This is a genomic window from Streptomyces sp. NPDC002092 (assembly GCF_053593775.1).
The window spans coordinates 1-54,979 of record NZ_JBSFDG010000003.1 but is presented as its reverse complement, the minus strand read 5'-3'; the positions used below and the strand labels follow the sequence as shown (position 1 = coordinate 54,979).

Here is a 54,979-nt window from a genome sequence, read left to right as displayed (position 1 = left end):
ATGTTCGGGTTGTCGAGGTTGGCCTCGACCCAGTCGGCGTCGACCAGGACGTCGCTGCGGCTCATGCTCTTTCTCCTCCGGGGCAGTTGCGGCGGGGCGTGCGGGTTGCCTCCGGCGGTGGGGCCGGGGTCGCGCACGGGTGCCCATGGCAGGGCGGCTGGGGATGCGGAGGTCTGCGCCGTCCGCTCAGAAGGTGCGACAGAGCATGGCGGCGACACGGCACAGGTCTACTGCCCGCCGCTTCGTGAGATCCGCCTGTCGCTTCATAGGTCCCGATCGTAGGGACGGACAGCGGGGCGTGTCACCGGCATGTCGTATGGTGAGATGCGATCGTCCGCCATGTGAGATACGGTCGCCGGTGGAACCACCCTGGCAGGGCTCCGGGGCGGATGCACCGGTCGTCACATCTGCCGTGCGGACGTCCACGTCTCACTCCTCGGACACTCCGCGTCCACCGCCCGTCGTCCTACCCCGCCAGCTTGACGTTCGAACCCTTCACCGTGATCTCTACGCCATTCGTCGCAGCCTGCACACTGTCCAGCTTCACACCGCCGGGGAGCTGGTGGATGGTCTGCTGGAAGTCGGTGATGGCCCGGATGCGGGCGTCCGCGAGGTCGACGACCAGTTTGGGCAGGTTGTCCGCGTGCACCTTGACGGAGTCACCGTCCACGGTCACCGAGCTGAGCACGGGGTACGTCTGTGTGGCGCCCGCGGCGGTGACCTTGATGTCCACCTTGATCTTGCCGTTGCCGCCGTCGGAGAGGCCGACGACCTGGGCGTTGATGCCGGGGAAGATCTGCGTCGGCTCGGACTTGGCGGCCTTGAGGAGTTCGTCGTAGGCGATGGTGGCGGTGCCCGTCGCGGTGGCGGCGGTGGCGGAGCTGTAGTCGCCGGAGAACTTGACGCCCTTCATGTCGGCCTTCAGGTCGTCGATGCGGATCGCCTTCGGGCCGCCGTTGCCGCCGGTGGCGGTGCCGGTGTCGGCCTCGTAGTCCTTGATGCCGATCTCGACGTCGTCCAGTTCGCCGGAGGCGGCCTGGGTGAGGAAGGGGAAGCCCTTGATGGACACGTCCGGGGTGGTGGCGAGGTTCTCGGTGGTCTTCACCTTGTCCGCCGCCTGGTTCTCGGCGAAGTGGACCGCTACGCGGTCCGCGATCACGAAGAGGCCGCCCAGGACCACGACGACGATCAGAAGTATTCGCAGGGCGCGCATGCGGTGTTTCCCCCACCTGGGTGGACAACGGTTGTGACGGCCGGGTGGCCGTCCAGCGCGAGCGTAACCCTGCGGGGGGCTTTGGCCGGGGAATTGTCGATCAGCTGTGACAGGGGTGCCGGTGGTGGTGCGGGCCGCGCCCCTGGGGGCTGCCGCCCCCAGACCCCCGCTTCCGGCCCTTGAAGGGCCTCGTCCTCAAACGCCGGACGGGCTGAATTGTGCGGACCGGCAGCCAGAACGCGCCCGCCGCTCACCTCCCGGCCTCAACCGCCGGACGGGCTGAGTTACGCCAGCGCCCGGCCCAGTACGAACACCACCGGTGCCGCCGCCGTCAGGGGTAGGGCCACGCCTGCTGTGAAGTGGACGAATCTCGACGGGTAGTCGTAGCTGGCCACGCGGTGGCCGATCAGGGCGCAGACTGCCGCGCCCGCGCCGAGGAGTGCGCCCTTTGCGCCGAAGCCGGTCATCCCGCCGACCGCGATGCCCGCCCCCGCCGCGGCGAGCAGCGAGACGACGATCGACGCGGGGGTGGGCAGCGGCAGGGCACGGGCCAGGACCGCCACCGCCACGGCCGCCGCGCCGACGGTCACCGCCTCCGGCTCGGCCGCGAGGTACCCGGCCGCGACGATGGACAGCGCCGCCGAGGCGACGGTCGCCATCAGGCCGTACATCCGCTCGTCCGGGTCCGCGTGCGAGCGCAGCTGCAGGACCAGGGAGAGCAGCACCCAGACGCCGAGGGTGCCGAGAATCGCCGCGGGGGCGTTCTCCCGGCCCGCCACCAGCAGGGCGACGTCCGCGGCCAGCGCGCCCAGGAAGGCCAGCGCGATGCCCTGCCGGGCCGGCCACATGCCGTTCAGGCGGAACCAGCCCGCCGCGGTGACCGCCTGCAGGGCGACGAGCGGGACGAGCAGGGCGTACGAGCCGACCGCCGCCGCACCGGACACGAGCAGACCGAGCAGCGCCGTGAGCCCGGCCGGCTGCATGCCCGGCTCGATGATCGGGGAACGTCCCTCCTCACGGGCACGCTGGGCGTCCGTGAGCCGGGAGTCGCCGGCGACGGTGGCGGGTCCGTGGTCGGAGTCCTCGTCAGGCTCCTCACCGCCTCGGGCACCACCGCCGGGCGCCTCGTACCCAGGGTCCACTGCAGCGCCGGCATACCCCTGCGGCTGTGCCGCCTCCCAGGTCTGCCCCTGCCACTGCTGCGTGTACTGCTGGTATTGCTGGTACTGCTGAGCCTGGGCGGCGTGCGGGTCGTCGTACCCCTGATGCCCCTGATGCCCCTGATGCCCTTGATACCCCTGATGCCCCTGGTATCCCTGGTACGCCTGCTGCTGATACGGGTCGTACGCGTCGTACGAACCCTCGTACGGCTGGTCGGTCATCGTCACCCTCCTGCGAACGGCGGGAGCACCTCGACCGTGCCGCCGTCGGCCAGCCGTACCGTCTCATGTCCGCGGGTGCCCACGGGATCACCGTCGATGAGGAACGAGCATCGCTGCAGGACGCGCGTGAGTTCTCCGGGGTGTCGCGCGCGCACGGCGTCGAGCGCCTCGGCGAGGGTGGCCGCGTCGTACGGCTCCTCGGCGACCCCGGCCGCGGCCTTCGCGGCGGCCCAGAAGCGCACCGTGACCTTTGACATCCGGTTCCTCAAGTAGTGATCGACAAGTTGTGGATCGGCTGTGTACACCGTCAGGCTAGCCCGCCTGCGCGGCACCCCAGGCCCCGATACGGGCCAGCAGGTCGTCGGTGGCCGCGTGCTCCGCGTGGCCCATGCCGTGCTCCAGCCAGAGTTCGCCCCGGTCACCGGCGGCGTCGGCCAGCATGCGCGGGTGGTCGACCGGGAAGTAGCCGTCCCGGTCGCCGTGCACGATCAGCAACGGCGTCGGGGCGATCCGCGGCACGGCCTCCACGGGCGACAGCGGTACCGGGTCCCACTCCCGGTGGTGGATCCGGGTACGGAATCCGTAGCGGCCCACCAGCCGCCCCTCGGGCCGCGTTACCAGCCAGTGGAGCTTCCGCATAGGGGCGGTGCCCCGGTAGTACCAGCGGGCGGGGGCACTCACCGAAACCACGGCGTCCGTCGCCGCCTCGGTGCGCCCCTCGCGCCCCTTTCCGTACAGCGCCGCGTGGCGCAGCACCACGGAGCCGCCCATCGAGAAGCCGACGGTCACCACGCGCGCGTGCCCGAACCCCCGCGCCCACTCCACCGCGGCCGCCAGGTCCAGGACCTCCCGGTCGCCGACCGTCGAGCGGCCGCCGGAGGCGCCGTGGCCGCGGAAGGAGAACGTGACCACGGCCCCGTACTGCGCGAACGCCTCCGCCACCCGCCGAACATGCGGCCGGTCCACATCGCCGGTGAACCCGTGGGCGACGACGAACACCGGAACAACGGAAGGTGTCGTGGAGGCGTCGTATACGACCGCACCCCGGTTGTATACGGAATCGATCGCAACCCCGTCGTCCGTGCGCAGAAACGTACGGAAAGGCCCCCCTCTGCCCGTCTCAAGATTCGGACGAACGGTGGATCGGGCCACATGACCTGCCGAACCAATGCTCATGTGGGCTATTCTGCTGGGCAGAGGACTCGGGCAGCGTAGCCCCCGGGTCCTTTTGTGCTTTCGGAAGCGTTGTATACGAAGCGGGAAACGCCAGTTGACCGCAGGTGTACGGGCCTTTCGGGATCGCAGAGCAGGTGATGCACCACACACGTCCTCGCAGGGACCGAGGAGGAACCAGACGTATGAGTTCTCTGCTGCTCCTGACCAATGCCCTCCAGCCGTCGACGGAGGTGCTCCCCGCCCTCGGCCTGCTCCTGCACAACGTGCGAGTGGCTCCGGCGGAGGGCCCCGCCCTCGTCGACACCCCCGGTGCCGACGTCATCCTCGTCGACGGCCGCCGTGATCTGCCCCAGGTCCGCAGCCTGTGCCAGCTGCTGCGCTCCACGGGTCCGGGCTGTCCGCTCGTCCTCGTCGTCACCGAGGGCGGCCTCGCGGCCGTCACCGCCGACTGGGGCATCGACGACGTACTCCTCGACACCGCAGGACCGGCGGAGGTCGAAGCGCGGCTGCGGCTGGCCATGGGCCGGCAGCAGATCGTCAACGACGACTCCCCCATGGAGATCCGCAACGGCGACCTGTCGGTCGACGAGGCGACGTACTCCGCGAAGCTCAAGGGGCGGGTCCTCGACCTCACCTTCAAGGAGTTCGAGCTCCTCAAGTACCTCGCACAGCACCCGGGCCGCGTCTTCACGCGCGCCCAGCTGCTGCAGGAGGTCTGGGGCTACGACTACTTCGGCGGCACCCGGACGGTCGACGTCCACGTACGGCGTCTGCGCGCCAAGCTGGGCCCCGAGCACGAGTCGCTGATCGGGACCGTCCGGAACGTCGGTTATCGATTCGTTACTCCTGAGAAGGCCGATCGCGTCTCCGACGAAGTCAAGGCCAAGGCAGACCGGGCAAAGGCGGAGGATGCGGACGAGACCGCCGCTCTGGACACCGCCGAGGTGTCGGCCGAGGCATAGCGGACCGCCGCAAGGGGCATTGCTTCCGCACAGAAGGCGTGGAGGCAAGCTCCTTCTCGCCCTGCCCAGAGCAGGTATATCCGCGTAGACTCCGCGCGTGGCCAAGGTGACTCGGGATGATGTGGCGCGGCTGGCGGGAACTTCGACCGCCGTCGTCAGTTACGTCATCAACAACGGACCCCGGCCGGTCGCCCCGGCCACGCGCGAGCGTGTCCTCGCCGCCATCAAGGAGCTGGGGTACCGACCGGACCGGGTCGCCCAGGCGATGGCGTCCCGGCGTACGGACCTCATAGGCCTGATCATCCCGGACGCGCGCCAGCCCTTCTTCGGGGAGATGGCGCACGCGGTCGAACAGGCCGCCTCCGAGCGCGGGAAGATGGTGCTCGTCGGCAACACCGACTACGTCAGCGAGCGCGAGGTCCACTACCTGCGCGCCTTCCTGGGCATGCGGGTCTCCGGCCTCATCCTCGTCAGCCATGCACTGAACGACCAGGCCGCCGCCGAGATCGACGCCTGGGACGCCCGGGTCGTCCTCCTCCACGAGCGGCCCGAGGCCATCGACGACGTCGCCGTCGTCACCGACGACCTGGGCGGCGCCGAGCTCGCCGTACGCCACCTCATCGAGCACGGCTACGAATACGTCGCCTGTATGGGCGGCACCGCCGAGACCCCGGCGGTCGGCGACCCGGTCTCCGACCACGTCGAGGGCTGGCGGCGCGCGATGGGCGAGGCCGGGATCTCCACCGAGGGGCGGCTCTTCGAGGCGCCGTACAACCGCTACGACGCGTACCGCGTGGCGCTGGACATCCTCTCCGGGCCGCAGCGGCCGCCAGCGATCTTCTGCTCCACCGACGACCAGGCGATCGGCGTGCTGCGGGCCGCCCGCGAGCTGCGGATCGATGTGCCGGGCCAGCTGGCGGTGGCCGGGTTCGACGACATCAAGGAGGCGGCGCTGACCGACCCGCCCCTGACCACGATCGCCTCGGACCGCTCCGCGATGGCCCGGGCGGCCGTGGACCTCGTACTCGACGACGGGCTCAGGGTGGCGGGGGCGCGGCGGGAACGGCTCAAGCAGTTCCCGTCACGACTGGTCGCGCGGACCTCCTGCGGCTGCACCTGAGGGCCGTGCACCGGCACATGAGAGTTGCCTGAAGGCTCCCGCCGGGCTGCGAGAAGCCTCTTTATATCGGGCAAACAAGGTTCTGCCGGGCTTCTCAGCCAGCACTCAGGAAGCTCTCATGGTCACGGTTCAAGCTCGTTGGCATGACCGAGAGCTTCCGCCGCAGCGGCGAGTACGAGAGCTATGACGGCTACGGGAACCCGCAGCAGGGCACCCCGCAGTACGCCTCCTCCCCTGTGAACCCCGAGTGGCCGCCCCCGCCGGCGCAGCCGCCGGTGCAGCAGGCCATGGTCGAGCCGGGCGCTCCGGCGCCGAAGAAGCGGACCCGGGGCCCCCTGGCCCTGCTGGCCGCCGTGGCGATCGTCGCCGCGGCGATCGGCGGCGGCACCGCGTACGCCTTCCAGGAGCTGACCGGCAACGACACCGTCGCCACCAGCAGCACCAGCACCCCTGTGGTGCCGGCCGGCAAGAAGGGCGACGTCGCCACCATCGCCGCGGCCGTCAGCCCGAGCGTGGTCGAGATCAGCGCCACCCTGGACAACGGCTCGTCGACCGGCTCCGGCGTGATCATCACCAGCGGCGGCGAGATCGTCACCAACAACCACGTCATCTCCGGCGCCTCGTCGATCAAGGTGACCACCAGCAACGGCAAGACCTACACCGCGAAGGTCGTCGGCACCGACAGCAAGAAGGACCTCGCCCTGATCAAGCTGCAGGGCGCGTCCGGGCTGAAGGCGGCGACCCTCGGCAACTCCTCCGGCGTCCAGGTCGGCGACACGGTCGTGGCGATCGGCTCCCCCGAGGGCCTGAGCGGCACGGTCACCAGCGGCATCGTCTCGGCCCTGAACCGCGACGTGACCGTCTCGACCGACGAGGGCCAGGGTCAGGGACAGGGCGGCGGTGACGGCCAGTGGCCGTTCTCCTTCGGCGGCCGGCAGTTCAACGGCGACACCGGCTCCTCGACCACCACGTACAAGGCGATCCAGACCGACGCGTCCCTCAACCCGGGCAACTCCGGCGGCGCGCTGATCGACGCCGCGGGCGACATCATCGGCATCAACTCCGCCATGTACTCGGCCAGTTCGCAGTCGTCCTCGGGTTCCTCGGACGCCGGCAGCGTCGGCCTCGGCTTCGCCATCCCGATCAACACCGTCAAGTCCGACCTGGCCACGCTGCGGTCCGGTTCCACCAACTGATCCCGCACCTCACCAGCAGGGAGTACGTCATGATCGAGCAGGTTTCGCACACGGTCGCCGGCACCGACCCGGCCGGTCTCGCCCTGGCCCTGGCGGTGGCGTACGAGCTCCACGCACCGACGACCCGGGCACCGGAGGTGGCCCCGCAGCTGATGGGCCTGCACACCACGGCCGCCCGCCCGCACCGCCGCAAGGTGCCGTTGAACAGGCTCGCGGCGATGCGTGGCTGATATGCGAGGCTGAAGGCGTTCAGCACGTTCCGCATCTTTCGCTGGTTCAGCCCCTTGTCGTCCCACCGCACCCGAGGAATCCGAGCCCATGAGCCCCGCCGATGGCGACCGTGACCCGCAGCGCATCCTGATCGTCGACGACGAGCCGGCCGTGCGCGAAGCACTCCAGCGCAGCCTCGCCTTCGAGGGCTACGAGACGGAGGTCGCGGTCGACGGCGCCGACGCCCTGGAGAAGGCGACGGCGTACCAGCCCGACCTGGTCGTCCTCGACATCCAGATGCCGCGCATGGACGGTCTGACCGCGGCACGCCGTATGCGCGGGGCGGGCGCGACGACGCCGATCCTGATGCTGACGGCGCGTGACACCGTCGGCGACCGGGTGACGGGCCTCGACGCCGGCGCCGACGACTACCTGGTCAAGCCCTTCGAGCTGGACGAGCTGTTCGCGCGCGTCCGTGCCCTGCTGCGGCGCAGCTCGTACGCGGCCGCGGCGGCCGCCGGGGCCCTCCAGGAGGACGAGGCACTGACCTTCGCCGACCTGCGGATGGATCTGGCGACGCGTGAGGTGACGCGGGGCGGGCGCCCGGTGGAGCTCACCCGCACGGAGTTCACCCTCCTGGAGATGTTCATGGCGCACCCGCGTCAGGTGCTGACCAGGGAGCAGATCCTGAAGGCGGTGTGGGGCTTCGACTTCGAGCCGTCCTCGAACTCCCTGGACGTGTACGTCATGTACCTGCGCCGCAAGACGGAGGCGGGCGGCGAGCCGCGCCTCGTGCACACCGTGCGGGGCGTCGGGTATGTGCTGCGGCAGGGCGGCGCGGAGTGAGGAAGGTCCTGCGCCGCTTCCAGACGCTGCCGATCCGCTCACGGCTGGCGATGCTGGTGGCTGCGGCGGTGGCTTTTGCGGTGGCGGCGGTTTCGGTGACGTGTTGGTTCATCGTGCAGGGGAAGCTGTACGAGCAGGTCAACGCCGATCTCAGGAAGATGTCGCAGCCACAGCGGTACAGCCAGGTGGCGGAGCTCCTCGACGCCTGCCCCCACACAGTCGAGACCGACCAGAACGACCAGGGCGGCCAGACCGGCGCCAGTGGCCTGCGTACGCAGAGCAGCTACATTCAGCTGGTCAAGGCGGACGGAACGCCCTGCGTGTCCTCGAACTCGACCGGCACCGTCAAGGTCACCAGCGCCGACAAGAATGTGATCAAGGAAGCGGCCAACGGCAAGGGGAACCTTCTCGACGGGATCATCCGCAACGGCACGGACACCGACGGCAATGCCGTACGCGTGTTCACCACGCCCCTGCTCGTCAACCAGGGCCCGGTCGGCCCGCCCCAGTTGTACCCCGACACCGCACTCCTCATCGCTGTCCCTCTCAAGAGCACTGAGAAGACCCTCAACGACCTCGCCCTGATCCTCCTCCTGGTCTCCGGCGTCGGAGTGATCGGCGCCGGAGCAGCCGGCCTCGCCGTGGCCCGTGCCGGCCTACGCCCCGTCGACAAACTCACCGAAGCCGTCGAACACGTCGCCCGCACAGAGGACTTGGGCATCCGCATCCCCGTGGACGACGACGCCGAGGACGAAGTCGCCCGTCTCTCCCGCTCCTTCAACTCGATGACCGCCTCCCTGGCCAGCTCCCGCGACCTCCAGCAACAGCTCATCGCCGACGCCGGCCACGAACTCCGCACCCCCCTCACCTCCCTCCGCACCAACATCGAACTCCTCACCCGCAGCGAGGAGACCGGCCGCCCCCTCCCCCCGGCCGACCGCAAGGCGCTCCTCGCCTCCGTGAAGGCGCAGATGACCGAACTGGCCGCGCTGATTGGCGACTTGCAGGAGCTGTCGCGGTCCGAGGGCCAGGGGAGCGAGCGCGTGCAGGTGGTCTCGCTGGAGGACATCGTGGAGGCGGCGCTGCGCCGGGCACGGCTGCGCGGGCCGGAGCTGACGATCACGGCGGACCTGCACCCCTGGTACGTACGGGCGGAGCCCTCAGCCCTGGAGCGGGCGATCGTCAACATCCTCGACAACGCGGTGAAGTTCAGCCCCGAGGGCGGCACCATCGAGGTGGAGCTCGGCAGCGGCATCCTGACGGTCCGCGACCACGGCCCCGGCATCCCCGCCGAGGAACTCCCCTACGTCTTCGACCGCTTCTGGCGTTCACCCAGCGCGCGGGCACTGCCGGGCTCGGGCCTGGGTCTGTCCATAGTCGCGCGGACGGTGGAGCAGGCGGGCGGCGAGGTCACGCTGGCCCGCGCGGAGGGCGGCGGCACGGTGGCGACCGTACGGCTGCCGGGGGCGCCGATGCCGCCGCCGGAGGGGCCGTAGTCCTTACCGTCGGCCGCGCCTGTCCGTGCCCCGGTCGCGGGCGTCCTCGATCGTGGTGCGGCGCAGCTGCGAGATGAGGGGCTTGATGTCGTCGACGTGGGCGCCGGCCTTCAGCTCCTCGTAGATCCGGCCGGCGATCTCCTTCTGCCGCCAAGTCTGGCCTGCCACCAACTCCTCGCCCAGCTCGGCGAGTTGGACCGCGCGTCGCTGGGCGGCGGGGTCGTCCTTGCCTTGGCGGTCTCCGTGACCGTAGGCGTCGTACGAAAGCATGGTCATTCTCCGGTTCCTTCCGCTCAGTTCTGCCCGGTCTGCCTGCGCTTCTTGGCTCGGCGTGCGGCACCGAAGTCGCGGAACGGGTTGGTGGTCAGGTCGACCGCGGTCTTGCGCGGATCGACCGAGTGGTGCCAGTTGAAGTGCACGACCCAGGCCAGGATCAGCAGCCGGTCCACGCGCGGGTCGCGGACGGTGACCTCGTATTCCGCCCGGATGCCTGCGCTCCGGGCGAAGTCGAAGCCCTCGGACTGCGGTCCGGAGAAGCGCACTTTTGCGGAGAGGAGGGCGTCGAGGCTCTCGTGGCCGAGGAAGTTGTCGATGACCGGGGCGCGGCGCAGCCTGGTGTTGCCTTTCCACTTCCCGGTCAGTTCCCCGAGGTTCTGCTGCACCAGGATCCACTCACGGTCCTCCCAAGGCCCGGTGCGCACCTTGCCGATCTGCGTGCGGTCGGCCGCGAATGCCATCCCCGTCGAGAGGACGAAGCCCAGGATCTCGTCAGGGCGTTCCGCGGCGAACACCCGGTATTCAGGCAGGGAGTGGTGCGGGGAATCCTTGTGCATCAGGAGCACCGGCGTGCGCTGCCCGGCTGCCCGTACCTCCCAGGTGGTGTGCGTCCGGCCGTAGTCGGCCGAGACCGTGAACTCCTGAAGGGTCTGGAGCAACTGGTTCATTGGATTCCTTCGTCGGGTTCCCTGCGTTTTCCCTGCGTTCAGGCCGCGGGCAGCAGGGCGATGCGGGACGCACCCATGGTGGGGGACCAGCCGCCACCCTTCTCGAACTCGAAGCCGCGCTGCTCCACGTCGTCGATGAGACTGCCGATGGTCGGGGACGGCGAATTCATGAACTCCACGGCCTCCTGGACGGCCTTTTTGATGCCGTCCACCGCGTCGGAGATCTTCTGGAAGATGGTCTGGATGATGCCGATGACGTTGATGATGAGCCTGACTGTCTTGTACATGCCGTAGATCTTGTCGGCGGTCCAGATACCCGCGACGACGTCCGCGACCGGGTCTTCGGGGCCGAGGCCGACCACCTCGATGGCGGCGTCGCCCGCCATCATCTCCGCGAACTGCTCGGCCAGTTTCTTGATCCCCTCGTCCATCAGCTTCCCGATCTCGCTGAGCGCCTCCCAGACGAGTCCGACGACGATGTGGTAGCCGTCCTTGAACGCCTTCGCCGCGAGCTTGGCCGCGTCACCGACGCCGCCGATGCCCATGGTCCAGCGGAACAGGTACGAGTCGAAGTTGGTCGCGGCCTCGCCGGACCATTCACCGCCGAGCTTCCAGGACCCCTTGCGCAGGGTTCCGGCCACCGTGTACGCCGCGTCGCCCAACTCGTCGTAGGCGTCGCCCAGACAACTCAGCCGGCCGTACTCGCCGAAGAGGGGCTTCAGCATCAGCTCGACCAGGCTCTGGCCGGTGCACCACTGGAATGCGTGCTCGGCGGCCTTGAGGTCAGAGCTGTTCCGGGCCAGCATCAGCGCGGTGTGGATGCTCTTCGACGTGGTGTCGTCGGCGTCGTCCAGTTTCTTGAGCTCGACATCCTCGTCGGTGAAGTTGCCGAGGTTGGAGCCACCGGGGAGCGTCGAAATGTCCGGGAAGGGGACGGAGGACTGCGGATATATGCTGCGCAGTTCTGCCGCGGTGTCCTCGTCCACGTGGGTGTAGGCGGCACTCGTGCGCTGGATCTTGTCGTCGATCACGCCCATGCCCCGCTGGCACTGGGCGAGCTTGTCGCTGAAGAAGGTCGAGATGTCCGGGACGAACTCCCGTGCCAGGACGAGCAATCCGTCCAGGCCGTCGACCTGCGCACACTCGTGGCCGCTCCACTGCCCGAGCCTGACCAGATGGTTGCCTTGCTTCTTCGTGAGATCTGCGTACGCGTGAAAGTCACTCTGCGCGGGCGCGCGGAAGCCTGTCACGGCCACTCCCCTGTTGACGTCATGTCAGTGTCCGGCGCGGGGGACGCTACATGCGGTAGTGGTGGATTTGAGGGGCCGTTGGCATGTTCATTGACAACTATTGGGGAGTGGTCGACGGGACGACTGTCGGCGGCTACGCCGGGGGTTCCGTAGACGGTTCGACTCCCAGCCAGAACAGCTCTTCCACGATGATCTGGGGGTCTGCGATGCGAGGTACGAACGTGTACTTGAGCCAGCCGCGCTCATCGTCGAAGAGGAGCAGACGGGCACCCTTCGGATCACTGGACCGGACCGGCATGACCTGCGTTCCATCAGGAAGGCAGGAATCCGTCTCGATACCCCGGAAATATGGGTCCTTCGCCGTGACCAGTTCAGCACGTGCGGCCAGGACGATTTCACGAACATGGTTGGGCACTGCCTCGAAGGCAGCGCGGGCGTCGAGCGTCCAGTCCATCTGCCAGGGCGGCCCCATGAACCCGTCGGTCACTCGCCGGGCTCCAGTTTTTGCACTCGGTGACGAATCTTCGAAGCCTCTTCGAGAAGGGCCCTGGCCTCGGCGCCGTCTGTGGACTCCGAGGCCCGGATTTCGAGATCGTGCACATGCGCGTCCAGCTTGGGATCGCGGGCAAGGGCGTACTCGCCCCACCAGAGGGCCATGAACGCCGGCACAGGAGGAAGATTGAAGGTGTCGGCGCTTGAGGCGATCACCCTTTTCCAGTGCCTGTCGAAGTCGGGCAGCAGTTCGGGAGCGTGCTCGGCGATGGCTGCGCGCAGTGCCTTGGGCGTCCGCTGCGGCATGGGCGGGATGACCTGGTCGTTCTCCGTGGCGTGAGCAGTCATGACCGATGCCCTCCTTCGACGCTTCGTCTCTACGACCATAGCCGCCTCATACCTCGTGGATCTGTCGTTCGTGTGGTGGTCACGAGATCAAGCGTGGTGGCGGTCAGGAGTCGAACATCAGGGCTTCCGGCATATGTCAACCGAATGTGCGCCGACCCGCCCCTCCCTTGACCCCGTCCACGAAAACGGCCCAGGTCGCGGTCGAGAAGAGCAGCGGGGCGGCCACCGGGATCTTGCTGTCGCGAACGGGGACGGTGCCGGGGTGGCCGTCGGCGACCTCGACGCAGTTCGTACCGCCCCCGTCGCTGTAGGACGACTTGCGCCAGGCTGCGATGCCGAGGTCGGGGGTCACACGGTTCCCTTCACCTCGCGGACGAACGCGGACCAGGAAGCGGCCGAGAAGACCAGGGGGCGGGACGCCGGGGTCTTGCTGTCGCGGACCGGGACTATGCCCGCGTAGCCGTCGGCGACCTCGACGCAGTCGTTGTCTCCCCCTTCGCTGTAGCTCGACTTGCGCCACAGGGCGGTGCTGAGGTCGGGGGTGCGGGTCATGATCTCTGCTCCTCCAGTAGGTCCCTGATGAACACGAGCGAGTCCGACGGGGACAGCGCCAGGTCGCGGAGCCGATCGTAGGACAGTCGTTGCCGCAGGACCTCGTCCGGATCTTCGATCAGCCGGCTGCAACCGTTGCCTTCCTTGTAGGCAACGGCACTTCCGGCCCTCTGCCACAGCAGCGTGAGCGACCCGTTCATATGGTGGTGCGCTCCCGCCGAGAACGGCAGTACCTGAAGCGTCACGTTGGGCCACAGCGCGGCGGCCTCCAGATGGAGCAGCTGGTCGTGCCAGGCCTTGCCCCGGGCAGCGGGACGCCGGAGCGCGAACTCGTCCATGATGATCCGGACCTCGGGCTCCGGCTTCTGCCTCAGGAGGTACTGCCTCCCGAGACGAGCGGCCAATTGCTCCTCAACGGCCTCGTCACCGTCAGCCGTTGTCTGGGCCCCAGACAACACCCCACGGGCGAAGTCCTCGGTCTGCAGAAGCCCCGGAATCCCCGGCGAGAACTTCCACATGATCCGCGCCGTCGCCTCCAGCGCCATGAACTCCTTGTACTGGTCCTTGAACGCGTCCAGCCGCGCCGCCTTCCAGTGGCTTAACAGCAGGTCCCCGGTGCCGTAATACCCGTCCAGGTCCTCCATGACCGTCACCTTGGACAGCCGCTCCCCCGACTCCAACCGGCTCAGATAGCTCTTCTCGTATCCGGTCTCGTCGGCCAGTTGTCCCAGCGACTTCCCGGCCTTCTCGCGCAGAACCTTCAGCGTTTGCCCGAGCATCCCGCGCCCGGAAACCGGCTCAGCGTCAACCTTTTCGCCCACGTCACCCCTCCCCGTTGCCTGCGCGCCAGACAACACCGAACCTCTTCCGCAGCGTACGCCGCACCTGTGACGATCGAGGCACGAACGGTAGTCACCGCTCGTCAGACCCCTGCCATGCCAAAACCCCCGCAACCGATGCTGGTCGGTCCGGGGGCGTGGCCGACGCGTATCCCAAGGAGCGCCGACATGCGCGAACGTACCGCCGGATTCATCGAATTGCTACTGCTCGCCATCGTGCGGGCCCTGCTGCCCGCGCGAGGACGCCACCGAGCAGCCCCGGCCGCCCAACTCCCGCCCACCGAACAACCGTTGGCCGCCCCCGGAACCCACCGCCCCCTCGACGTATGGCCCTTCGAGCCCGACGCCCATCTCGTACGCCCGTACCTCCTCACCCCGGACGAACGCCACGAACGCCGGCTGCAGCGCAGGCGCCGCCGTGCCCTCTGGCTCGCCGCCTACGGCATCGACGTGGGCCCGCGCCGTATCCACGGAGTGGAGGTGTCCGCGTGAGCGCGACCGAAGAGATCCCCACGCTCGGGAAGCTGCGGCTGCTGCCGTGGACCACTCCCGAAGGCAAGCCCTGCTACCTCAGCACCGACCGCGGCGACAGCAAGCTGTCCCTGTTGGCCGACGACGTGGAAGCAGCTCAGCTGGACTCCGGGGAACAGGTGCTCGCGGGCGCCAGGGCCGTACTCGCCGACCCGAAGGCGGGTGAGCGGGCCGTGCGCTTCGCGCTCACCAGGGCGGCCGAGTCGCTGGAGGACGTGATCCGGGTCGCGGTCAGCCGAGGCGGGCGGGTGACGCCGGACTGATCACCGAGCGCTCTCCGCCGACGCCAGTACCTTCTCCGCGGCCAGCCGATAGATGTTGGCCAGGACATCCGGACCGTTGTCGAACTCCTCGTCGGTGAGCGTGCAGCCCAGGCGTTCGCGCAACACATGCCGGTCGGCCGCAACTCGCTCCGCGATCTGCTTCGCCGTCGACTGATCGAACGCCAGTTGCTCGACGAGCTGCCGCAGTGTCATCCCCCGGTCCTTGGCGACTTGGGCAAGGTGATCGCGCGCCTGACGGGACACCCGGATGGTCGTGGTCTCTGCCATCGCCGCACCGTAGCGCGCCAGGACCCACCGATCTCGGCGATCACTGCGGCAGCCCGACCTCGGCCGCCCGGCGGAGCGCGTCCCCGCACGTGCGGCACGGAACCGGCGCGTGTTCGGCAAGGACAACCAGCGCACGGTGCAATTCCGCTCCCAGTTGGTGAAGCCGCATGCTGTACTGCCCGCCCTTGTAGGCGTACAGGCGAAAGACGCTGACGGCCAGTCCGTCACGGTCGTCGGCGAGGGTGTCCGGAAGCCCGGCGAGCAGTTCGTAGTCCTGCTTGCCGGTCGCGGCGTCCGCAACTTCCTTGAGGGGCAGAGCGTCCAATTCCTCGGCGGACAAGGAGCCGTCGACTGCGACGGCATGGGCAGCCAGGGCCGCGAAGATCTCGATCAGCCGCTCGCCGGTCACCGTCGATACACCCCGGCCCCGCAGGCGCTCGCGGCGCCGGTCCTGCCGCCGTGGCTCCTGGTCCACCAGCGGCAGCACGACACGGCCAAGAAGCGCGCAACGACGCCAGAGCATGTCGTAGTCCGGGGGCACAGTCGATCCTCTCCACGTAGCTGCGACGGTCAGCCGCCGACGACCGGGAAACCGAACGACCGCGCCCGGCAACCTCTCCGCCCGAGGTGACGGCCCATCACCGGTCCCTTTCCCCTCATGGAACGGATTCCCCCATGGTTCAGCACCGCCGACGCAAAACCGCCATCGCCGTCTCCCTCGTCCTCGTGGCTACCGGAGCAGTCGGCCACGGAAGGACGCGCAGGCCGCGAACCAGGAGGTCGCGGACTGACTGGGCGACTGGACGCCTTCCGTGTCCTGACGACTTCCTGACGCCGCCCCCGTCCCGACACCCACAGCCCCCGCCCTACGATCACCTCGGACACGGATGCCGGGGAGGGCGTATGGGCGGGGACACAGGCGGGATCGAGCGGGTGTACCGAAGACGGCGTGGGCTGCCCTGGCTGCCGCTGGGTCTGATGGCGGTGATCGCCGGGAACGCCTTCATCCAGGCGACCCGCTTCGACGACCCGTACGCCTATCGCGACGGGCCACCGGGCTGGGCGCCATTGGCGGTCTCGCTGCTCATGGCGGCGACCTTCGTCCGAATCGCGCTGGAACAGTGGCGGGCGCACACCAGCGTCACGGCGTCCGGCATCACCGTCCAGGGGCGCCTGCGTTCGCGCTCCTGGACCTGGCAGGAGATCTACGACATCCGCGTCGAGCACGCCCCGGGCAGCATGGGCTCGACGGGCCCTCGCTGGCTCGGCTTCCTCTACGACGACGAGGGCCGCCGGCACCGGCTCTGGCACATCGACGACTGGCAGCTCGCCGACCCGTACGCCGAGGTCTCGGAGCTGTGCCTGTCGGCCGCCCCGTACCGCAGTCTGGCCTGGGAGCCGCGCCCTCAGGTGGAGGCGCTGATCCTGCGGGGCGCGGCTCGGCGCAAGGCCTGGACGTGGGCCCTGTGGGGTGCGCTCGCGATGCTGTGCGCCATGTTCGTGGTCGAATTCTGGGAGATCATCGACGGGCGGCCGGACCACCCGTTCCTGCTGCTCGTCTGTGTACCGCTGGCCTCCTTCGCCGTCCTGGGCGCCGTACTCGACCGCTACTGGACCACCCACCCTCCGGGCTCCCTCGCAGGGCAGCCGTAGCTCACGCCTGCCCGTCTGCGGGCTCCGGTCCAGCCGTTCGCCCTCCGATCGCCCGATCGAGTGATCCCACGACAACGCCCCAGGTCATCCCCATAGCCGTCGTTACGGTGATCGCGTTGCTTGTGCCGCGGGCACACCCAGCCCAGACTTGAGGAGGAGGTGCCACCTTGACCGCTCTCGCACATGAGAGGCCCGAGACCATGTCCCACGCTCCGGCTGAATCCTTGAACGGACCCGACCTGGACGAGGTCCTATGGCAGGCCTGGAAGGCCATGGAACTCCCCGAGGGCTACCGCGCCGAGATCATCGAGGGAGCCATCGAGGTGTCGCCCACCGGACGTCTGACCCACGCCCAGATCACGAACCGCCTGCGGCGGGCACTGGATAAATTCCTGGACGGCGGCGAGCACGCGTGCCACCAGGACACCAATGTCATCCACAAGCGCAAGGGGTGGATCCCGGACGCATTAGTCGCTCCAGAAGACCTGGAGCCGCACGCCGACGAGGAAGGGTTGGGGGTGAAAACCTCCGCTGTCCACCTCATCGTCGAAGTCGTCTCCCCGGGCAAGCGCAACCAGGACCGCGACCGCATCCGAAAGCGCCGCGAGTACGCCCGCGCCGGGATCCCCGTCTACGTCATCATCGACGACTACGACAGCCACGGCACCGTCACCGTTCTCACCGAGCCCGAGCCCGACAAGGCCGATTGGGTGGGAGTCCACCGCGTCCCCTACGGCACCGAGGTCACCATCCCCGAAGGCCCCGCCAAGGGCTTCGTGATCGGCGAGACGATCACCGGCCCCAAGCGGGGGTGAACCGGGCGGCGGACGTCAGGTCCACCACCAGCTAGCCGGTCCGGCCGACAGCCAGCCCCGCCCCCTCGATCCGCACCCTGATCCCCTCCTTCTCCACCCGTACGTCCCGCAGCCGCAGCTCACCGCGGTGCGGTGTGGGCAGGCGGAAGCCCAGGGACAGGCGGTCGGCCAGGACCGGGCGGGTGAGCCGGGGCAGGGCGTCCAGGAGCGACGGGTCGAGGCCGAGGCGCTTGAGGAGGGCTGGGTGTTCCAGGGCCAGGTCGATCAGGTTGAGCCGCATGGCCTGGTGGATGAAGCGCGGTGAGCCGGTCACGCGCGCCAGTTCGGCATCGGAGCGCAGGGCCGCGCGTACGGCGGAGTCGGGTACGCCGAGCCGCCGTACCACCGCCGGCACCGCGAACAGCGCCTTCGCCTTCCTCGTCTCGTGCGCGAGGCGTGCGGCGGAGCGGCGGGTCAGATGCAGGCCCTCGGAGGCCCGGGTGCCGGGCCGGTAGGTGGCCAGGTCCCCGATGTCCAGGCGCATTCCGCCGATCTGGGTGGCGATGCCGTGCTCGCCGTCCCGGCCGATACGGGCATCGGCCCGCAGCCTCAGATCGTGCCCGGCCACCGGGAGCGTGCCGCGCGCCAGCACCCGGTCGTGGCCGTGTCCGGTGAACGTCACCTGGGACGCGCCGAGTTCGCGGTTCAGGTCGTCGAAGGACAGCAGTACGTCGCCGTCGAGACGGGGAATTGCCGCGCCCCGTACGGAGGTCGGTCCGTCGGGCGCGTTCAGCCGTACGTCGTGTGCGGTCGCCGTCACCCTGGCCAGCGTGACCCGGTCGGCGGCGACGTCCGGCACGGTGACCTTCACCGACTGCAGCCTGTCGTCGGCGAGTTGGGTCAGGAAGGGGAAGCCCTCGATGTCCACTTCGGGCGCCGCGCTCAGGTGCATCCGGTCCTTGAGCTCGTCCGCCGCCCGGCGCTCGGCGTACAGGAGCGCCCAGCGGTCGGCGAGGGTGAGGAAGGCGGCGAGGACGACCGAGCCCACCACCGCCTTCAGCGCGAGCGGGAGGCCCGCGAAGCGGTTTCGCCTGCGGCGGCCGCCGCGGCGGTGGTTGGGCGGAGCCCAGGGCTCGTCCTGCTCTTCCTCGGCCTCGCTCGCGACAAAGGCACCCTCGAAAGAGTTGTTGATGTTTGTACCAGGATGCGTCGTTATGTGGTGGGGGGCACGCATCGATCCATCCGACCATGCGAACGCCCCCCACCCGCAAGCGGTACCTCAGGTATGCGATCTAGCTCACGATCGCCCCGACCAGGTGGCCCGTGCCCAGCCGCTCCGCCGTGAGACTCGCTCACTCACGTACGCGGCCCCCTCACCCCCTCACTTTGCGCCTCCCTCCGCTTACCCTCGTACGCATGACCAGCGACGACACCGCCCGGCCCGGCCGGAACCGCTCCATCGAGACCTACTCCGCGCTCTCCCCGGAGCAGACCGGGGCCGTGCTCTCCCTGCTCGCGGCGGCCGCCGAGGACGACGGCCAGCAGGCGGTGTCCGAACAGGGGCGGCTGCAGCTGCGGGGCGGCGAACGCGAGGGCGTGTCCCATCTGCTGCTCAGCGTCGGCGACGAGCTCGTGGGGTACGCGCAGCTGGAGGACACCGACCCGGTGGAGGCACCGGCCGCCGAGCTGGTCGTGCACCCCGCGTACCGCGGGCACGGGCACGGGCGGGCACTGGGCTCGGCGCTGCTCGCGGCCTCCGGCAAGCGGCTGCGGGTGTGGGCGCACGGCGGGCACTCCGCCGCCCGGCATCTCGCGCAGGTCCTGGGGCTCACGCTCTTCCGCGAACTGCGGCAGATGCGGCGGTCGTTGACGGACCTGAACCTGCCCGAGCCGGTGCTCCCGGCGGATGTGACCGTCCGTACCTTCGTCCCCGGCCAGGACGACGCCGACTGGCTCGCGGTGAACGCCGCCGCGTTCGCCCACCACCCCGAGCAGGGCTCCCTCACCCAGCGCGACCTCGACGACCGCAAGGCCGAGCCGTGGTTCGACCCCGCGGGCTTCTTCCTCGCCTTCCGCGGCGGCGAACTCATCGGCTTCCACTGGACGAAGGTGCATGCGGCCGACCGGCTGGGTGAGGTGTACGTCCTCGGGGTGCGGCCCGGGGCACAGGGCGGGGGGCTGGGCAAGGCCCTCACGACGATCGGGCTGCGGCATCTGGAGGCACAGGGGCTGCCCACGGCGATGCTGTATGTCGACGCCGACAACAAGGCGGCGGTCGCTGTGTATGAGCGGCTGGGATTCACGACGTACGAGACGGACTTGATGTACCGCACGGAGACGTGAGCGAGCCTCCGGCGGTGGTGCGGTGTGTTGTGCGGGCAAGTGGGATGCGCGCCCCTGGGGGCTACGCCCCCAGACCCCCATCGGCCTGCGGCCTCGTCCTCAAACGCCGGACAGGCTGAAAGTTCCGCACCGGCTCCGGCTGGCAGGCCCCCCAAGCCACCACCCCGACCCCCAGCAACACCCCCCACCGCTCATGCGCAGCCCCCCAGCGGGGATCACCGGTCGCGGCGAGCAGGGTCCAGCGGCCCGGGATCAGCAGGGCACCCAGGGCCGCCGTGGTCAGGACGGCGGCCGCCACCGACGGGCCCGGCTGCGGCTCGTCCGTGAGGCGTACCGCGGTGGCCGCCGCGGCCAGGGCGAGGGCCGCTGTTGCGCCGGCCTCCAGGGTGACGGCGCCGACCGGGGGACGTACGCCGTGCGGTACGAGGGCCAGTGCGGCCGTCCACCACAGCACGGCCACCGGCGCGACCAGCACCACCCGCAGGCTCGTGCGCACCCAACGCCGGGTGGTGACCGGTGTGGTGAGGTGCCGGGCCGGGTCGTCCAGCAGGAACGTCAGGCCCAGTGCGAAGACGAGGGCGGCGGCCCGCAGCAGGGTGAGCGCGAGCCAGGCACCGGGCGGGCCGCCGGACAGCCGGGGCAGGGCGACGAGCAGCAGCCCCACACCCGCGCCCGCCCCGAGCGCCCGCCACGGCACCGTACGCGCGACGGCCGACACCAGTGCCCCGCTCACCGGCACGGTCCTCCGCTCACTTCCCACACTCGTCCGCCCCCTTCGGCACCTTGGTCCCCAGCACCCGCGCCGCCTCGGCCGTGGTCACCTTGGGAGCCGTCAGCTGCGCCCAGTGGGACTTGACCGCGGACGTGACCTCGGCGCGCGGGCGGGAGAGCAACTCCCGTACGACCTCGGTCTGTCCGGCCGACATCGCGATCGGGTTGGTCGGCGTCAGCACGACCGCCGGGCCGCTCAGGCTGTCGTCGAGGCGGACGTTCTTGAGGTCGGCGACCGGGTCCGCGTCGCGGCCCAGTGCCAGCCACATCACCGTGACCACGCGGCCGTCGCAGAGCTCGCTGCCCTTCTTCTCGTCGCCGCCGACCAGCACGGAGGCGACGGCGACCGCGAACTCCGGCACCCGGTTGCCGCCCCAGCGCGTGCCCACCGTCACCTGGCCGGGCGTGGTGGACGGTGCGATCGCCGCGTCGCCGTCGAGGCCGTAACGGGCGTCGACCCGCTGCCGTACGAGCAGCGGCCGGCTCGCGGCCGTACCGCCCGCGAGGGTCTGCACCCGGTCGACGACCCCGGCCCAGGTGCCCGTCCGGGCACTCCACTCGCCGAAGGCGCAGTACTGCGAGACGCCGTGCCGTACGCACGACTGCTCCTTCTCGGGGGAGACCGAGGCGCGTTGCCGGGCCGCCGCAAGTTCAGGGGAGACCCCGCCGGACTGCCCGACGGCGCCGGTCACCACCAGGACCAGCGCACCCCCGAGCCCCACCAGCGCCCCGAAGGGGCGCGGGGAACTGCGCGACCAGCCACGAGGGCCCCGCAGACGATCAACGGCATCCCGCGGAGCGCAAAGCACCGCGGCCATGGCCGAAACCAGCACCAGCCCGCCCAGATACAACGCATGCCACCCCGCAGGCCGACCGACCAGGTCAGACGGCAGCGTCGGACTGCTGCTCTCGCTCACCACCGGTGACAGCCAGCGGCTCCACTGCGCCCCGGACGTCCCCGTCGAGACGAACATCAGGAAGGTGAAGAGCCCCAGCACCGCGAGCGGCGCGGCGAACACGGACGGGATCAGCCGGGCGATCAGCAGACCGACGGCTCCGCACAGCAGCACGTACAGGGGAGCCACGGCCAGTTCGGCCACCGACCCGTGCCCCACCGCGCCCGGCCGCAGCGCCTGCCAGGTGAACTGGGCCAGCACGGCCAGCGCGGTGACGACGCCGAACGGCACCAGGGACAGGGCGTGCCCCACCGTGCGCCGCCACGGCTCCATGACCAGCACGTCGAAGTGGCGGTCGGTACCGCGCCGGCGGGAACGCAGCGCGGCCCGGTTGACGGCGATGAACAGGACGAAGCCGAGCAGCGTGGGCGTGGTCTGGGTCGCGCGGTCGACGTCCTGGAGCGCCGGATAGGCGTCCATGCCGTCCGGCGGGAAGAGCAGCTTCCAGCCGGTGTAGCCGACGTAGACGAGCAGGGTCACCGCCACCGGGACCTGCATGATCAATTCGCGTGCCTCGAAGCGGGCGAGCGCGAACACGGCCGCCCAGCTGCGGCGCTGTTCGCCGTGGACGACGGGCGGGGCCGTCACCTCCATGACCGTGCTCATGCCGTCACCTCCGCGCCCGCGCCGTCCAGGGTGAGCAAGTAGCCGTCTTCCAGGGTGGGTTCGAGCAGGTCGGCGCCTGCGGGCGGGCTGCCCACGTTGCGGAAGGAGCCGGTGCCGGTGCGCCAGCCCGCCTTCGCGGCGGGGTCTCGCTCCGTGCTGCTCCAGACCCGTCCGGCTGCCCGTGCGGTCAGCTCGGCGGGGGTGCCGTCGAAGCGGATGCTGCCGCCCGCCATCACCAGCACACGGTGGCAGAGCATCGCCACGTCCTCGGTCTGGTGGGTGGAGAGGAGGACGGTGCGCCCCTCCCCTGCCTGGGCGATCAACTCCCGGAAACGCATGCGCTGTTCGGGGTCGAGCCCGACGGTCGGCTCGTCGAGGACGAGGAACCCCGGGTCGCCGACCAGCGCGGCGGCCAGCGCGACCCGCTGCCGCATTCCGCCGGACAGCTTCTTGATGCGCTTGGCGCGTACGTCGGCCAGGTCGACCTCGTCCAGCACGCGCCGCACCTCCCGGTGCCGGGCGCCCCGGTCCGTCAGTTCCTTCAGGATCGCGACGTAGTCGACGAACTCGAAGGCCGTGAAGTCCGGGTGGAAGCCGGGCGTCTGGGGCAGATAGCCCAGCCTGCGCCGCACCTCCTGCCGGCCGGCCGCCGTCGCCGGGTCGTGGCCGAGGACCGTGAAGGCGCCCCGGTCCGGGGGCACGGCGGTGGCCAGCACCCTGAGCAGGGTGGTCTTTCCGGCCCCGTTGGGGCCGAGCAGCCCGGTGACGCCCGAGGTCAGCCGCAGCGACACCTCGTCGAGGGCCTGGGTCCCGCCGAAGCGGAGGCTGAGCCCCGCAGCGGAAACGGTCGGAGTCATACGGCATCCCCCTGGGAGCGGTCGAAACGGTCACGTACGAGGAAGAGCAGCCAGCCGGTGAGCGCGGCGACCGCCGCCGCCACCCCCTGGCCGGCCGCGGTGAACGGCACGGGCGTGGCGCCCGCGTCATAGGCGTGGGCCGCCAGCAGCAGCGCCACCCACACCCCGCCGACCAGCGACGGCGCGAGCACCGGGCCCAACCGGGCGGTGAGGACCAGGCCGGTCGAGGTCAGGGCCAGCGCGGGCAGCAACCAGGCCAGGGCGCCCAGCCCGTATCCGGGCAGCGCGAGGGTCGCGAGACCGCTGAGGCCGAGCACGGCGGTGAGCACGGCGACCGTCCGCACCATCAGCAGCCTGAAGCCGTGCATCGGCGCGACCACCGCCATCTCGTACGTCGGGTCCAGCGCGGGCCCGTACGACAGCGCGACCCCGCCGAGGGGCAGCAGCGGCGCGAGGGCGAGGAAGAGCGTGGGCGAGGCGGCCGCCCTGCCGGTGTGCGCCGCCACCACGCTCATCACCAGCACGGCGACGACCGCACCGAGCCAGGAGCGGCGCAGCACGGGCGTGGCCGCGAGCAACCGCGCGGTGTGGTCGGCGACCCCGAGCCGCATCAGCAGCCCCTCGAACACCCCCGGCCGGGGCACGTCGAGCTCGGCGTCCAGCCGCTCCCATCCGGCGTCGACCCGCTCCGGGTCACCGACCTCCGCGAGCGCGCCCCGGCACTGCGCGCACGCGACGAGATGGGTGTCGGCGGACCACAGCGCGGGCGGCGCCAACTCGCCCTGGGCGTAGGCCCGTAGGTCTTCAGCATCCACATGCCAGGTCATGCCACCACCTCCTGCACCGCCACGCGCCCCGCCAGACTCCGTTCACGCCCCTGCCCACCCACTCCGCCGCCGCCACGCCGGTGCGTCCGCCCCGCGACCGCGCAGACCCGATCGCACAGAACCCCGCCGATATCGCCACTCCCGGCCCCGCGCATGACCAGGAAGCCCCCATCGCACGGCAGCCCACCGCTGTCCCCGCCCCCGCGCCCGAACACGACCCGGAAGCCCCCCTCGCACACCCGCCCGCACACGCCGGCGCTCCCACACCTGCACGCCACCCCGCAGACCCGATCACACAGCAACCCGCCGATATCCCCGCTCCCAGACCTGCGCACGGCCCGGAAGACCCGTTCGCACACCCGCCCGCTCACGCCAGCGCCTCCCGCAGTTGCTTGCGGGCCCGCATCGCCCGTGTCTTGACCGTGCCCGGCGGTATCCCGAGCAGGACGGCCGCCTCCCTCGTGGTCAGGCCGTCGATGACCGTGGCCTGGAGCACCGCGCGCAGCTCCGGTGAGAGCCGGACCAGGGCGCCCGCGAGGTCCCCGTGCTCCACCCCCGCGAGCACGCGTTCCTCCGCGGACGCCTCGTCCCGGTGCCGCAGCCGCGCCAGCGCCTGCCTGAGCCGCCCCCGTGCCCCGTCGCCCCGCAGCGCGTCGATCAACCGCCGCGAGCCGATCCGCCACAGCCAGCCGGCGACGTCGCCGTCCTGGCGGTAGCGGGCCTTGCCCCGCCAGATCGCGAGGAACGTCTCCTGTACGACGTCGTCGACCACGCCCGCGTCGGCGCACCGGCCGCGCAGCCGGGCGGTCAGCCACGGCGCGTACCGGCGGTACAGCTCCTCGAAGGCGCGCCGTTCCCCGTCCGCGGCGGCCCGCAGCAGCTCACCGTCGCTTCTCGTTTCGCTCACGTCCCCTCATCGGACCGGCCCCGCGGATCGGTTCACGGCAACCGTGTGAGCCATCCGATGCGCGTACGTCCTTCCCCGGCGGAATGGACGTACGTATCCTCGGGGCGGCTCCCAGCAGTCTGTTACGGCGGTCGCCTGGGCTCGGACCCCCCGGAGCCGCCCCCAGATATCCCGCACGCCATGTCGCCGTAACCAACGGTTCAGACAGGCTTGCGAGGCTCGACCAATGACGCCCTCCCTGCCACAGCCTTCGCCGTCCCCCGAGGGGCCCGCGGGGAACGGGGACGCCCTCAGCTCCGGCCCTGGCTCCGTAAAGGCACTCCCACCCGCGCTTTCCGACGCGCCCGTATCGCTGGGAACGCGGAAGAATGGGTTCATGAGTCAGCCAGACACCGCCCAGGCACAGGTCCAGCACGCGCAGCCCTCCGTGGGCTCCATCGCCGCGCACCGCCCGCACACGGTGGCCGCCGCGGTCTCCGACCTGGAACCCGACATCGATGCCGACCTCGATGCCTACGAGGAGTCGCCGTACGACGGCCCCCAGCTGCCGCAGGGCCGTTTCCTCGACCGGGAGCGCAGCTGGCTGGCGTTCAACGAGCGGGTCCTCGAACTCGCCGAAGACCCGAACACGCCCCTGCTGGAGCGCGCCAACTTCCTCGCGATCTTCGCCAGCAACCTGGACGAGTTCTTCATGGTCCGGGTGGCCGGTCTGAAGCGCCGTATCGCGACGGGTGTCGCCACCCGCTCCGCCTCCGGCCTGCAGCCCCGCGAAGTCCTGGAGATGATCTGGGCCCGCTCCCGCGAGCTCATGGCCCGGCACGCCGCCTGCTACCACGAGGACGTCGCCCCCGCGCTCGCGGAGGAGGGCATCCACCTGGTCCGCTGGAGCGAGCTGACGGAGAAGGAACAGGCCCGCCTGTTCACCCTCTTCCGCCACCAGATCTTCCCGGTGCTCACCCCCCTCGCGGTCGACCCCGCGCACCCCTTCCCCTACATCTCGGGCCTGTCCCTGAACCTGGCCGTGGTCGTACGCAACCCGGTCACCGGCCACAAGCACTTCGCCCGCGTCAAGGTCCCGCCGCTGCTCTCCCGCTTCCTGGAGAGCTCCCCCGGCCGCTACGTCCCCATAGAGGACGTCATCGCCGCCCACCTGGAGGAGCTGTTCCCGGGCATGGAGGTCCTGGAGCACCACGCCTTCCGGCTGACCAGGAACGAGGACCTGGAGGTCGAGGAGGACGACGCCGAGAACCTCCTCCAGGCCCTGGAGAAGGAGCTCATGCGGCGCCGCTTCGGGCCGCCGGTGCGCCTGGAGGTCGAGGAGTCCATCGACCGCGAGGTCCTGGACCTGCTGGTCCGTGAGCTGAAGATCAGCGAGGCCGAGGTGTACCCGCTGCCGGGTCCCCTGGACCTCACGGGCCTCTTCCGCATCGCGGGCCTCGACCGCCCCGAGCTCAAGTACAAGAAGTTCATCGCGGGTGTCCACCGCGACCTCGCCGAGGTCGAGTCGGCCTCCGCGCCCGACATATTCGCCGCGCTGCGCAGCCGGGACGTGCTGCTGCACCACCCGTACGACTCCTTCTCCACGTCGGTGCAGGCGTTCCTGGAGCAGGCGGCCGAGGACGAGGACGTCCTCGCGATCAAGCAGACCCTGTACCGGACCTCCGGCGACTCCCCCATAGTCAACGCGCTCATCGACGCCGCCGAGGCCGGCAAGCAGGTCCTCGTCCTGGTCGAGATCAAGGCCCGCTTCGACGAGCACGCCAACATCAAGTGGGCGCGCAAGCTGGAGGAGGCCGGCTGCCACGTCGTCTACGGCCTGGTCGGCCTGAAGACCCACTGCAAGCTGTCCCTGGTGGTCCGTCAGGAAGGCGACACGCTACGGCGTTACAGCCACGTCGGCACCGGCAACTACCACCCGAAGACCGCGAGGCTGTACGAGGACCTCGGCCTGCTGACGGCCGACCCGCAGGTCGGCGCCGACCTCTCCGACCTCTTCAACCGCCTCTCCGGCTACTCGCGCCGCGAGACGTACCGCCGGCTGCTCGTCGCCCCCAAGTCCCTGCGCGACGGACTGATCGCGCGGATCAACAAGGAGACCCAGCACCACCGTGCGGGCCGTCCGGCCTTCATCCGCATCAAGGTCAACTCGATGGTGGACGAGGCCCTCATCGACGCGCTCTACCGGGCGTCCCAGGCCGGTGTGCCGGTCGACGTGTGGGTGCGCGGCATCTGCGCGATCCGCCCCGGCGTCACGGGCCTGTCGGAGAACATCCGGGTCCGCTCCATCCTCGGCCGCTTCCTCGAACACTCCCGGGTCTTCGCCTTCGGCAACGGCGGCGAGCCCGAGGTGTGGATCGGCAGCGCCGACATGATGCACCGCAACCTCGACCGCCGTATCGAGGCCCTGGTCAGGGTTACCGACCCGGCCCACCGCGCCGCCCTGAACCGGCTGTTGGAGACCGGCATGTCCGACACCACCGCCTCCTGGCACCTCGGCCCGGACGGCGAGTGGACGCGGCATGCCACCGACGCGGACGGCGGGCCCCTGCGAAACATCCAGGAGATGCTCATAGACGCCCGGAGGCGCCGGCGTGGCACAGCGACACCTTGACCCTACGGACCCCACAGGCGAGGCCCTCGCGGGCTACCTGAGGGCCCAGGCCACGGAGTTCCTCCGCGCCCTGCGGCTGCACCGGGAAACCGGCGGTGCGACCGGCAACGGCACGGAGGACCCGGTCGACGCGGCCCGCGCCCTGCGCCGCTCGGTCCGCCGCATCAGCGCCAGCCTGCACACGTTCCGCCCCCTCCTGGAAGCGGACTGGTCGGAGTCCCTCCAGCCCGAACTGGCCTGGCTCTCCGGCACGTTGGCCATGGAACACGCCTACTCGGCAAGGCAGGAACGGCTGTTGCTGGCGCTGCACCGGCTGTCCGGGGCAACCGCGTTCCCGACACAGGTGGCAACCGCAGCAGTTGGCGTTACCGTCGAGGCAGTTGCGGGCAGTCGTGCCGACGCAGCTGCGGGCAATCGTGCCGCCAGGGCGACGCCCGTCCCCGTGAAAGCGGCACCCGGCACCGCCGGGCCCCCCACCCCGCCGTCCACAACCGACCGCGGCAACCTCACAGTTGGCGCAGCCAAAGCAGGCGCCCTGCTCGAACGCCAGCTGACACTCGCCCGCACACGAGCCCACTCAACAGCCCTCCAGGCCCTGGGCTCCTCCCGCTTCCACGCCGTCGCAGACAAAATCGCCGTACTGGCCAGCGAAGTCCCCCTGACCCCCACCGCCCCCACCACACCCCTCCACCCCCTCGCCGCCGCAGCCGAGGACCGCCTGACCGACGCCATCGCCGCGCTCCCCCTGGTCACCGCAGGCAGCCCCTACAACGCGGAGGCCCTCATCCACGGCCTCTCCCCGGACCCGTCCCCGCACCCCCAGGACGCCCCCTGGCACCAGGTCCGCCTGCTGCTGCGCCTGCACCGCTACGCCCGCGAGGCCCTCCACGGCACCGGCGGCCCGACCGACCTCCGCCTGCTGACCGCGGGCCAGGCCCTGGACCGGCACCGCGACGCCTCGGAGGCGGCGGCGGCCGCGGCCTCCGCGGCCCGTACCCCCCGGATCGCCCCGGCGACGGCGTACGCGCTCGGGGTGCTCCACGCGGACCAGCGGCACGAAGTGGAAGCGGCCCGCTTCGCCTTCCAGCAGTCCTGGCAGAAGCAGGCGGTGACCACACCCTGAGCCGGCGACCCCGGCGCCCTCAACCCCTGTCGAAGGAGGCGGTGACCCACCCGTGACCCACACCAACGACACCATCGTCCAGGCATCCGGCTGCGTCCTGTGGCGACGCTCACCCGTCGACGGCGAGCTGGAGATCTGTCTCGTCCACCGGCCGAAGTACGACGACTGGTCCCACCCCAAGGGCAAGCTGAAGCGGGGCGAGGACCACCTGACGGGCGCCCTGCGTGAAGTCGCCGAGGAGTCGGGCTACACGGCGGAACCGGGCGCCGAGCTCTCCACCCTGCGCTATTTCGCGAACGGCCGCCCCAAACAGGTCCGTTACTGGGCGGCCGAGGCGGTCTCGGGCGGCTTCACCCCCACCACCGAGGTGGACCGCATCCTGTGGCTCTCCCCCGCCGCGGCCCGCAGCCGGCTGACCCAGTACCGGGACCGCACCCTGGTCGACGAGCTGCTCGCGACGCTGCGTCACGCCTGAAGGCCCACATGCCCTTCGGCGTCCGTCCGGGCCTGGCTGCGAGCTCTTCGCGCCGGTCCGCGCCATCCGCAGCTGCACCTGGCAAAGCAGAAGCGACCCTGCTCGACGGTCGTCGTCCGATGTTCGTGCTGCGCCACGCTGACAACGTTACCCACCCCATGGCCGGTGTACTTCAGCTGCCTGCGGCAGCGGACCCGGGATGCGCGTGACGGCCCCACCCCAGCCGTCGTTATCCGGAACGACAGGGGGCCCGTGACCGACGTACCGGCTTGGGGGTAGACAGGCGATGGCGGAGCGGCAGCACAGGGGGACGGTCGTCACGGCAGGGCTCGTGGTCTGCGTCTGCATGGGGGCCGGCGGCTGTTCCGGCACCGGGTCCGCCGCCGAGGACCCCCGCGCCTCCGACCCCGTCGAGATCCTGCACCGCGCCGCCGAAACCCTGGTGGAGTCGGGCAGTTCGAGGGCGACCACCTCGATGGAGATGGCCATCGGCGGCACCCGCGTCACCATCCGGGGCGAGGGCGACTACAACTACCGTCGGCAGATCGGCCGGCTGAAGGTGCAGCTCCCGCAGAGCCCGGCCGGCACCGACGACCACCGCCCCATCACCGAACTCCTCGCGCCCGGCGCCCTGTTCATGAAGAACCGGGGCGCGGGAGTGCCCGCCGACAAGTGGGTACGGGTCGACACGGCCACCCTCTCCGACGGCAACCTGGTGACCGGCGGCGCCACCGACCCGTATGCCGCGGCCGAGTTGCTGCGCGGGACGCGCACGGCGACGTATCTCGGCCGGAGCGAATTCGCCGGCGTCGAGGTGCGGCACTACCGCGGCACCGCCGATCTCACCCTGGCCGCGCGGCACGCCTCGAAGGGCGTCCGGGAGGCGCTCTCGGCGGCGGCGAAAGGGTTCGCCACGGCCGAGGTCCCGTTCGACGTCTACCTCGACGACCAGGGCCGCATCCGCAAGATCCGGCACCGGTTCAGCTTCGTCAACGGCCTCCAGAAGGGCACCGTCGCGGTCGCCTCGACGGCGCTGCTGTACGACTTCGGGGCCCCCGTCGACGTACGGCTGCCGGCCTCGAAGGACATCTACGCAGGGAAGATCGCCGAGTAGCCGGCCCTGCTCGGGGAGGATCGCCGGGCGTCAAGAACTAGCCCGTCCGTGCCATGCGCGGTGTGTAGGCCGCTCCCTACTCTAGGAAGTCGGTAACGGCAGAGATGAGGTGATGCACGTGGCTCCGGTCGGCGGTACGGCAGTTCAGGACCACGTGGCCCTCGCCGAGATCGAGCTGTGCGGAGAGCTGATCATCGCGGCCTCGGCCGCGGAGGACCGGCTCAGCCTGGAGAGCATCGACGAGGTGCTGAAAGTGGCCGAAGAGCGCGCCGCCTCCGGCGAATGAGCGCTTTGCTGGAAGCGCGGTGACGAACCCGCAGGCCGGTGGGGGCTGGTCGCGCCCACGCGGCGGAGCCGCATATTGATACAGCCCCGCGCCGGACTCGCCGCGGCAGCTAGCCGGAGGCCCCGCCCCGCAGGTTCAGGTGCGCAGCAGCCGGGCGATCGCCTTCGTCGCCTCGTCCACCTTGGCGTCGATCTCTTCACCGCCCCTGAGGGCGGCATCGGCGACGCAGTGCCGCAGGTGTTCCTCCAGCAGCTGCAGCGCGAAGGACTGCAGGGCTTTGGTGGAGGCGGACACCTGGGTGAGTATGTCGATGCAGTAGACGTCCTCGTCGACCATCCGCTGCAGGCCGCGGATCTGGCCCTCGATCCGGCGCAGGCGCTTGAGGTGCTCGTCCTTCTGCTTGTGGTAGCCGTGTGTCGCGTTCTGCGTGCTGTCGTCGGAGGGCGCCGTCGCGCCGGCCTCGGTGGTCGTCATCGCGTCCTCCCGTAAGACATGCGGACATATACCCCTGGTGGGTATATGTTATCGAACTTTGCTGGGTATACGGCCCTTGGCCCCTGCCGGGACCGGGCCTGCACACCGCCCCCGTGCCGACCACTCTGCCCGATGGGCGACACTGGGGGACGGCCCATTAGCCGTGGCCGGATGATGCGCCTAGCATCAGCCTGACCGAAACCGAAGCACCCCGAGGACCCCACGTGCGCTTTCGTCTGACCCCCAGGGAGACGAGCTTCTACGACATGTTCGCCGCATCCGCGGACAACATCGTCACCGGCTCCAAGCTCCTGATGGAACTGCTCGGGGCGGACGCACCTGCCCGGGCCGAGATCGCAGAGCGTATGCGGGCCGCGGAACACGCGGGTGACGACGCCACGCATGCGATCTTCCACCAGCTGAACTCCTCGTTCATCACGCCCTTCGACCGCGAGGACATCTACTCCCTCGCCTCGTCCCTCGACGACATCATGGACTTCATGGAGGAGGCCGTCGACCTGGTCGTCCTCTACAACGTCGAGGAACTGCCCAAGGGCGTCGAGCAGCAGATCGAGGTCCTCGCGCGGGCCGCCGAGCTGACCGCGGAGGCCATGCCGAACCTCCGCACCCTGGACAATCTGACCGAGTACTGGATCGAGGTCAACCGCCTCGAGAACCAGGCCGACCAGATCCACCGCAAGCTGCTCGCGCATCTCTTCAACGGCAAGTACGACGCGATCGAGGTGCTCAAGCTCAAGCAGATCGTGGACGTACTGGAGGAGGCGGCGGACGCGTTCGAGCACGTGGCGAACACGGTGGAGACCATCGCCGTCAAGGAGTCCTGACCCCTCCATGGACACCTTCGCTCTGGTCGTGACCATCGCGGTCGCGCTCTTCTTCACGTACACGAACGGCTTCCACGACTCTGCGAACGCGATCGCGACGTCGGTGTCGACCCGGGCGCTGACGCCGCGGGCGGCGCTGGCGATGGCTGCGGCGATGAACATGCTGGGTGCGTTCCTCGGCAACGGCGTGGCCAAGACGGTCAGTGAGGGCCTGATCGAGACGCCGGAAGGCTCCAGGGGGATGGGCATCCTCTTCGCGGCGCTCACCGGCGCGATCGCGTGGAACCTGATCACCTGGTACTTCGGCCTTCCCTCCTCGTCCTCCCACGCGCTGTTCGGCGGCCTGGTCGGCGCGGCGCTCGCGGGCGGCACCGACGTGCTCTGGAGCGGCGTCCTCGACAAGGTCGTCATCCCGATGTTCGTGTCGCCGGTGGTCGGCCTGATCGTCGGCTATGTGGTGATGCTGGCGATCATGTGGATCTTCCGCCGGTCCAATCCGCACAAGGCCAAGCGCGGTTTCCGCATCGCGCAGACCGTCTCGGCGGCCGGCATGGCGCTCGGCCACGGCCTTCAGGACGCGCAGAAGACCATGGGCGTGGTCGTGATGGCACTGGTCATTTCCGGCCACCAGACCTTCGCCGATCCGATCCCGGTCTGGGTGAAGATCGTCTGCGCCCTCATGCTGTCCCTCGGCACGTACGCCGGCGGCTGGCGCATCATGCGCACGCTGGGCCGGAAGATCATCGAGCTCGACCCCCCGCAGGGCTTCGCCGCCGAGACGACCGGTGCGTCGATCATGTTCACCACGGCGTACCTGTTCAAGGCCCCCATCTCGACGACCCACGTCATCACCTCGGCCATCATGGGCGTCGGCGCGACGAAGCGCGTGAACGCCGTGCGCTGGGGCGTCGCCAAGAACATCGTCATGGGCTGGTTCATCACGATGCCGGCAGCGGCCCTGGTCGCAGCGGGGGCATTCGGGATCGTGAACCTGGCGTTCCTGTAGCCACCTTTCTCGCCCCCGCCCAGGTGCATTCAGCCGCCGGTCCGCATCTTTCAGCCCGTCCGGCGTTTGAGGACAAGGCCCCTGAAGGGCCGAAGCGGGGGTCTGGGGGCGGCAGCCCCCAGGTACGACGACGGGCCCGCCCCCGGGAGCCAGGGGCGGGCCCTTCATCGTCCTCGCGGTGGCACCGCCATGCAGCACCGCGAGGGGTCTCGAAGGCTCAGCCGAAGCGGCCGGAGATGTAGTCCTCCGTCGCCTGGACCGACGGGTTGGAGAAGATCCGCTCCGTGTCGTCGATCTCGATCAGCTTGCCGGGCTGCCCGACCGCCGCCAGGTTGAAGAAGGCCGTACGGTCCGAGACACGCGCAGCCTGCTGCATGTTGTGCGTCACGATGACGATCGTGAACCGCTCCTTCAGCTCACCGATCAGGTCCTCGATGGCGAGCGTCGAGATCGGGTCGAGGGCCGAGCAGGGCTCGTCCATGAGCAGCACCTTCGGCTCCACCGCGATCGCCCGAGCGATGCACAGACGCTGCTGCTGACCACCGGAGAGCCCCGAACCGGGCTTGTTCAGCCGGTCCTTGACCTCGTTCCAGAGGTTCGCGCCCTTCAGGGACTTCTCCACGATGTCCGGGAGCTCGCTCTTCTTGTACGAGCCGTTCAGCCGCAGCCCCGCCGCCACGTTGTCGAAGATCGACATCGTGGGGAACGGGTTCGGCCGCTGGAACACCATGCCGACCTCGCGGCGCACGGACACCGGGTCGATGCCCTGCCCGTACAGGTCCTCGTCGTCGAGCAGCACCTTGCCCTCGACCCGGCCGCCGGCCGTGACCTCGTGCATACGGTTGAGCGTGCGCAGGAACGTCGACTTGCCGCAGCCGGAGGGGCCGATGAACGCCGTCACCGAACGCGGCTCGACCGTCATCGAGATGTCTTCGATCGCCTTGTGGGCGCCGTAGTAGGCGGTCAGTCCGCTTACGTCGATTCGCTTGGCCATGATTACGTCACTTCCAGAATTCTCGGTCGCATGTGGCCGCGTCAGCGACCGGTCTTCGGGGCCTTCCAGCGGGCGATGCCGCGGGCCACCAGGTTCATGATCATCACGAAGGCGATCAGGGTGAGCGAGGCCGCCCATGCCCTGTCGTACGACGTGTCCGCGCCGGCCGCGTACTGCTGGTAGATGTACAGCGGCAGCGACTGCTGCGCACCCTCGAAGGGGTTGTTGTTGATGAACCGGTTGCCGAACACCAGCAGCAGCACGGGAGCCGTCTCACCGGTGATACGGGCGATCGCCAGCATGATGCCCGTCGTGATGCCGCCGATGGAGGTCGGCAGAACCACCTTCAGGATGGTGCGCCACTTCGGGACACCGAGCGCCAGGGAGGCTTCGCGCAGCTCGTTCGGGACGAGCTTGAGCATCTCCTCGGTGGAGCGCACGACCACCGGCATCATCAGGATGGCCAGGGCCAGCGAACCGGCGAAGCCGAAGGGCTCCAACTTGAAGATCAGCATGAGGCTGAGGATGAACAGACCTGCGACGATCGACGGGACACCCGTCATCACGTCGACGAAGAAGGTGACGGACCGGGCAAGCCTGCCGCGGCCGTACTCGACCAGGTAGACCGCGGTGAGGATGCCGATCGGCGCGGCGATCAGCGTGGCGAGGCCGACCTGCTCGAGGCTGCCGATGATGGCGTGGTAGATGCCACCGCCCGGCTGGGAGTCGGCGACGATGCCCATCGAGTGGGTCAAAAAGTAGACGTCGAGGACCTTCACACCGCGCGAGACGGTCGTCCACACCAGGGAGACCAGGGGGACGACGGCGAGCAGGAAGGCCACCCAGACCAGGGCGGTCGCGATGCGGTCCTTGGCCTGACGGCGGCCCTCGACGCGCGCGGCGATGCCGTACGTGGCGACGAGGAAGACCAGCCCGGCGATCAGGCCCCACTGGACCTTGCTGTCGAGGCCGGCGCCCAGGCCGATGGCGACCGCGACGGCGAGCGAGCCGGCGGCGATCACCCAGGGCGACCACTTGGGCAGACGGGCGCCGCGCAGGGTGGAGGCGGGCCGTTCGACGATGGCGGCGTTGGCGCTGTGGCTCATGCGTTGGCCCCCGAGTACTCCTTGCGGCGGGCGATGATCATGCGAGCCGCGCCGTTGACCAGCAGGGTGATGACGAACAGGACCAGACCGGAGGCGATCAGCGCGTCACGGCCGAACTCGTCCGCCTCGCCGAACTTGCTGGCGATGTTCTGGGCGAAGGTGCCGCCGCCCGGGTTGAGCAGGCTGCCGTGGATCAGGAAGTCCGGGGAGAGCACGGTCGCGACGGCCATCGTCTCGCCGAGCGCACGGCCGAGGCCGAGCATCGAGGCGGAGATCACACCGGAGCGGCCGAAGGGCAGGACCGCCATGCGGATGACCTCCCAGCGCGTGGCGCCGAGGGCCAGGGCCGCCTCCTCGTGCATCTGCGGGACCTGGCGGAAGACCTCGCGGCTCACGTTGGTGATGATCGGCAGGATCATGATCGCGAGCAGGATGCCGACGGTGAGCATCGAGCGCGGGGAACCCTGGTCCCAGGAGAAGAGGCCGGTCCAGCCGAAGTAGTCGTTCAGCCAGCCGAAGAGGCCGTTCATGTGCGGTACGAGGATCAGCGCGCCCCAGAGGCCGTACACGATGGACGGCACGGCGGCGAGCAGGTCGATCACGTAGGCGATCGGGGTGGCCAGGCGGCGCGGGGCGTAGTGCGTGAGGAACAGCGCGATGGCCACCGCGATCGGGACCGCGAGGGCCATGGCGATGATCGAGGAGATGATCGTGCCGTAGGCCAGGACCGCGATGCCGAAGGACGGCGGCTGGATGTTGGTGTTCCACTCGAGGGTCGTGAGGAAGTTGCCGTGGTCCTTGCCGATGGCGAGGGACGCACGGTAGGTCAGGAAGACCGCGATCGCGGCCATGACCACCAACAGGAAGATGCCCGACCCACGGGAGAGACCGAGGAAGATCCGGTCACCGGGTCGGGTGGCGCCGCGGGCCGCGCGCTTCTGTTCTGCGGTGGGCTGCGGGACGGGTGGAGGAGCGTCGGTTATCTGTGTGGAAGTGTCCATCGGGTTCTCCGGTCTGCGGAGCCTCACGTGGAGTGCGGCTCTGCGAAGCCGTACGGGACGTACGGCTCGTGGCGGCGGTGCACCGGACGATGCGGTCCGGTCCCGGGTTTTCAGGCCCGGGACCGGACCGCACTCAGATCAGCTCAGGCCCTCGATGGTGGTGCGGACCTTGGCGATGATGTCGGCGGGAACGGGGGCGTACTTCAGACCCGGCAGCAGGCCCTGGCCGTCCTCGGAGGCGATGTAGCGCAGGAACGCCTTGGTGGCGGGCAGCGTGTCAGCCTTGTTGCCCTTGTCGCAGACGATCTCGTACGTGACCAGGGTGATCGGGTACGCGCCGTCGGCCTTGGTGTTGTAGTTCAGCTTGAGCGACAGGTCCTTGCCCGTGCCCACGACCTTCGCGTCGGCGATGGCCTTGGTGGCGCTGTCGCTGCTCGGGGCGACCGGGGCGCTGGCGCCGGTGTTGATGCTGGCGGCCTTGACGCCGTCACCGACGTACGACAGCTCGAAGTAGCCGATGGCACCGTTGGTCTGCTTGACCTGGGCGGCCACACCGGAGGACTGCGCGGCGGACTGGCCGCCCTTGGCCTGCCAGGCCTTGCCGCCGGAGTACTTCCAGTTATCGGGCGTCGCGGCGATGAGGTACTTGGTGAAGTTGTCCGTGGTGCCGGACTCGTCCGAGCGGTGGAACGCCTGGATCTTGAGGTCGGGCAGCTTCACGCCCTTGTTCAGCGCGGCGATCGCCGGGTCGTTCCACTTGGTGATCTTGCTGTCGAAGATCTTCGCAATGGTCGGAGCGTCCAGGACCAGGTTGTCCACGCCGGAGAGGTTGTAGCCGAGCGCGATCGGGCCGCCGACCATCGGCAGGTCGATGCCCTGGCCGCCGGAGCAGACCTTCTTCGAGGCGGCGACGGCGTCGGGCTTCAGCGCCGAGTCGGAACCCGCGAAAGCCAGCTGGCCCTGGGTGAAGGAGGTGACACCCGCACCGGAGCCGCCGGCCTTGTAGTTGATCTGCACGCCACAGGCCTGGGAGAACTGCGCCACCCACGCGTCGATCGCGTTCTTCTGCGCCGACGAGCCGTCGGAGAGCAGCTGGCCCTTGGCGCCGTCACACTTGATCTTGCTGGCACCGGTGGTGGAGGAGGCGCTGCTGCCGCCACTGCTGCCGCTGCCGGTGTTGTCCGAGCCGCACGCCGTGAGGACCAGGGCGCTCGACGCGGCGAGAGCAGCGAGGGCGATGGCCCGCCGATTCATGCGCTGAAGCTTCACTTGAAAGAGTTCCTTCCAGGAGCCGCCGTCCTGAATTCGGCGGCGTGCGAGGTTTTAAGTCCCGGCGACGACAGGACGCACCTTCCCCGAGGCACGACCCACATCGCGTAAGGCCGAAATTAGGCAGACCAGGTGAAGGCGCCTACGGCCGGAAATGAACGACAGGTGAACCCCTGCCGACGGTGTGGTTAGGTCACGGAACGCTTACGGGGAGAGCACATGAAGGTTCCGGCCTACTCGGTGTCTCTTTCCACGGTGACACAGGAGTGACATTCCCGCGGGAACCCGTGTGATCGGCGAGCCGTCTCGTTCCCCGAGAGCAATCCGGGAGGGCACACCATGGAACGTCGTACGTTCATCGGAGGCGGCGCGGCCGCGCTGGCGGCGGTGGCCACGGCCGCGTGCAGGGGCGGTTCGGCCGACGCGGACACCAGTACTTCCGCTTCCTCCGGTACGGCGATCAGGTCGACGTCCGCCCAGGCCGCCCCAGCGAACTGGACCGCGCTCTCCCGCGACCTCGACGGCGCCCTGATACGCCCGGGCGAGGCCACCTGGACCACGGCCCACCAGCTGTACAACACCCGCTTCGACGGCCTGAAGCCGGCGGCCGTGGCCTATGTCGCCCACACCGACGACATACGGACGACCCTCGCCTACGCCCGCGCCCACAACATCCGGGTCGCGATCCGCAACGGCGGCCACTCCTACGCGGGTTGGTCCTCCGGCAACGGCAAGCTGATCGTCGACGTCTCGAAGCTGAAGCAGATCCGGGTGGGCGGCGGCCAGGCCGTGGTCGGCGCCGGCTCCAAACTGATCGACGTCTACCGGGCGCTGACCGCGAAGGGCGTGACGATACCCGCGGGCTCCTGCCCCTCGGTCGGCGTCTCGGGCCTGGTGCTGGGCGGCGGCCACGGCGTGGTCTCCCGGGCGTACGGTCTGACCTGCGACAGCCTCACCCGGGCCACCCTGATCACGGCGGACGGCAAGCAGCTGACCGCCGACGCGACCGAGAACAAGGACCTGTTCTGGGCGCTGCGCGGCGCGGGCAACGGCAACTTCGGCGTCGTGACCGAACTGCACTTCAAGACCCACCCGGCCCCGCAGGCCGTCTCCGCGTACCTGACCTGGCCCTGGCCGAAGGCCGCCGCCGTGCTGAAGGCCTGGCAGGAGTGGGGCCCCGACCAGCCCGACGAGATCTGGTCCTCCTGCCACCTGGAGAACGGCGGCTCGCCCACCGTGTCGGTCGCCGCGTTCTCCATCGGCACCTACGGCGAACTGCAGAACGCCCTCGACCGCCTCGTCTCGGCGGTCGGCGCGCCCACCCGCAGCGAGACGCTCAAGCGGCACACCTACGAGGGGGCGATGGAGGCGTACGCGGGCTGCTCGTCCTTCCGCACCGAGGCCCAGTGCCACCTCCCCGGCTCCACCCCGAACCGCAACCCCGAGGGCGCTCTGGGCCGGGAGACCTACACGGCCCGCTCGGACTTCTTCGACCGCTCGATCTCCTCGGCGGGCATCCAGACCCTGCTGAGGAACGTCGGCTCGGTCCCGGGCGGCGCGGGCAGCATCGCGCTGACGGCCCTGGGCGGCGCGGTCAACCGGGTCTCCCCCACGGCAACGGCCTTCGTCCACCGCCGCTCCCGGATGCTGGCCCAGTACATCGCATCCTGGCGAGCCGGCACGACAGGCGGGGCGGCCCAGACCTGGCTGACCAACACCCACAACGCCATGCGCCCGTACGCCTCGGGCGCGGCCTACCAGAACTACACGGACCCGACCCTGACGAACTGGCGCCAGGCGTACTACGGGGATGCGGCACCCCGACTGTCCCAGCTGAAGAACCAGTACGACCCGAACCGCTTCTTCACCTACCCGCAGGCCCTGTAGCGCCCTGAAGGGGCGCGGGGCTGTATCGATCTGCGGCTCCGCCGCGGGGCGCGACCAGCCACGAAGTACCCGCAGAGAGGTTCCGACCTTCCAGCGGAGCGCCTACGCCGCCAGGTCCCGCTCCTCCGCCGCTTCCTGCCGGGCCCCGGGAATCAGCGAGCCCTGACCCACAGCCACCCGCCCCCGAGCCCGAACCAACCACCCACCCCAAGCCGACCCCTCAACAGCCCTCACCACAGGCGTAAGCAGCAGCATGGCGACCGGCGAAAGCAACAACGCCACAGCAGTCCCCAGCGCAAACCCCCCGACCACATCAGTCGGGTAGTGCACACCCATATAAACCCGGCAAAACCCTTCAAGCAGCGCCAACCCGATCCCCACAACCCCGAACTTCCGGTTGGCGACGAACACCCCCACCGCCATGGCCATGGTGATCGTCGCGTGATCGCTCACAAACGAGAAGTCGGTCTTCCCGGACACCAGCACATCAAGCCCGTCGTGCGTCCGAAACGGCCGAGGCCGCTCGACGAACCCCCGTATCGGCACATTCACCAGCACCGCCAGCGCCGCAGCAACCGGCGCCCACACCAACGCGGCGACGGACGACGCGGCGTCCTCGTCCCCCCGCCGCCGCACGGACCACCAGCACCACACCACCAGCAGCACCATGGCCAGCAGCAGCCCGTACTCGCCCACGAAGGAGACGGCCCGGTCGAACCAGTGCGGCGCGTCCTTGGCCAGGCCATTGATGTCGTAGAGCAGGTCGACGTCGGGGTTCGACCCGGATTCGGCGAGTCCAGCCATGGTGCTGCGGCCCCTTCGTCGTCTGCTGCCGGACGTACTCGCGCCCGCCCGCTTGTCCACCCCCGTGGTTGTAGGTCACGTCGCCGACAGCCACCGGGATGACTGTCGGATGACTACGAGAACAGGAACGCACGGTCCCAGTTACTACGTTCCACACTCCACCGAATGATCACGCAGACGTTATCGAAGAGAGACTCATCTCTGCAGCTCAGGGGGTGGGTTCACGCTCGGTTCACACCGTGGTGGGCAGTGCTTTCGCGCCATCTTCGGTGACTCGCGTGGCTCCGAAGTACTCGGAGGTGTCGATGGGGTCGAACCGGATCACCGCGCCCGTCCTCGGCGCGTCGATCATGTACCCGCCGCCCACATAGATCCCCACATGGTGGATGGCCCGGGAGTCGGTGGGGTCCGTGGAGAAGAACACGAGATCGCCCGGCAGCAGCTCGTCCCGCTTGGGGTGCGGCCCGGCGTTGTACTGGTCGTTGGCGACGCGCGGCAGCGTGATCCCGACACTCTCGTACGCGGCCTTGGTCAGCCCCGAGCAGTCAAAACGCCCGTTGTCCGCGGCGGTTCCGTCGCCGCCCCACAGATAGGGGGTCCCGAGCTTCTTCTGCGCGTAGTAGATGGCCCCGGCGGCCTGCTTGCTGGGATCCACCCGGCTGACGGGCGCGGCGAAGCTCTCCTCGAGCGTCGTGATCGTCTTGACGTAGTTCTGGGTCTCCTTGTACGGCGGCACGCCCCCGTACTTGATCACCGCGTAGGCCCCCGCGTTGTACGACGCGAGCATGTTTTCGGTCAGATTCCCGGGTACGTCCTTGACGTACGAGGCGAGCTGGCAGTCGTACGAGGCGGCGGACGGAATGGCATCCGCCGGATCCCAGACGTTCTTGACGCCGTCTCCGTTGCCGTCGACGCCGTGGGTGGCCCAGGTGCCCGGAATGAACTGAGCTATCCCCTCCGCGGCCGCCGGGCTCTTGGCGTTCGGATTGAACCCGCTCTCCTGGTAGAGCTGGGCGGCGAGCAGTGCGGGGTTGAGAGCGGGGCAGAGGTTGCCCCACTTCTGCACGATGGCCGAGTACGCGGCGGGAACGGCCCCCTTGGCCAGCGCCTTGGTACCGCCGCCCACCCCGTTGATGAGGTTCCCGGCGACGACGTACACCCCGACGACCAGCAGCATGACGAAGGACAGAGCAGAGCCGACGGCAACGCCGGCAACGATCCACGCCTTACGCACCGTCAACCGCCCCTCACCGCCCGGGAGTCCGAAGCCGACGTCAGTCTAGGGGCGCGTCCATCGTTCCGGCAGCTCAAAAGCGCCCCGAAGGGGCGCGGGGCTGTATCTACATGCGGCTCCGCCGCGTGGGCGCGACCAGCCACGAAGGCGCTGCAGACGACCGACGGCACATCCCAACCCCGCGGCGGAGCCTCAAATCCGCGCACCCCAGCGGAGCGCCGAGGCCTCAGTTGGTCGCATCCCGATACAACTCGGCCGCTTCCGCCCCGAACACCACGCTGTACGAGATGTCGTCCGTGCTCCCGCCCTTCTCGTGCCCGCCCAGGATCCCGACGACCGCCTTGTCCCCGTTGACCCAAGGACTGCCGCTGGTCCCTCCCGACAGTCCGGGGCAGTCGATCCGCTGCTGGGTGGGGCTGTGCCTGGAAGGTCTGTTGGTGCAGCTGACGGGCACTTCACGGGCGCTGGGATACCCGGTGATGGTGACGGCGGTGGCCCCGGTGGCCATGCCGGCCACGAAGGGGTTTCCGCCGACGGCGTCCTCGACGCTCTTCCCGCTCTTGCTCTCGACGACGGCGAAGGCGACGTCACTGTCCTCGTGCTGCCCCTTGGCCCACCCGTCGGGCAGGAACGCCTTCCGCACCGTCCACGTCCCGTACGGCGCCTGCCCGCCCCGGTAGCCCGGCACGAAGATGAGGTCGCCGTCCTTGCTCCCGTTCAGGCAGTGGGCCGCCGTGACGATGAGATTGCGGTGCGGGCTGTACACGACGGAGGCGGTGCAGAAGTGCCCGCCGGCGAGTGAGGATCGCCGGTCGGCGTCGAAGAGGGCTCCGACCTTCCTGGACTGCGCATTGTCCGGCGCGACGACGGTCACCCCGAGGGGCCCCGGCCCGTCGTCGGCATTGGCGAGGGAAGCGGAGGTGAGCGCCGGCACAAGGAGCACGACAGCCGCGCACAGGGGGCTGGTGACACGTCTGCTGATGCGTGGGATGCGCTTCATCGGCGCCCACTGTGGCCCACGAAGGTGAGAAAAACGTCCGGCGTTCACTTGGATCTCTCCGTGAACGATCCTCCCTGCGGCTGCGACTGCGGATCGCGCGCGCAAGCGCCGTACGCGACACCCGGGCACCGGGGTCGCAGACGGGGCAGGGCGCCCGGCGACACGGACATGGCTCGCTGCCTCCGTCTCTCCACCGCTTCGGCGTCGCCACCACCGTACGGTGCGACCGCCGACTCCGCCTCCGCGTCACGCTCCGCACATGGCCGCGCAGCCCACCCATGGCGTGACTGCACGTTCACCACAACACCCTCCCTTCACTCTCCGAACCGACACCATCACGTTAGGCCACAGGACTGACATTCGGCCCGCCGACACGGTCCTGGCGGAGTCCTACCCGGCGTCGCCGGGGGCCCCGCTGCCGCGCGACTGGATGCGCTCGATCAGCTGCCCGCTCCAGGCCCGCAAGGCCTCGGCCTGCTGAGGTGTGAGCGTGTCGAGGAAGTAGTGGCGGATGTTTCCGGCATGCACGAGGACGGCGCTCTGCACGGCGCCGCGCCCCTTATCGGTCAGCCTGATCCCGGTACGGCGGCCACCGGCGCCGCGCTCGGTCCGCTCCACGAAGCCGCGGTTCTCCATGCGTGTCAGCTGGTGCGAGACGCGGCTCTTCTCCCAGTCGAGCGTTTCGGAGAGCTCGCCGACGCGCATCTCGCGGCCGGGGGCCTGCCACAGCGTCACCAGCACGCTGAACTCGGCCTTCGAGATGCCGCAGTCACGCTGCAGACCGCGGTCGAGCTCCTGGGTGAGCAGGCGTTGCGCGCGCATCCAGGTGTCCCAGAACTCCCACTCCTCGGGTTCCAGCGTGCGCATCTGAGCCATGGCGGGCAGCATACCGAGCCAGGGTGTTGACGCGTCAACTCTCCTTTTCCTAGAGTTGACGCGTCAACTCCTTGGGAAGGAACGCCCATGGCACTACGCATCGGCATCATCCTCGGCAGCACCCGCCCCGGACGCCGGGGCGAGCCGATCGCCTCCTGGGTGCTCGACACGGCACGCGCCCACGGCGGCGCCGACTACGAACTCATCGACCTCGCCCACCACCGCCTCGGCAACCTCGACGAGGGCGGAAAACCGACCCACGAGCGGTACGAGCACCCGCACACCCGCGCCTGGTCCGCGCTGATCGACGACTTCGACGGCTTCGTGTTCCTCGTCCCGGAGTACAACCACTCCTTCCCCGGCGCGCTCAAGAACGCACTGGACTACGTCTACCGGGAGTGGAACGACAAGGCCGCCGGCATCATCAGCTACGGCGGCTGGGCCGCGGGCGTTCGAGCCGCCGAGGCGCTGCGGCTCGTGCTCGCCGAGCTCCAGGTGGCCACGGTCCGCGCTCAACCCGCCATTGCCCTGATACCTGCGTTCGCGACCGGCGCCTTCGTCCCGGCGGAGGGCCTCGCCGCCGCGGTCCGCGGCATGCTCGACCAGGTCATCGCCTGGTCCGGCGCGCTGCGCGGCGTACGCGAGGCCAAGGCGGAGGCGCACACAGGCGTCCTGCCCGCCGCAGCGCCATGATGCTCAGCCGGTCACATCGGCCCTGCCCCCGGCCGGAGTGACCGCATACCACTGCCCGCCCTTCCCCTGACCGTTCAGCTGCCCGGCACCCGTATCGCCCACATACCGGTACAACGGCCAGCCGCCCAGGGTGAGTTGCTTCCTGCCGTGGCGGTGGACGGTGCCGAGAAGGCTCTTCTCGACGCCCACCGTCTGCACGGGGTCCGACACGATGACCGGAATCCACGTCTTCACGCACGCACCGGCACACGTCCACCGGGACGGATTCGGCCGGTCCTTGTCGTACCGGTAGAGGGTCGCCCCCTTCCCGTCGGTGACCACTGTGCCCCCGCCCTTCACGGCCTCGGTCCTCACCGTGACGGCCGAGGCCGTCTGCCCGCTCCCGGACGCCTCACCGCCGACCGGTGCCGAGGCCGCCGGAGCCGACGTGACCGGCCCGACGCCGGCAGCACTCGTACCGGCGGCGCCGCTGTTCATGGAGTCGCACGCCGCCAGCAGGAAGGCGCAGACGAGGCCCGCGGCCGAAGCGAGGACGATGCGGTGCTGGATCACAGGGTTGCCCCTCTTCGGGGTCGCCATCCACATGTCCACTACATACGTCGGCCAACTCCCGCCCTCTCAGCCGCCGATGCCACATGACGCAGTCTTGACCCCCACCCCGCCCGGACAGGGACGGCCACGGGCCCGCGGTGACGCGCGTAAACCTGTCCCCCACCTGTCCGAATGCTGTGCACGAAGTCAAGCCACCCCCAACCCCCCTTCATCGCCCCGCCATTGAGCAGCAATCCGCCAACCCCCTTCAGTAATGCGGAAGTCAGAATTCCGAAACTGCCTTGTTTGTCGCGTACTCAACAAGCGATGGTCTACGCGGGTCGCCGCCCCTGCCGAGAACACCCGGCAGTCCCCCCACCGCAGGCCTCTGCCCACCACTTCCAGGAGGCTGTACGTTGCGTACGACCACCCCCAACTCCCCCCAGATATCCGGCAGATGGCGCCGGGTCGGCTCGGCCGCCGCGGCCACCACGGCGCTGCTCCTCGCCGGATTCGGCACCGCCGTCCAGGCGAGCGCCGCCACCACGGCCACGACGGCCGCCCACAAGGTGAGCACCAAGGCGATCGCCGCGCAGGTCGCCAAGGCGCACGTGCAGTACACGAAGGCCTGTGGCGCCACCCCGAAGAAGGGCTACGCCGCCTGCAACGCCCTGCGCGTCACCAGCGGCACCACCGCCTTCATGGAGAAGCAGGCCGCCCTCAAGGGCGTCGCCCCCAAGACCATCAAGCCGAACGCCGCCACCGACACCCCGACCGGTTACGGCCCGTCGGACATCCAGACGGCCTACGGCCTGACGGACGCGGCCTCCTCCAACGGCTCCGGCGAGACCGTCGCCATCGTCGACGCCTACGACGACCCGAACGCCGAGGCAGACCTGGCCACGTACCGCGACTACTACGGCCTCCCGTCCTGCACCACGGACAACGGCTGCTTCTCCAAGGTCAGCCAGACCGGCTCCACGACCTCCCTCCCCTCCGCCGACAGCGGATGGGCCGGTGAGATCTCCCTCGACCTCGACATGGTCAGCGCGACCTGCCCGAACTGCAACATCCTCCTCGTCGAGGCCAAGTCGGCGTCCGACGCCAACCTGGGCACCGCGGTGAACGAGGCCGTCAAGCTCGGCGCCAAGTTCGTCTCCAACAGCTACGGCGGCTCCGAGTCCTCCTCGGACACGACGTACGACTCCAGGTACTACAACCACCCGGGCGTCGCCATCACCGCGAGCGCCGGCGACAGCGGCTACGGTGCCGAATACCCGGCCGCCTCCAAGTACGTCACGGCAGTCGGCGGCACCAAGCTCTCGACGTCCTCCAACAGCCGCGGCTGGACCGAGAGCGTCTGGAACACCAGCAGCACGGAGGGCACCGGCTCCGGCTGCTCCGCGTACGACGCGAAGCCCTCCTGGCAGACCGACACCGGCTGCAGCAAGCGCATGATCGGTGACGTCTCCGCGGTCGCCGACCCCGCCACCGGCGTCTCCGTCTACGACACCTACGGCTCCGACGGCACCGGCTGGAACACCTACGGCGGGACCAGCGCGTCCTCCCCGCTCATCGCCTCGGTCTACGCCCTCGCCGGCACCCCGGGCGCCGGCGACTACCCGGCGCAGTACCCCTACAACGCGGCCGGCACCTCGGCGCTGAACGACGTCACCAGCGGCAGCAACGGCACCTGCTCCACCAGCTACTTCTGCACCGCCAAGTCGGGCTACGACGGCCCGACCGGCTGGGGCACCCCCGAGGGCCTCGCCGCCTTCACGGCGAGCTGACAGCAGTACGGGGCAAAACCACCCCGTCGGGTCACGGGGCGCCGCCCGCACGAGGGAGTACGTGGGGCCTCCCGGGGCGGCACGGAAAGGGAAACGGGTCACGGCAGCCGGCCGCGGCCCGTTTTCCCGTACGCCCCGACGTCCGGGCGTGACAGCCCGTCGGGCACCATCTCCGGAGAACGTCGACGTCCGATCCACGACGCCCCGGGGGAAACACGCATGAAGCGCACACTCGCAGTCCTGCTCACCGTCGCCGCACTGACCGCCCCACTGGCCGGCTGCAGCAGCAGCAAGTCGAAGAACATCACCGGCACCGTCGTCAGCAAGAACACCGACCACGAGTGCAAGACGAAGAAGAGGGGCACGAAGAGGACCCGCAGCTGCCACACCGAGTACGAGCTCATGGTCCGCCCCAAGGGCGGCGACGAGCAGGAGGTCGACGTCAGCTACAGCGCCTACAACAACTGCACCGAGGGTTCGAGCTACCCCAAGTGCACCACGCGCTAGCGGAGCTGACCCGGCCTGGGGCTCCGGAGGGAGTCTCCGCCTCCACCGGCTGACGCCTGACCCTCCGTCAACCAGCGGGCCACGGTCGCCAGCCGCGGCCCGTTCGCCGTACCGGATACGCTTCATCCGTTCGCCCGTCACCCGGAGAACATCGGCTCGACCCCTCACCCGATCCACCGTCAGGAACGATTCAGGTCGTAAGAGGGGTCAACGACGGAACCCCACCACAGGTTCCGCTCAGGCCTCATTGCCCGGCGTGACCTGCCGTGATACACAGAGTGACATAACAGCTATTCGTACGAAACCCGCCATGCAATGACGCCAAGTCGACATACGAAGGCAGCATTGTCGGCGAGAATGAGCCTGACCTCTGCACCCCCGCAGGGGACTGCGGAACTACCCACCAGGGGCGGTGACTTACATGCTCTTTGCGGCCGACAAGGGAGACATCAACACCATCATCGGCGGGATCGCTCCGGACTGGGGCCCCTTCGGCAGCCTGGGCAACGAGGCGAAGGTCATGATCGAGGTGGTGATGGCCGTCGCCATTCTCCTCTGCCTCGGCATCGCCGTCTGGGGCGCCGCGAAGCAGCGCATCGGCGCGACCGCGCTCCGCGACACCTTCAGCGCGGAACAAGGCAAGGGCCTCATCATCGCCGGTCTCACCGGGGTATTCATCATCGGTTCGCTGGGCACGCTCTTCACCATCGTGTACGGCATGGCTGTCTAGATGGCCGTCTAGCAGGCCGTTTGCGGCAGGCGTCCGCCAGTCCCTCCGGGCACGCCCGGTCCCCTCTACCCCCACCCGCCCGTCGTGCCCACCGGCTGAGGTTGCGTTTCCCTGATGTCGAGTCACCACACCGCGCCCGCGCGGGAACCAGCACGGCTACCGTCGTATGTCTACGAGCTGGAGAGGGCGTACACGGCATGAGTCTCGGAGACGAGCACGAGGCCTCCGGCGGTTACGGCGGCACGGGCCAGACCCGGACCCGGCTGCCCGACGGCGGCGGCGATGTGTACGGCGGCGCACGCCGCGGCGGCCGCTCGTCGTCCCGAAGCCTGATCACGGTGGTGGGCGTGGTGGTACTGCTGATCGCAGCGATCGCCTTCGCGAACCGTGGAGGGGGCGATTCCTCTTCGGGCAACGGAAGCGGGGCCAAGCCTGAGGCTGGGTCTACGGCTGCGAGCGGGACCAAGCCGGTGCAGGCGAAGGCGGCCGGGATTCCGGCAGGGTTCGCACATGACCAGCAGGGGGCACAGAGCGCTGCGGCGAACTACGCGGTGGCGCTGGGCTCGGCCGACATGTTCAACAAGACCAGGCGTGACGCCATCCTGCAGACCATCATCACGCCTTCCCGGCTCGCTGACTTCGAGTCGAATCTGGACAAGGCCTACACCCCGCAACTCAACAAGTCCGTCGGCCTGAACGAGGACGGCTCAGCCCCGTCGGGCTCCACGTTCGTATCGCGTACGAGCCCGATCGGCACCACCGTCACCGAAGCCACTGACAGCCACGCGACCGTGGAGGTCTGGTGCAGCGGCCTCCTGGGACTTGCCGGGGAGAGCTCGACGAACCCCGTGACGAACAGCTGGTTCACCACCACGATGCGCCTCGAGTGGACGAACGGTGACTGGAAGATCGTGAACCAGTCCCAGAAGGACGGCCCTGCGCCCGTCCCCGGCGACGCCAAGGCCTCCAGCGCTGACGCAATGGCAAAGGCCGTCGAGGAGTTCGGAGGCTTCACCTATGCCCGGTAGCCAGCGCTTCGCGCCCAAGGTCATCGCCGCAGTCGCCACCGTTCAGACCGCCGCCGTTCTGCTGGCCACACGCGCCTCGGCGGCACCCACGCCCACGCCCACCCCCACCAAGTCCGCCGGCAACTGCGGCCTCCTGACAGGCCAGGCCAGGCAGATCTGCGAAGGTGACTCCGGAGGGGGATCCTCCGGAGTCACCTCCCTGGACCCCACCTCCACCCTCGACCCCCTCTCCTCCCTCGCCAAGGGCTGCGCAAACGCCGCCTCCTGGACCATCAACAAGCTCAGCGGGGCCGTAACAGAGACCGCGAACGTCGACTTCACCAACCAGAAGTTCCTGCAGCAGTACGCGGTCGTCTTCGCGGCCTCCACCATCCTCACCCTCCTGCTCTGGCTGCTGGCCGTGGCCAAGCGCGCCGTCCGAGGTGTCCCCCTCACGACGGCGATCTCGGAGGCGATCGGTTTCCTCTGGCTGACGGTGCTCGCCTCGGCCTTCACGCCCCTGATCCTCTACACCGTCGTATCGGCGACCGACGGCATCACAGACGTCCTCGCCAAGACCACCGGCGACCAGACGGACACCTTCTTCGGCACGTTCTCCGGCGCCCTCGACAAGGGCGAGCACATCGGCGGCGGCCCCATCATGCTGATCGTGGTGTCCCTGGTCAGCATCCTCGCCGCCGGCGTGCTCTGGCTGGAATTGGTCATCCGCGCCGCGCTCCTCTATGTCGGCGCCCTCCTCGGCACCGTCGTCTACGCGGGCCTCGTCGACAAGAACCTGTGGGGCCACGTCCGCCGCTGGGCGGGCATCATGATCGCGGTGATCCTCGTCAAGCCGATCATCGTGATCGTGCTGGGCCTCGCCGGCGCGCTGTCCTCCGCGAACGGCCCGGACTCGTTCTCCGCCGTCGTCTCCGGCCTCGCGATCATCCTGCTCGCCATCTTCGCCAGCGCGATGATCTACAGATTCGTCCCCGGCTTCGGCGACGAGATCGCCAGCGGCCGCAACAACCGCATCATGGCCGGCGCCGAGGGCAAGGCAGCCGCGGTCATCAGCTCCCCGGCGACCATGGTCGCGCAGGGCATCAAGACGCACAGCGCCCGCGCCAACGACAACGGGGGCGGCGGCCAGTCGTCCTCGAACGGCGGCCCCCGCCCGGCCAACCCGGCCACCGGCGGAGTCGCCGCCCACAGCACCCGGCCCTCGAACGGAGGCGGCGGCTCCGTCCCCACCGCCGCACCCGCACCCCGTTCGTCGAGCCCGGTGAACACCCCGCACGCCAGCAACACCCGCAACAGCAGTACCAACCGCACGGGAGGTGAAGGGCGTTGACGACCGAGTCCCACCTGTCCCATCCGGTCACGCCCCGCCGTACATATCTCATCGGCCGCGCCCGGCCGAACGCGATCGTCGGCCGGAATCGTGAATCCGGCGAGATCGCGCTCATCATCGCGGGCGCTTTCCTCGGCATGATGTGCGGGCTCCTCGTCCCCGTCCTCTCCCTGCGCATCGTGCTGCTGATGGGCTTCCCCCTGATCGCCCTCGCGGCGGTCTACGTGCCGTACAAGCACCGCACGTTCTACAAGTGGTTCGAGATCAACCGCAGCTACAAGCGCACCCTGAAGCAGGGCACCCTCTACCGCAGCGGCGTCATCGAGGCCGGCACTCGGCTCGACGGACGCGAGGTCGAGATCGGCCCGCCCCCCGGGATCGGCCGCATCACCTGGCTGGCCGCCCCCTTCGGCCCCGACGAGATCGCCGTACTGCTCCACGCGGACCGCCGCACGGTGACCGCGGCCATCGAGATCGAGGGCCCCGGCGTCGGCCTGCGCGACTCCGAGGACCAGGAAGCCCTCGTCGACCGCTTCGGCACGCTCCTCAAGCACGTCGCCAACGGCGACGGCTTCGTCACCCGCCTGCAGATGCTCGCCCGCACCCTCCCCGCCGACCCCGACGCCCACGCCAAGGACGTCGCCATCCGCGGGGACGAGAAGTCGCTGGGCTGGCTGCAGCAGTCGTACGACCAACTGCAGTCGATGGTCTCCACGAGCAGCGAGCAGCACCGCGCCTACCTCGTCGCCTGCATGCACTTCACCCGCGAGCTCGCGGCCGAGGCACAGGCCATGGCACGCGCGGCCCGCCCCCAGAACGGCCGCAAGGTGGACCGGGACGCCGGTCTCGCGGTCGTCATGGCCCGCGAGCTCACGGACATCTGCTCGCGCCTCCAGGAGGCCGACATCCGCGTCCGCCAGCCCCTCGGGCAGGGCCGGCTCGCCTCCCTCATCCACTCCATGTACGACCCGGACCACCCGATCGACCACATCCAGGCGATGACCAAGCGCAACGCCTGGCCGGCCGAACTGGACGCCATGGAGCCGACGTACCTCCAGGCCAAGACCCGGGAGTCCTCCACCCGCGCGCCCTGGTGCCACGCAACTGCCTGGGTGAAGGAGTGGCCGATGACACCCGTCGGCGTCAACTTCCTGGCCCCGCTGCTCGTCCACACGCCGGACGTCATCCGAACGGTCGCCGTCACGATGGATCTCGAACCCACCGAGGTGGCCATCGAACGCATGCTGACCGAGAAGACCAACGACGTGGCCGAGGCCTCCCGCGCCGCCAAGATGAACCGCACGGTCGACCCCCGTGACGTCGCCGCCCACAACCGCCTGGACCAGCGCGGCGAGGACCTGGCGAGCGGCGCGGCGGGCGTCAACCTGGTGGGCTACATCACCGTCTCCTCCCGCTCCCCCGAGGCCCTCGCCCGCGACAAGCGGACCATCCGCGCCTCGGCCGGAAAGTCGTACCTGAAGCTGGAGTGGTGCGACCGGGAGCACCATCGCGCCTTCGTGAACACGCTCCCGTTCGCCACCGGCATCCGAAGGTAGGGGCTGAGTTCTGATGCGGGATCCGCTGTCCGTCCTGACCGACGCCTTCACGTCCTTCCTCTTCGGGAAGGTCGAGACGACCCGCCTGCCCGTACGCACCTCCACGGGCCAGGCCCAGGCGGTCTACCTGCCGACCGCCGCCCCGGGCCTCGGCGACTCGGGCGTGATCATCGGCCGCGAGGTCTACTCCGGCAAGGGCTACATCTACGACCCCTTCCAGCTGTACGGCCAGCAGCTCCCGGCCCCGCACTGGCTGGTCCTCGGCGAGTCCGGCAACGGCAAGTCGGCCCTGGAGAAGACCTACGTCCTACGACAGCTGCGCTTCCGCGACCGCCAGGTCGTCGTCCTGGACGCCCAGGGCGAGGACGGCGTCGGAGAATGGAACCTGATCGCGGAGCAGCTGGGGATAACTCCCATCCGGCTCGACCCGACGGCCGCCCTGGACATGGGCATCCGCCTCAATCCCCTGGACCCGGCGATCACGACCACCGGTCAGCTGGCCCTGCTCCGGACCATCATCGAGGTCGCGATGGGCCACGGCCTGGACGAACGCTCCGGCTTCGCCCTCAAGGTCGCGCACGCCTACGTCAACGAGACGATCGTCGAACGCCAGCCTGTCCTCACCGACATCGTCGAGCAGCTACGGCACCCGGAACCCGAGTCGGCCGAGGCGATGAACGTCGCCATAGAGGACGTACGGGCCTGGGGCCTGGACGTGGCGCTGGTCCTGGACCGCCTGGTCGACGGTGACCTCCGCGGCATGTTCGACGGGCCGACCACGGTCGGCATCGACCTCGACGCCCCCCTCATCGTGTTCGATTTGTCCCACATCGACCGCAACTCCATCGCCATGCCGATCCTGATGGCGATCGTCGGCGTATGGCTGGAACACACCTGGATCCGCCCCGACCGGAAGAAGCGCATCTTCCTGGTCGAGGAGGCCTGGCACATCATCAACAGCCCCTTCGTCGCCCAGCTGTTCCAGCGACTGCTGAAGTTCGGCCGCCGGCTCGGTCTGTCCTTCGTGGCGGTGGTCCACCACCTGTCGGACGTCGTCGACGGCGCGGCGGCCAAGGAAGCCGCGGCCATCCTGAAGATGGCGTCCACGAGGACGATCTACGCCCAGAAAGCCGACGAGGCCCGGGCGACGGGCCGCGTCCTGGGCCTCCCCCGCTGGGCGGTGGAGATCATCCCCACCCTCACCCCCGGCATCGCCGTCTGGGACGTCAACGGCAATGTCCAGGTCGTCAAACACCTGATCACCGAGACGGAACGCCCGCTGGTCTTCACCGACCGCGCCATGACGGAGTCGTCCGCCGAACGCGACCTGAGAGACGACGCCCTGCGCGCCGCCGAGCTGGAGGCGGAGGAACGCGCGGCCGCCTTCGTGGAACAGCACCTGAGCGACTTCGAGGGGCCGTCCGAGTCGACGGTGGCATAGCAAGGGGAGGCGGGACGTGGTGAGACCGGACGACCGGCGAAGAGACCCCCGGGACGGGCAGGGCGGCATCCCGGACGGGCTCCTTCTCGGCATACTCGCCTTCCTCCTCGGCATGACCCTGCTGGTGTGGACGGCGACGGGCCTCGCCGGCCTGTTCACCAAGGGCAGCTGGCCGGCCGGCGTCACCTTCACGCGCACCCCCACGGCCATGCGCCACCTCATCGGCCAACCGCACGACATCCCGGGCGCCTGGCCCGAGACCCCCGACACCCAGCTCTCGGGCTACGGCCTGTTCTGGGGCCTGTTCATCGGGCAGTTGATGGTGTTGTTCGTACTGACGGTGTTCGCGATGGGCACGTTCGCGCGCTGGCGCGCAGGCCGCCTGAAGCGCCGCACGCAACCACTCGGCCGCCCCACACCCGAGCCGTCACCGACGCACTACGAGGTCCCGACGCCACGCACGGCACCGCCCGAACCGCAGCCGACGGAACTCCTCCAGGAACCGGCACCCATGCCCGACCCCGCCCCCTCCCCGTTCACCGATGACCCGGCGACGGTGGGCGTGATGACCGGAGTGGGCGGAGTGACCGGCAGCCGGGAAAAACTCGTCGTAGCCCCCAGAGAAAGCCGCCAGGCGACCGCGACCCAGGCCGTACGTGACGCGGAAGGCCCGGCCCTCGTCATCACCTCGAACCCGGCGATCTGGTCGGACACCAAGGACGCCAGGGCAAAACTGGGCCCCGTCCTCCTCTACGACCCCGCCCACCTCTGCGACACCCCGGCCCGCCTCCACTGGTCCCCCACCACGGGCTGCGAGGACAAGGAGACGGCCACGGCGAGAGCCGCCGCCCTCCTCGCCCCGATCCGCCCCACGGCCAAACTCGACCAGGCCCTGTCGGCCACAGCCGAAACGCTCCTGCGCAGCTATGTGCACGCCGCCGCCGTCGACGGCCGCACCATCCGCCACGTCCACCGCTGGTCCCAGGGCACCCAGATCCAGGACGCGGTCCGCATCCTCCGTACGAATCCCAAGGCGGCCCCCGGCTCCGCGGGCGAACTCGAAGCCGCGCTCACCGCACACCCAGAACGCCGGGACATGGCCCAGGAGTTGACCAGCCGAGCGCTCTCCGCGCTCTTCACGGTCAACATCCGCGAGGCCTGCACTCCAAACCGAACAGATGCCCTCACCTTGGATTCCTTCGTCCATGAAGGGGGCACGCTTTATGTGGTGGGGGAATCCATCGAGGACCCCAGAAGCAACCCTGGCGCGATGCCCCTTCTGACGGCCCTCGTCTCAAGCGTGGTCGAGCGTGGCCGGCGCATGGCCGAACGGTCATCCTCCGGTCGCCTCGACCCACCACTAACCCTCGTCCTCGACGACGTCGCAGCGGTGGCTCCGCTTCCCCAGCTCCCGGAGCTACTGGCCACAGGAGCGGACCGGGGCCTGCCGACCCTGGCCCTGCTCCGCTCCCGCGAACAGGGCCGAGCCCGCTGGCCGCACGACGAATTGCAGGTGTAGCCGTCAGCCGACCTCGTCCCGCACCAAGGCGAACTCCAACTCGGCCTCCCCCGGCCTCTCCTTCAACGGCACGGTCACCCCGGTCGACGCGAAGCCGATCTTCCGGTAAAACCGCTGAGCCCGCCCGTTCTCCTCGTGCACGATGAGCCGCACCCGCTCCACGCCCTGCGCCCAGGCCCACTCCAGGCCGGCATCGAAGAGCACCTCGGTGAGCCCGATCCCCCGACACTCCGGCCGCACGAACACGCCTACGACATGCCCCTGCTTCCGCTCCACCGGAAACCCGGCCCAGTCGGTCGACCCGGCCTCCTCGACCAGCACGACCAACGTCCCCACCCACTCTCCGTCGGGCCCCTCGGCAATGATCTGCTGCGCCCCGGAAGCGCCCTCGGCGGCCCCGGCCGCCCGCTCCTGCCAGAAGGAATCCGGCCGGGCGATCGCTTGCTCGTAGGTTTCCAGAAAGGCGAGAGGCGCTGCGGGATCTTGGAGCGAGGCGAGCCGCAAAGCCTTCGCCTGGGCCCACTCGTCTGCGCGTATGGAACGGACCTTGTAGTTCATGCAGGCCACGGTAGCCTAAACGCAGAAAACCCCCGCACCGAATGGTGCGGGGGTTTTCTCAACAATTGTTCGGCGGCGTCCTACTCTCCCACAGGGTCCCCCCTGCAGTACCATCGGCGCTGTAAGGCTTAGCTTCCGGGTTCGGAATGTAACCGGGCGTTTCCCTCACGCTATAACCACCGAAACACTATGAAACTGTCGAACTTCTGCCGCACCACGCCGTGACCGGACGTGGGGCTGTTCGTGGTTTCAGAACCAACACAGTGGACGCGAGCAACTGAGGACAAGCCCTCGGCCTATTAGTACCGGTCACCTCCACACCTTGCGGTGCTTCCAGATCCGGCCTATCAACCCAGTCGTCTACTGGGA

General features: G+C 69.6%; 60 protein-coding genes and 2 rRNA genes (1 of these 62 cut by a window edge). 28 read left to right on the top strand and 34 right to left on the bottom strand.

Going from position 1 to position 54,979, the window contains the following annotated elements; translation table 11 throughout:
* From ACWCRD_RS07610 to ACWCRD_RS07590, 5 genes are all read right to left on the bottom strand, one after another.
* Window positions 1-65 carry the beginning of a sulfurtransferase gene (locus ACWCRD_RS07610; RefSeq protein WP_450965016.1) on the bottom strand. 775 nt of this gene lie to the left of the window's left edge, so 65 of the gene's 840 nt are visible here — the first part of the coding sequence; it begins with the start codon at window positions 63-65; its stop codon lies off the left edge, out of view.
* Between the two features lie 401 nt (window positions 66-466).
* Window positions 467-1,213: an LmeA family phospholipid-binding protein gene (locus ACWCRD_RS07605; RefSeq protein ID WP_450965015.1), complete on the bottom strand. Its 747-nt coding sequence runs from the start codon at window positions 1,211-1,213 to the stop codon at window positions 467-469.
* A gap of 284 nt (window positions 1,214-1,497) precedes the next feature.
* Window positions 1,498-2,595, bottom strand: coding sequence for a hypothetical protein (locus tag ACWCRD_RS07600; RefSeq protein ID WP_450965014.1), 1,098 nt, complete (start codon window positions 2,593-2,595; stop codon window positions 1,498-1,500).
* 2 nt (window positions 2,596-2,597) lie between these two features.
* Window positions 2,598-2,852, bottom strand: a complete 255-nt coding sequence (locus ACWCRD_RS07595; protein WP_450965013.1) for a MoaD/ThiS family protein — start codon at window positions 2,850-2,852, stop codon at window positions 2,598-2,600.
* 55 nt (window positions 2,853-2,907) lie between these two features.
* Window positions 2,908-3,771 (bottom strand): alpha/beta hydrolase, encoded by an 864-nt coding sequence (locus ACWCRD_RS07590; protein WP_450965012.1) that lies wholly within the window; start codon window positions 3,769-3,771, stop codon window positions 2,908-2,910.
* Between the two features lie 182 nt (window positions 3,772-3,953).
* Between ACWCRD_RS07590 and ACWCRD_RS07585 the strand changes: the two genes are divergently transcribed.
* The 6 genes from ACWCRD_RS07585 to ACWCRD_RS07560 all read left to right on the top strand — a co-directional run bounded on the left by ACWCRD_RS07585 (window position 3,954) and on the right by ACWCRD_RS07560 (window position 9,601).
* Window positions 3,954-4,733, top strand: a complete 780-nt coding sequence (locus tag ACWCRD_RS07585; RefSeq protein WP_450965011.1) for a winged helix-turn-helix transcriptional regulator — start codon at window positions 3,954-3,956, stop codon at window positions 4,731-4,733.
* Between the two features lie 97 nt (window positions 4,734-4,830).
* Entirely contained in the window at window positions 4,831-5,853 is a 1,023-nt protein-coding gene (locus tag ACWCRD_RS07580) for a LacI family DNA-binding transcriptional regulator (RefSeq protein ID WP_450965010.1), read from the top strand.
* Window positions 5,854-5,996: 143 nt separating this feature from the next.
* On the top strand, window positions 5,997-7,049 hold the full coding sequence (locus ACWCRD_RS07575) for a S1C family serine protease (RefSeq protein ID WP_450965009.1): 1,053 nt from the start codon (window positions 5,997-5,999) through the stop codon (window positions 7,047-7,049).
* 29 nt (window positions 7,050-7,078) lie between these two features.
* On the top strand, window positions 7,079-7,279 hold the full coding sequence (locus ACWCRD_RS07570) for a hypothetical protein (protein WP_450965008.1): 201 nt from the start codon (window positions 7,079-7,081) through the stop codon (window positions 7,277-7,279).
* A gap of 88 nt (window positions 7,280-7,367) precedes the next feature.
* Complete coding sequence (locus ACWCRD_RS07565; RefSeq protein WP_450965007.1) at window positions 7,368-8,105, top strand: response regulator transcription factor; 738 nt, start codon at window positions 7,368-7,370, stop codon at window positions 8,103-8,105.
* The gene (locus ACWCRD_RS07560) at window positions 8,102-9,601 is read left to right on the top strand and encodes a sensor histidine kinase (RefSeq protein ID WP_450965006.1); all 1,500 of its coding nucleotides are present in this window, start codon (window positions 8,102-8,104) and stop codon (window positions 9,599-9,601) included. The genes ACWCRD_RS07565 and ACWCRD_RS07560 overlap by 4 nt, the downstream gene beginning before the upstream one ends.
* A gap of 3 nt (window positions 9,602-9,604) precedes the next feature.
* On the opposite strand, the gene ACWCRD_RS07555 is transcribed toward ACWCRD_RS07560, so the two are convergent.
* From ACWCRD_RS07555 to ACWCRD_RS07520, 8 genes are all read right to left on the bottom strand, one after another.
* Entirely contained in the window at window positions 9,605-9,877 is a 273-nt protein-coding gene (locus ACWCRD_RS07555; protein WP_450965005.1) for a hypothetical protein, read from the bottom strand.
* Window positions 9,878-9,894: 17 nt separating this feature from the next.
* A complete protein-coding gene (locus ACWCRD_RS07550) occupies window positions 9,895-10,545 on the bottom strand; it encodes a hypothetical protein (RefSeq protein ID WP_450965004.1) in 651 nt (216 codons plus the stop codon).
* A gap of 38 nt (window positions 10,546-10,583) precedes the next feature.
* Complete coding sequence (locus tag ACWCRD_RS07545) at window positions 10,584-11,795, bottom strand: hypothetical protein (RefSeq protein WP_450965003.1); 1,212 nt, start codon at window positions 11,793-11,795, stop codon at window positions 10,584-10,586.
* Window positions 11,796-11,928: 133 nt separating this feature from the next.
* A complete protein-coding gene (locus tag ACWCRD_RS07540; RefSeq protein ID WP_450965002.1) occupies window positions 11,929-12,282 on the bottom strand; it encodes a hypothetical protein in 354 nt (117 codons plus the stop codon).
* Window positions 12,279-12,635 (bottom strand): DUF6247 family protein, encoded by a 357-nt coding sequence (locus ACWCRD_RS07535; protein WP_450965001.1) that lies wholly within the window; start codon window positions 12,633-12,635, stop codon window positions 12,279-12,281. Before ACWCRD_RS07535 ends, ACWCRD_RS07540 begins: the two co-directional genes overlap by 4 nt.
* Window positions 12,636-12,771: 136 nt before the next feature.
* A complete protein-coding gene (locus ACWCRD_RS07530) occupies window positions 12,772-12,987 on the bottom strand; it encodes a DUF397 domain-containing protein (RefSeq protein WP_450965000.1) in 216 nt (71 codons plus the stop codon).
* Window positions 12,984-13,187, bottom strand: coding sequence for a DUF397 domain-containing protein (locus tag ACWCRD_RS07525; protein WP_450964999.1), 204 nt, complete (start codon window positions 13,185-13,187; stop codon window positions 12,984-12,986). The genes ACWCRD_RS07530 and ACWCRD_RS07525 overlap by 4 nt, the downstream gene beginning before the upstream one ends.
* Window positions 13,184-14,008, bottom strand: coding sequence for a helix-turn-helix domain-containing protein (locus ACWCRD_RS07520; protein WP_450964998.1), 825 nt, complete (start codon window positions 14,006-14,008; stop codon window positions 13,184-13,186). Before ACWCRD_RS07520 ends, ACWCRD_RS07525 begins: the two co-directional genes overlap by 4 nt.
* A 186-nt stretch (window positions 14,009-14,194) precedes the next feature.
* Here ACWCRD_RS07520 and ACWCRD_RS07515 point away from each other — a divergent pair, with 186 nt between their 5' ends.
* Window positions 14,195-14,518 (top strand): hypothetical protein, encoded by a 324-nt coding sequence (locus ACWCRD_RS07515; RefSeq protein ID WP_450964997.1) that lies wholly within the window; start codon window positions 14,195-14,197, stop codon window positions 14,516-14,518.
* Window positions 14,515-14,820: a hypothetical protein gene (locus tag ACWCRD_RS07510; RefSeq protein ID WP_450964996.1), complete on the top strand. Its 306-nt coding sequence runs from the start codon at window positions 14,515-14,517 to the stop codon at window positions 14,818-14,820. Before ACWCRD_RS07515 ends, ACWCRD_RS07510 begins: the two co-directional genes overlap by 4 nt.
* Here ACWCRD_RS07510 and ACWCRD_RS07505 read toward each other — a convergent pair whose 3' ends face one another.
* The gene (locus tag ACWCRD_RS07505; RefSeq protein ID WP_450964995.1) at window positions 14,821-15,108 is read right to left on the bottom strand and encodes a hypothetical protein; all 288 of its coding nucleotides are present in this window, start codon (window positions 15,106-15,108) and stop codon (window positions 14,821-14,823) included.
* Between the two features lie 40 nt (window positions 15,109-15,148).
* Window positions 15,149-15,631: a hypothetical protein gene (locus ACWCRD_RS07500; protein ID WP_450964994.1), complete on the bottom strand. Its 483-nt coding sequence runs from the start codon at window positions 15,629-15,631 to the stop codon at window positions 15,149-15,151.
* A 380-nt stretch (window positions 15,632-16,011) separates the two neighbouring features.
* Between ACWCRD_RS07500 and ACWCRD_RS07495 the strand changes: the two genes are divergently transcribed.
* Window positions 16,012-16,761, top strand: a complete 750-nt coding sequence (locus ACWCRD_RS07495) for a PH domain-containing protein (protein WP_450964993.1) — start codon at window positions 16,012-16,014, stop codon at window positions 16,759-16,761.
* A 167-nt stretch (window positions 16,762-16,928) separates the two neighbouring features.
* Window positions 16,929-17,576, top strand: a complete 648-nt coding sequence (locus ACWCRD_RS07490) for a Uma2 family endonuclease (RefSeq protein WP_450964992.1) — start codon at window positions 16,929-16,931, stop codon at window positions 17,574-17,576.
* Window positions 17,577-17,607: 31 nt separating this feature from the next.
* Here the strand turns inward: ACWCRD_RS07490 and ACWCRD_RS07485 are convergent, their stop codons facing one another.
* Entirely contained in the window at window positions 17,608-18,789 is a 1,182-nt protein-coding gene (locus tag ACWCRD_RS07485) for an LmeA family phospholipid-binding protein (protein ID WP_450964991.1), read from the bottom strand.
* 182 nt (window positions 18,790-18,971) lie between these two features.
* Between ACWCRD_RS07485 and mshD the strand changes: the two genes are divergently transcribed.
* Entirely contained in the window at window positions 18,972-19,898 is a 927-nt protein-coding gene (gene mshD / locus ACWCRD_RS07480; protein ID WP_450964990.1) for a mycothiol synthase, read from the top strand.
* A 61-nt stretch (window positions 19,899-19,959) separates the two neighbouring features.
* Here mshD and ACWCRD_RS07475 read toward each other — a convergent pair whose 3' ends face one another.
* From ACWCRD_RS07475 to ACWCRD_RS07455, 5 genes are all read right to left on the bottom strand, one after another.
* Window positions 19,960-20,631, bottom strand: a complete 672-nt coding sequence (locus ACWCRD_RS07475) for an ABC transporter (protein WP_450964989.1) — start codon at window positions 20,629-20,631, stop codon at window positions 19,960-19,962.
* A gap of 16 nt (window positions 20,632-20,647) precedes the next feature.
* On the bottom strand, window positions 20,648-22,231 hold the full coding sequence (locus tag ACWCRD_RS07470) for an ABC transporter permease (RefSeq protein WP_450964988.1): 1,584 nt from the start codon (window positions 22,229-22,231) through the stop codon (window positions 20,648-20,650).
* Window positions 22,228-23,088 (bottom strand): ABC transporter ATP-binding protein, encoded by an 861-nt coding sequence (locus tag ACWCRD_RS07465; protein WP_450964987.1) that lies wholly within the window; start codon window positions 23,086-23,088, stop codon window positions 22,228-22,230. Before ACWCRD_RS07465 ends, ACWCRD_RS07470 begins: the two co-directional genes overlap by 4 nt.
* A complete protein-coding gene (locus tag ACWCRD_RS07460) occupies window positions 23,085-23,915 on the bottom strand; it encodes a zf-HC2 domain-containing protein (RefSeq protein WP_450964986.1) in 831 nt (276 codons plus the stop codon). The genes ACWCRD_RS07465 and ACWCRD_RS07460 overlap by 4 nt, the downstream gene beginning before the upstream one ends.
* A gap of 367 nt (window positions 23,916-24,282) precedes the next feature.
* Window positions 24,283-24,822: an RNA polymerase sigma factor gene (locus ACWCRD_RS07455; protein WP_450964985.1), complete on the bottom strand. Its 540-nt coding sequence runs from the start codon at window positions 24,820-24,822 to the stop codon at window positions 24,283-24,285.
* Window positions 24,823-25,198: 376 nt separating this feature from the next.
* Here ACWCRD_RS07455 and ACWCRD_RS07450 point away from each other — a divergent pair, with 376 nt between their 5' ends.
* The 5 genes from ACWCRD_RS07450 to ACWCRD_RS07430 all read left to right on the top strand — a co-directional run bounded on the left by ACWCRD_RS07450 (window position 25,199) and on the right by ACWCRD_RS07430 (window position 30,431).
* Complete coding sequence (locus tag ACWCRD_RS07450) at window positions 25,199-27,433, top strand: RNA degradosome polyphosphate kinase (RefSeq protein WP_450964984.1); 2,235 nt, start codon at window positions 25,199-25,201, stop codon at window positions 27,431-27,433.
* Window positions 27,414-28,556 carry a CHAD domain-containing protein gene (locus ACWCRD_RS07445; protein ID WP_450964983.1) on the top strand — a complete coding sequence of 381 codons (1,143 nt, stop codon included), beginning with the start codon at window positions 27,414-27,416 and terminating at the stop codon, window positions 28,554-28,556. The genes ACWCRD_RS07450 and ACWCRD_RS07445 overlap by 20 nt, the downstream gene beginning before the upstream one ends.
* 52 nt (window positions 28,557-28,608) lie before the next feature.
* Window positions 28,609-29,031: an NUDIX hydrolase gene (locus ACWCRD_RS07440; RefSeq protein WP_450964982.1), complete on the top strand. Its 423-nt coding sequence runs from the start codon at window positions 28,609-28,611 to the stop codon at window positions 29,029-29,031.
* Window positions 29,032-29,317: 286 nt separating this feature from the next.
* Entirely contained in the window at window positions 29,318-30,145 is an 828-nt protein-coding gene (locus ACWCRD_RS07435) for a hypothetical protein (RefSeq protein WP_450964981.1), read from the top strand.
* Window positions 30,146-30,263: 118 nt separating this feature from the next.
* Window positions 30,264-30,431 carry a hypothetical protein gene (locus ACWCRD_RS07430; protein WP_450965424.1) on the top strand — a complete coding sequence of 56 codons (168 nt, stop codon included), beginning with the start codon at window positions 30,264-30,266 and terminating at the stop codon, window positions 30,429-30,431.
* A 135-nt stretch (window positions 30,432-30,566) separates the two neighbouring features.
* On the opposite strand, the gene ACWCRD_RS07425 is transcribed toward ACWCRD_RS07430, so the two are convergent.
* Window positions 30,567-30,905: a metal-sensitive transcriptional regulator gene (locus ACWCRD_RS07425; RefSeq protein ID WP_450964980.1), complete on the bottom strand. Its 339-nt coding sequence runs from the start codon at window positions 30,903-30,905 to the stop codon at window positions 30,567-30,569.
* Window positions 30,906-31,129: 224 nt separating this feature from the next.
* Between ACWCRD_RS07425 and ACWCRD_RS07420 the strand changes: the two genes are divergently transcribed.
* Window positions 31,130-31,750: a DUF47 domain-containing protein gene (locus ACWCRD_RS07420; protein WP_030941586.1), complete on the top strand. Its 621-nt coding sequence runs from the start codon at window positions 31,130-31,132 to the stop codon at window positions 31,748-31,750.
* 7 nt (window positions 31,751-31,757) lie between these two features.
* Window positions 31,758-32,756: an anion permease gene (locus tag ACWCRD_RS07415; protein WP_450964979.1), complete on the top strand. Its 999-nt coding sequence runs from the start codon at window positions 31,758-31,760 to the stop codon at window positions 32,754-32,756.
* Between the two features lie 217 nt (window positions 32,757-32,973).
* Here the strand turns inward: ACWCRD_RS07415 and pstB are convergent, their stop codons facing one another.
* The 4 genes from pstB to pstS form a co-directional block, all read right to left on the bottom strand.
* Complete coding sequence (pstB, locus tag ACWCRD_RS07410; protein ID WP_450964978.1) at window positions 32,974-33,750, bottom strand: phosphate ABC transporter ATP-binding protein PstB; 777 nt, start codon at window positions 33,748-33,750, stop codon at window positions 32,974-32,976.
* 41 nt (window positions 33,751-33,791) lie between these two features.
* A complete protein-coding gene (gene pstA / locus ACWCRD_RS07405) occupies window positions 33,792-34,856 on the bottom strand; it encodes a phosphate ABC transporter permease PstA (RefSeq protein WP_450964977.1) in 1,065 nt (354 codons plus the stop codon).
* Window positions 34,853-35,857, bottom strand: coding sequence for a phosphate ABC transporter permease subunit PstC (gene pstC / locus ACWCRD_RS07400; RefSeq protein ID WP_360223505.1), 1,005 nt, complete (start codon window positions 35,855-35,857; stop codon window positions 34,853-34,855). The genes pstA and pstC overlap by 4 nt, the downstream gene beginning before the upstream one ends.
* Before the next feature lie 138 nt (window positions 35,858-35,995).
* On the bottom strand, window positions 35,996-37,126 hold the full coding sequence (gene pstS, locus ACWCRD_RS07395) for a phosphate ABC transporter substrate-binding protein PstS (protein WP_450964976.1): 1,131 nt from the start codon (window positions 37,124-37,126) through the stop codon (window positions 35,996-35,998).
* Window positions 37,127-37,465: 339 nt separating this feature from the next.
* Here pstS and ACWCRD_RS07390 point away from each other — a divergent pair, with 339 nt between their 5' ends.
* Complete coding sequence (locus ACWCRD_RS07390; protein ID WP_450964975.1) at window positions 37,466-39,013, top strand: FAD-binding oxidoreductase; 1,548 nt, start codon at window positions 37,466-37,468, stop codon at window positions 39,011-39,013.
* Window positions 39,014-39,115: 102 nt separating this feature from the next.
* On the opposite strand, the gene ACWCRD_RS07385 is transcribed toward ACWCRD_RS07390, so the two are convergent.
* From ACWCRD_RS07385 to ACWCRD_RS07370, 4 genes are all read right to left on the bottom strand, one after another.
* Window positions 39,116-39,817 (bottom strand): phosphatase PAP2 family protein, encoded by a 702-nt coding sequence (locus tag ACWCRD_RS07385; protein ID WP_450964974.1) that lies wholly within the window; start codon window positions 39,815-39,817, stop codon window positions 39,116-39,118.
* Window positions 39,818-40,049: 232 nt separating this feature from the next.
* Window positions 40,050-41,057 carry a C40 family peptidase gene (locus ACWCRD_RS07380; protein WP_450964973.1) on the bottom strand — a complete coding sequence of 336 codons (1,008 nt, stop codon included), beginning with the start codon at window positions 41,055-41,057 and terminating at the stop codon, window positions 40,050-40,052.
* Between the two features lie 220 nt (window positions 41,058-41,277).
* Window positions 41,278-42,051, bottom strand: coding sequence for a trypsin-like peptidase domain-containing protein (locus ACWCRD_RS07375; RefSeq protein ID WP_450964972.1), 774 nt, complete (start codon window positions 42,049-42,051; stop codon window positions 41,278-41,280).
* A gap of 390 nt (window positions 42,052-42,441) precedes the next feature.
* Window positions 42,442-42,927 carry a MarR family winged helix-turn-helix transcriptional regulator gene (locus ACWCRD_RS07370; RefSeq protein WP_450964971.1) on the bottom strand — a complete coding sequence of 162 codons (486 nt, stop codon included), beginning with the start codon at window positions 42,925-42,927 and terminating at the stop codon, window positions 42,442-42,444.
* 87 nt (window positions 42,928-43,014) lie between these two features.
* On the opposite strand from ACWCRD_RS07370, the gene ACWCRD_RS07365 reads away from it, so the two are divergent.
* Window positions 43,015-43,620, top strand: a complete 606-nt coding sequence (locus ACWCRD_RS07365) for an NADPH-dependent FMN reductase (protein WP_450964970.1) — start codon at window positions 43,015-43,017, stop codon at window positions 43,618-43,620.
* 3 nt (window positions 43,621-43,623) lie between these two features.
* On the opposite strand, the gene ACWCRD_RS07360 is transcribed toward ACWCRD_RS07365, so the two are convergent.
* Window positions 43,624-44,199: a hypothetical protein gene (locus ACWCRD_RS07360; RefSeq protein WP_450964969.1), complete on the bottom strand. Its 576-nt coding sequence runs from the start codon at window positions 44,197-44,199 to the stop codon at window positions 43,624-43,626.
* Window positions 44,200-44,567: 368 nt separating this feature from the next.
* Here ACWCRD_RS07360 and ACWCRD_RS07355 point away from each other — a divergent pair, with 368 nt between their 5' ends.
* From ACWCRD_RS07355 to ACWCRD_RS07320, 8 genes are all read left to right on the top strand, one after another.
* Complete coding sequence (locus ACWCRD_RS07355) at window positions 44,568-45,941, top strand: S53 family peptidase (protein ID WP_450964968.1); 1,374 nt, start codon at window positions 44,568-44,570, stop codon at window positions 45,939-45,941.
* 219 nt (window positions 45,942-46,160) lie between these two features.
* Window positions 46,161-46,448: a hypothetical protein gene (locus tag ACWCRD_RS07350; RefSeq protein ID WP_450964967.1), complete on the top strand. Its 288-nt coding sequence runs from the start codon at window positions 46,161-46,163 to the stop codon at window positions 46,446-46,448.
* 421 nt (window positions 46,449-46,869) lie between these two features.
* Window positions 46,870-47,178, top strand: a complete 309-nt coding sequence (locus ACWCRD_RS07345; RefSeq protein WP_014673544.1) for a hypothetical protein — start codon at window positions 46,870-46,872, stop codon at window positions 47,176-47,178.
* Window positions 47,179-47,375: 197 nt separating this feature from the next.
* Window positions 47,376-48,206, top strand: a complete 831-nt coding sequence (locus ACWCRD_RS07340) for a hypothetical protein (protein WP_450964966.1) — start codon at window positions 47,376-47,378, stop codon at window positions 48,204-48,206.
* Window positions 48,196-49,536 carry a hypothetical protein gene (locus ACWCRD_RS07335; RefSeq protein ID WP_450964965.1) on the top strand — a complete coding sequence of 447 codons (1,341 nt, stop codon included), beginning with the start codon at window positions 48,196-48,198 and terminating at the stop codon, window positions 49,534-49,536. Before ACWCRD_RS07340 ends, ACWCRD_RS07335 begins: the two co-directional genes overlap by 11 nt.
* Window positions 49,533-51,092: an SCO6880 family protein gene (locus tag ACWCRD_RS07330; protein WP_450964964.1), complete on the top strand. Its 1,560-nt coding sequence runs from the start codon at window positions 49,533-49,535 to the stop codon at window positions 51,090-51,092. Before ACWCRD_RS07335 ends, ACWCRD_RS07330 begins: the two co-directional genes overlap by 4 nt.
* A gap of 13 nt (window positions 51,093-51,105) precedes the next feature.
* On the top strand, window positions 51,106-52,533 hold the full coding sequence (locus tag ACWCRD_RS07325; RefSeq protein WP_450964963.1) for an ATP-binding protein: 1,428 nt from the start codon (window positions 51,106-51,108) through the stop codon (window positions 52,531-52,533).
* Between the two features lie 19 nt (window positions 52,534-52,552).
* On the top strand, window positions 52,553-54,052 hold the full coding sequence (locus ACWCRD_RS07320; protein WP_450965411.1) for a TraM recognition domain-containing protein: 1,500 nt from the start codon (window positions 52,553-52,555) through the stop codon (window positions 54,050-54,052).
* Between the two features lie 3 nt (window positions 54,053-54,055).
* On the opposite strand, the gene ACWCRD_RS07315 is transcribed toward ACWCRD_RS07320, so the two are convergent.
* The 3 genes from ACWCRD_RS07315 to ACWCRD_RS07305 all read right to left on the bottom strand — a co-directional run.
* Window positions 54,056-54,610 carry a GNAT family N-acetyltransferase gene (locus ACWCRD_RS07315; RefSeq protein WP_450964962.1) on the bottom strand — a complete coding sequence of 185 codons (555 nt, stop codon included), beginning with the start codon at window positions 54,608-54,610 and terminating at the stop codon, window positions 54,056-54,058.
* A 67-nt stretch (window positions 54,611-54,677) separates the two neighbouring features.
* Window positions 54,678-54,794: ribosomal RNA gene (rrf, locus tag ACWCRD_RS07310) — 5S ribosomal RNA — on the bottom strand.
* 95 nt (window positions 54,795-54,889) lie between these two features.
* Window positions 54,890-54,979, bottom strand: a 23S ribosomal RNA gene (locus ACWCRD_RS07305); the annotation flags it as partial.

Coding starts and splice junctions, on each gene's coding strand:
- ACWCRD_RS07450 (WP_450964984.1), top strand. CDS start 25,199: ATGAGTCAGCCAGACACCGCCCAGGCACAGGTCCAGCACGCGCAGCCC.
- ACWCRD_RS07335 (WP_450964965.1), top strand. CDS start 48,196: ATGCCCGGTAGCCAGCGCTTCGCGCCCAAGGTCATCGCCGCAGTCGCC.
- ACWCRD_RS07425 (WP_450964980.1), bottom strand. CDS start 30,905: ATGACGACCACCGAGGCCGGCGCGACGGCGCCCTCCGACGACAGCACG.
- ACWCRD_RS07460 (WP_450964986.1), bottom strand. CDS start 23,915: ATGACCTGGCATGTGGATGCTGAAGACCTACGGGCCTACGCCCAGGGC.
- ACWCRD_RS07325 (WP_450964963.1), top strand. CDS start 51,106: ATGCGGGATCCGCTGTCCGTCCTGACCGACGCCTTCACGTCCTTCCTC.
- ACWCRD_RS07505 (WP_450964995.1), bottom strand. CDS start 15,108: ATGGCAGAGACCACGACCATCCGGGTGTCCCGTCAGGCGCGCGATCAC.
- ACWCRD_RS07500 (WP_450964994.1), bottom strand. CDS start 15,631: ATGCTCTGGCGTCGTTGCGCGCTTCTTGGCCGTGTCGTGCTGCCGCTG.
- ACWCRD_RS07365 (WP_450964970.1), top strand. CDS start 43,015: ATGGCACTACGCATCGGCATCATCCTCGGCAGCACCCGCCCCGGACGC.
- pstB (WP_450964978.1), bottom strand. CDS start 33,750: ATGGCCAAGCGAATCGACGTAAGCGGACTGACCGCCTACTACGGCGCC.
- ACWCRD_RS07385 (WP_450964974.1), bottom strand. CDS start 39,817: ATGGCTGGACTCGCCGAATCCGGGTCGAACCCCGACGTCGACCTGCTC.
- ACWCRD_RS07515 (WP_450964997.1), top strand. CDS start 14,195: ATGCGCGAACGTACCGCCGGATTCATCGAATTGCTACTGCTCGCCATC.
- ACWCRD_RS07470 (WP_450964988.1), bottom strand. CDS start 22,231: ATGAGCACGGTCATGGAGGTGACGGCCCCGCCCGTCGTCCACGGCGAA.
- ACWCRD_RS07315 (WP_450964962.1), bottom strand. CDS start 54,610: ATGAACTACAAGGTCCGTTCCATACGCGCAGACGAGTGGGCCCAGGCG.
- ACWCRD_RS07360 (WP_450964969.1), bottom strand. CDS start 44,199: ATGGCGACCCCGAAGAGGGGCAACCCTGTGATCCAGCACCGCATCGTC.
- ACWCRD_RS07565 (WP_450965007.1), top strand. CDS start 7,368: ATGAGCCCCGCCGATGGCGACCGTGACCCGCAGCGCATCCTGATCGTC.
- ACWCRD_RS07600 (WP_450965014.1), bottom strand. CDS start 2,595: ATGACCGACCAGCCGTACGAGGGTTCGTACGACGCGTACGACCCGTAT.
- ACWCRD_RS07340 (WP_450964966.1), top strand. CDS start 47,376: ATGAGTCTCGGAGACGAGCACGAGGCCTCCGGCGGTTACGGCGGCACG.
- ACWCRD_RS07485 (WP_450964991.1), bottom strand. CDS start 18,789: ATGCGTGCCCCCCACCACATAACGACGCATCCTGGTACAAACATCAAC.
- ACWCRD_RS07390 (WP_450964975.1), top strand. CDS start 37,466: ATGGAACGTCGTACGTTCATCGGAGGCGGCGCGGCCGCGCTGGCGGCG.
- ACWCRD_RS07465 (WP_450964987.1), bottom strand. CDS start 23,088: ATGACTCCGACCGTTTCCGCTGCGGGGCTCAGCCTCCGCTTCGGCGGG.
- ACWCRD_RS07525 (WP_450964999.1), bottom strand. CDS start 13,187: ATGACCCGCACCCCCGACCTCAGCACCGCCCTGTGGCGCAAGTCGAGC.
- ACWCRD_RS07370 (WP_450964971.1), bottom strand. CDS start 42,927: ATGGCTCAGATGCGCACGCTGGAACCCGAGGAGTGGGAGTTCTGGGAC.
- pstA (WP_450964977.1), bottom strand. CDS start 34,856: ATGAGCCACAGCGCCAACGCCGCCATCGTCGAACGGCCCGCCTCCACC.
- ACWCRD_RS07575 (WP_450965009.1), top strand. CDS start 5,997: ATGACCGAGAGCTTCCGCCGCAGCGGCGAGTACGAGAGCTATGACGGC.
- ACWCRD_RS07535 (WP_450965001.1), bottom strand. CDS start 12,635: ATGACTGCTCACGCCACGGAGAACGACCAGGTCATCCCGCCCATGCCG.
- ACWCRD_RS07495 (WP_450964993.1), top strand. CDS start 16,012: ATGGGCGGGGACACAGGCGGGATCGAGCGGGTGTACCGAAGACGGCGT.
- mshD (WP_450964990.1), top strand. CDS start 18,972: ATGACCAGCGACGACACCGCCCGGCCCGGCCGGAACCGCTCCATCGAG.
- ACWCRD_RS07570 (WP_450965008.1), top strand. CDS start 7,079: ATGATCGAGCAGGTTTCGCACACGGTCGCCGGCACCGACCCGGCCGGT.
- pstC (WP_360223505.1), bottom strand. CDS start 35,857: ATGGACACTTCCACACAGATAACCGACGCTCCTCCACCCGTCCCGCAG.
- ACWCRD_RS07605 (WP_450965015.1), bottom strand. CDS start 1,213: ATGCGCGCCCTGCGAATACTTCTGATCGTCGTCGTGGTCCTGGGCGGC.
- ACWCRD_RS07590 (WP_450965012.1), bottom strand. CDS start 3,771: ATGAGCATTGGTTCGGCAGGTCATGTGGCCCGATCCACCGTTCGTCCG.
- ACWCRD_RS07595 (WP_450965013.1), bottom strand. CDS start 2,852: ATGTCAAAGGTCACGGTGCGCTTCTGGGCCGCCGCGAAGGCCGCGGCC.
- ACWCRD_RS07375 (WP_450964972.1), bottom strand. CDS start 42,051: ATGAAGCGCATCCCACGCATCAGCAGACGTGTCACCAGCCCCCTGTGC.
- ACWCRD_RS07435 (WP_450964981.1), top strand. CDS start 29,318: ATGGCGGAGCGGCAGCACAGGGGGACGGTCGTCACGGCAGGGCTCGTG.
- ACWCRD_RS07345 (WP_014673544.1), top strand. CDS start 46,870: ATGCTCTTTGCGGCCGACAAGGGAGACATCAACACCATCATCGGCGGG.
- ACWCRD_RS07555 (WP_450965005.1), bottom strand. CDS start 9,877: ATGACCATGCTTTCGTACGACGCCTACGGTCACGGAGACCGCCAAGGC.
- ACWCRD_RS07585 (WP_450965011.1), top strand. CDS start 3,954: ATGAGTTCTCTGCTGCTCCTGACCAATGCCCTCCAGCCGTCGACGGAG.
- ACWCRD_RS07550 (WP_450965004.1), bottom strand. CDS start 10,545: ATGAACCAGTTGCTCCAGACCCTTCAGGAGTTCACGGTCTCGGCCGAC.
- ACWCRD_RS07415 (WP_450964979.1), top strand. CDS start 31,758: ATGGACACCTTCGCTCTGGTCGTGACCATCGCGGTCGCGCTCTTCTTC.
- ACWCRD_RS07350 (WP_450964967.1), top strand. CDS start 46,161: ATGAAGCGCACACTCGCAGTCCTGCTCACCGTCGCCGCACTGACCGCC.